Raw genomic sequence first — 56,630 nt, 5'->3', positions numbered from 1 at the left:
GCTGCTGGACGTGCTGCGGGAGCGCGACATCTCGCTGTTCATGGTGCGCCGCGGCGTGGCGGACCAGCCGGGCCTGCCGCCCGCGGTGGTGGCCCGCGCGGCGGCCGGGCAGGAGTTCTCGGGCCGCGGCCTGGTCGGTGGCGTGCCGTCCCTTGTGGAAGTTCGCCCGATCAACAACAACGGCAACGCGGTGGTGCTGACCCACCCACGGGCCACGGGCATCTGGCGGGATGTCGGCCAGAACCTCTGGCTGGCCCTCCTGGCGGGCCTCGCGGCGGGCGTGCTGGCGGGCGTCCTGCTGGGCAGCCGCCTGGCCCGCCCGATCCGGGTGGCGGCCGCGGCCGCCCGCCGCCTGCGCGGCGGCGAACGCGACGTCCGGGTGCCGGTCGAGTCGCCGGAGGAGGTCGAGTCACTGGCGCACGCCCTCAACGGCCTGTCCGAGGCGCTGTCGACGAGCGAGGGTCGGCAACGCGACTTCCTGCTGTCGGTCTCGCACGAGCTACGCACCCCGCTGACGACGATCCGCGGCTACGCCGAGGCGCTGTCGGACGGCGTCATCGACGGCGACGGCGCCGCCCGAGCGGGCCGCACGGTGCTGGCGGAGGCGGAACGCCTGGACCGCCTGGTCACGGACCTACTGGCCCTGGCCCGCCTGGACGCGGTCGACTTCCCCCTGACCCCACTGCCGGTCGACCTGACGGCGATGGTGGCCGAAACGGCCAACACCTGGCGCCCACGCTGCGCGGCGGCCGGCGTGTCCCTGGTGGTGGAGGCACCACCGTTCCCGGTGCCGGCGTTCACGGACCCGGGCCGCACCCGCCAGATCCTCGACGGCCTGCTGGAGAACGCCCTGCGGATCGTCCCGTCGGGCGCCCCGATCGTGCTGGCCACCCGCCCGGACGCGGCGGGCGCGTCCCTCCTGGAGGTCCGCGACGGCGGCCCGGGCTTCACGGACGACGACCTGCGCGTGGTCTTCGAACGCGGCGCGTTGCGGCAACGCTACGAGGGCGTCCGAAAGGGCGGCAGCGGCCTGGGCCTGGCCCTGGTCCACGGCCTGGTCCGCCGCCTGGGCGGCCACATCGAGGCAGGCCACGCCCCGGAAGGCGGCGCCCGCTTCACCATCGCGCTGCCTCGACAGCCTTACGAAGCTCTTACCTTGGCCTGACCGACCCCACGCGCGCGGCGCGCATCGTGGTCCCCGGAAGCGCACGAGGGAGAGGGAGACCATGAGGCGTTGGCTTGCGGGAGTCGGGTTGGCCGCGGTCGTCGGGCTCGGCCTGACGGGGTGCGCCGCCGCCGGCGGCGGGTTGCCGGCCGTCGGGGACGATGCGGGTGTCGAGGTGTCGGCCGGGATGGGGATCGAGGGGCAGGCGCTGGCCGCGATGGGGTTTGACCCCAACGAGATCACGCCGGCGGAGATGGCGCAGATGGCTCAGGCCAAGGCCGCGCCTAGTGCGTCACCTGGCGCCACCGAGAAGGACCGGGACCGCGGTGAGCGGCGCAAGGCTCGCGTCATGCTGCGGAAGAACACCCTCCACGGCGAAGCCGTGGTGCGGACCAAGGACGGCGGCACGCAGACCGTGCTCGTGCAGCGCGGGCAGGTGACCGCCGTCGATGGTGACTCGATCACCGTCAAGAGCACCGACGGGTTCACGATCAGCTGGTCGTTCGCCGACGATCTGCGGGTGGTCGAGCGGCGCAGCACCATCCAGCCCGCGCAGGTCGCGGTCGGTGACCAGGTCGGGGTGGCCGGCACCAAGAGCGGTGACGGCGGCGTCGCGCGGCTCGTGGTCATTCCCCGCGAGAAGTAGGCGTGATGGGGGCCGGCGGGCCCCCATCACAACCACTCAGTACACCCGGCTGCCGATGAAGTCGTCGTGGCCGTAGCCGACCGGGTTCGGGAAGTTGCGGGACTCGAAGGACCACTGTTGCCGCGTGCTCGAGCCGCACGTGGCCAGCCGCAACCGCGGCGTACCCAGGAACGGGTTGTCGAACGCCAGGCACAGCGCCGTGTTGCCGGCCGCCTTGATCTGGTTGCCGGCGAATAGCCACTTCTGGTTGCCGCCGCCCGTGCAGTTGTAGATGTTGACCGCCGTGTTCGCGGTCAGCGAGCCGCCCGAGACGTCCAGGCAACGGTCGTGCGACAGCTCGCTGTGCAGCGACTGCCGCGCCGGGTCGTACCAGAAGCCCTGGTTGCGGCCGCCATGGCAGGCGTACGACTGCTGCACCGTGTTGTTGCGTGAGTCGTAGCCCTTGCCGTCGACGCACTTGCCGGTGCCCGCGTTGCGCAGTTGCTTGAACTCCAGCAACCCGTTGATCAGCGTGCCCCGGCCCGTGCTCGCGGGGTCGACGCAGGTCGCCTGCGGCAGGCCGGACGAAACGAACGCCGTCATGCACTCGGCGAACATGCCGTGGCCTCGGGCGTTCGGGTGGAACGACTGCCGGGCGGCGTTCTCGTTCCAGATCCCGACCTCGATGTAGAGCCCGCGCACGCTGGTGTTGTCGGTGCACACCTCGTGCCCGTGGAAGAGCCGGCTGGCGTCGAGGTAGCGGGTCCCGGTGTTGGCCGCGGCCTGGCGCAGCCCGCGCTCGAACAGCGGCACCGCCTTGTTGCGAGCGAACGCCTGGTCGGCGAGGTAGAGCAGGCAACCACCGGAGTACCAACCGGGGAAGTCCGGGTTGTCCTCGACATCCGGGCTCGCCGGGCTCGGGTAGGACTGGAGCACGAGCTCGTAGTCGGCGGCCAGGTAGCCGGCGGCCGTCATCGTGGCGCGGATGCTGCGCAGCGCGTCCTCGACCGCCGTCCGCGAACCCTCGACCCGGGTCGTCCACACGTCCGTGTAGGTCGGGTAGCAGCTGCCCTGGAAGAACACCCGCTTGATGGCGCAGTCGGTGGCCACCGGTCCGAACTGGATCGTGCCGTCGCCGTTGGCCCCGGCGACCACCCAGATCAGCTTGATCCGCGTGTTGCGGGCCTTGATGGCCAGGTTGTCGCCCTGGTTGAGCTCGTTCCACTGTGCCGGGCCGCCGGCGATCAGGTTCCACGGTGTGGCACCCGAGCAGGCGACGTTGTACTGGGTGTCCGACGCGATGCCGGTGCGGAAGACCGCTTGGTCGTACGACCGGTCGCACCAGTTGCCGTCCTGATGCGTGCCGGGGACGTAGTTGCCGACGCCCTCGCCGGAGATCTCGCTGTCACCCATGGTGATCAGCGCGGTGCGGCGTTCTTCGAGGGGTCGGATGCCGGGTGAGCCGTAGAGCGCGGTCGCCTCGGCGGCGCGGATCGCCTCGAGGTTGGCCGGCAGCGGCTGGGTCGGGGGTCGGTCGGCCGCGCCGGCGGGTGAGCCGCTCGCGAACAGGGACGGGAGGACGAGGCCCGCGACGAGCGCCGCGGCGGCGAGGGTACGCCGCATCGGCGCCCGGAGCGCGTTGCCAGTCCTCCCAACGGGGGAGACGAGCATCGACGCACTCCTTCCGGTCGATCGTCAGGTGTCGATCGAGTTACCGAAGAGTAACCTGCTGGGAGCGCATATGTGAATAGTCTTCAATTGATTGGGTCGGAGACCCGCCCGGTGGTGAAACACGATCTTCACCAGCAACCGGTACGCTGGGGCGGATTTGTCACCTGCGTCCTGGAGATCCCCCGTGAAGCTCTCGATCCTCATGCCGGTCTACAACGAGGAAGAACGCATCGCGGAAGCACTCAAGCAGGCGCTGGCGGTCGAATACCCGTGCGAGATCGAGCTGGTCGTGGTCAACGACGGCAGCCGTGACGGCACGCAGGCCATCCTCGACGGCGCCGACGACAACCGGCTGCGGGTCATCACCCACCCGCGCAACGCCGGCAAGGGTGCCGCGATCAAGACCGCGGTCGACAGCGCCGAGGGCGACTACATGGTCATCCTCGACGCCGACCTGGAATACGACCCGCTGGACATCCCGCGGCTGCTCGCTCCCGTGCTCGACGGCCGGGCCAAGGTGGTCTACGGCAACCGCACGTTCGGCAGCCACAGCGCCTACAGCTTCTGGTACGTGATGGGCAACAAGGCCGTCACCACCGCCGCCAACGTGCTGTTCAACTCCTACATCGGCGACCTGGAGACCTGCTTCAAGCTGCTGCCGATCTCGCTCTACCGGTCGCTCGACGTCAAGTCCCGCGGCTTCGGCATGGAGGCCGAGGTGACCGGCAAGCTGCTGCGTCGCAAGATCCGGCCCTACGAGGTGCCGATCAGCTACCGCGCCCGCGGCCGCGAAGAGGGCAAGAAGATCACGTGGAAAGACGGCGTCGAGGCCCTGTGGATCCTGGGCCGCGAGCGCGCCCGCAAGCGCTGAGCACCGATACGCTCACCATCGGTGAGCTGTCCGAGCGATCCGGTGTCGCGCCGTCCGCGCTGCGCTACTACGAGCGCCTGGGGCTGATCCGCGCCGGGCGCACCAGCGGCAACCAGCGCCGCTACGACCGGGCCGAGCTGCGCCGGGTGGCCTTCATCCGGATCGCGCAGCAGGTGGGCGTCGCCCTCGACGAGATCGCCGGCGCGCTGGCCGAGCTGCCCGACAATCGCACGCCGACGCGGGCCGACTGGGCCCATTTGTCGGCCCTGTGGCGCACCCGGCTCGACGAGCGCATCGCGCTGCTCGAGGAGCTGCGCGACGACCTGAGCGAGTGCATCGGCTGCGGCTGCCTGTCGATGCAGCGGTGCCACCTCTACAACGCCGGTGACCGGCTGTCCGCCGACGGGCCGGGGCCGACGCTGTTGTTCCGCCGGGCCGAGCGCCGCGTCACGAAGGATTGACCAGCAGCACCTTGCCGGTGTGGGCGTTCGCCTCGACGAGCCGGTGCGCCTCGGCCGCCTGGGCCATCGGGATCCGGCGGTCGATCACCGGGCGGATGCGGCCCGCTTCGATGAGTGGCCACACGGTTTCGCGTACACCCGCGATGATCTCGGTCTTCTCCGCCGCCGGGCGGGCCCGCAGCGTGGTCGCGGAGATCGTGCCCCGCTTGGCCATCAGCTTGCCGAAGTCGAGCTCGGTGCGCCGGCCGCCCTGGGTGCCGATGACCGCTATCCGGCCGTTGCTGGCCAGCGCCGCGACGTTGCGGTCCAGATAGGACGCGCCCATGATGTCGAGGATGACGTCGGCGCCACCGAGGGCCTGGGTCAGCGTCGCGAAGTCCTCAGTGGAGTAGTCGATGACGTGGTCGGCGCCGAGGGCCAGCAAAGCCTCGTGCTTCGCCTTGCGGGCCGTGGTGATGACGCGCGCGCCCAGTGCCTTGCCGAGCTGGATGGCAAAGGTGCCGATGCCGCTGGATCCACCATGGACGAGCAACGTCTCGCCAGCGGTCAGGCGGGCGCCACGGACCACATTGGACCAGACCGTGCAGGCGACCTCGGGCAACCCGGCCGCCTCGTCGAGCGCGACACCGGCCGGCACGGGCAGCAGATGGTCCTCCGGCACGGCCACCCGCTCGGCATAGCCGCCACCGGAAAGCAGCGCGCACATCGGAGCGCCGTCGACCAGGCCGACGCACTCCAGCCCCGGATAGGGCGACGCGCCGGCCGGTGGAGCGTAATGGCCTTGGCGTTGCAGCAGGTCAGCGCGGTTGACCGCGGAGGCGACCACCTCGAGCAGGACCTCGCCGGTGGCCGGGACCGGGTCGGGCACCTCCGCCCAGGTGAGCACCTCGGGCCCGCCCGGCGTGGGGATCGTGATCGCGCGCATGCCCTTTCTTACCCTGTGCCCGGTCCCATGGCAGACTTGACCCCGCGTCCAGGAGGGTTCGCCTAGTGGCCGATGGCGCTGGTCTTGAAAACCGGTAAGAGGGCAACCTCTTCGTGGGTTCGAATCCCACACCCTCCGCACTCAGCGTGGCCGGCGGGCCACCGCGAAGACCGACTGACCGAACGGCGGCCGCACCCGCTGCTCCACCGCCTTTGTCGCGGGCAGCACCAGCTTGTCGTAGAGCTTGACCATCGCGCCCTCCTTGGGCGTGAGCCGGAAGACGCTGGTGGCCATGTAGTAGCCGATCAGCCCGAGCGCGTTGGTGTAGTTGATCCGTTCGACCCGCAGGTCGGCCCGGTTCATCACGCGGCCCAGTGACCGCAGCGTGTAGCGGCGCACGTGGCCGGTCGCGATGTCGACCGGGCTCATCGCGAACGGGAACGCCGGCACGATGATGATCACCGCTCCGCCCGGCCGGACGAGCCGGCCCATGGTCTGCAGGGCGCGCCGGTCGTCCTCGATGTGCTCGAGCACGTTGTAGGAGACGGCGGCCGTGTACGCGCCCTCCTCCTGGCTGGGCAGCACCAGTTGCCGCACCTCGATGTCCGGATGCCCGGCGAGCCGCTCCTTGAGCGCGACCAGCCGGTCGGGCTCACCCTCGGTGGCGGTGAAGCGGGTCGTGTGTGGTGCCCATTCGAGCGCGTAGTCGCCGAGACCGCTGCCGATCTCGATCGGGTCGCTGCCCAGGTACGGCAGGGCCAGTTCGGCGAACCAGTGCCGGTGGTTGACCGCGGTGGCCAAGCCTTCGAGCACCTCGTGCTGCACCCGTTGATCCCCGGTGATCTCGGCCATCTGTCGCCTCCCCCGGTAGGGACAGTTACCTCGATGGAACGTGAGAGTCCTTCCCTATTGGTTACGGTATGAAAACCTAGGTCGGATGTGCCAGGGATCCGGTGATTTGCCGGTCTTCTGTGGATCCCCTTGACAGGGCCTTGGAGGAGCCGATGCGGGAGACCGACACGTCGGATCTGGCTCGGGTGACGCCCGGGTCCGATGTGACCAGTGAGGCTGTTGCTTCTGCGCGGCCCGGCGTGGTCCGTGATCTGGCCGCCCTCGCGAGCTACGCCGTGCTGGCCTTCTGGGTGACCTACCGGATCTGGCTGCACCCGTCCTGGGGCCTCGCGGCGAACCGGGCCGACCAGGCGTTCTTCGAGTGGATGCTGGGCCACGGCGCGCTGGTCGCCACCGGCCAGGCCGGGCCCTTCTTCTCCGAACAGATGAACGCACCGCTGGGCATCAACCTGATGGCGAACACGTCGGTGCTGGGCATCTCGCTCCCGATGGCCCCGGTGACACTGCTGTTCGGGCCGCAGGTCGCCTTCAACGTCTTCCTCACCGGCGCGCTGATCCTCACGGGTGCGAGCTGGTACTTCGTGCTCTCCCGCTACCTGCTCCACCGCCGGCTGGCGGCCTGGATCGGGGCGGGCTTCTGTGCCTTCGCGCCCGGCATGGTCTCCCAGGCCAACGGCCACCCCAACCTGGTCGCCCAGTTCCTGGTGCCGATCCTGATCTGGCGGACGCTGGAACTGCGGCGCCCGCCCTGGGTGCGCAACGGCGTCCTGCTCGGCCTCGTGGTCATCTGGCAGGCGTTCATCAACCTCGAGGTCCTGTTCATGACCGCGGTCGGCCTGGTGATCTTCCTGCTGGTCGCCGCGGCGCGGTCGTCCCTGGCCGGCTGGCGCCCGTTCGTCCTCGGTGGGCTGGTCGCCGTCGGCGTGTCGCTGGCGGTGCTCTGGTATCCGATCTTCCTGCTGCTCCGTGGTCCACAGTCCTACAGCGGGCTGCCCTACGAGGTACGCGGCTACGGCGCCGATCTCGCCGCGTACGTCGGCCTGTCCCGCGAGTCGCTGCTCGGCAGCATGGAGTCGGCCCGGGGCCTGGCGCAGAACGCGGCGGAGGAGAACTCCTTCTTCGGATGGCCGTTGATCGCGCTGATCCTGATCATCGTGGTCCTGCTGGTGCGGCGCAGCGTCGCCGTGCTGGGCCTGCTGGTGGTGGGCGTGGTGTTCGCATACCTGTCGCTCGGTCCCGTGGTGCGCCTGCACGGCGCGGAGACGGGGATCCCGTCGCTGTGGTCGTGGCTGCACGACGTGCCGGTGCTGAGCTCGGCCGTGCCGACCCGGTGGGCATTGGCGGTCACGCCGGTGGTCGGGCTGCTGCTGGCGTTGGGGGTGGCGGCGGCGCAGTCGTCGTTGGGGTCTGTGCCGTTCCGGGCGGTGGCCGCGGCGGCGCTGGTCGTCGCCCTGGTGCCGATCGCGCCGACGGCGCTGCCGGCGACGAAGCTGTCCGACACGCCGAAGTTCGTGTCGTCGGGAACGTGGCGGCAGTATGCGTCAGGGGGCCGGAGCATCGTCTTCGTGCCGATGCCGACGTCGGCGGTCAACGACCCGATCCGCTGGTCGGCCCAGACGTTGACGCGCATGCCGCTGGCGGGTGGCTATTTCCTGGCTCCGGTCGGCCCCGAGAAGATCGCGAGCTTCACGTCGGAGTTCCGGCCGACGAACTACTACCTGCGCTACGTGAGCCGGACTGGTCGGATCCCGCCTGTCGACGCCGCGACCCGAGCGAACGCCCTGGGCGACTTGTCCTACTGGAACGCGGGGGCTGTGGTGATCCCGCACCGCCGCGACTCGCAGCTGTGGATCAAGACCTTGACGAAGTTGTACGGCGTACCACCGCAAAAGGTCGGCGATGTTTGGCTCTGGGACGCGGCCGCGCTGCGGGCCCGCTAGCCACGGGTGATCACCGCCGGTCGTTGTAGTGCCTCGACCAGGTCGGCGGGTGGTGGCGGGTCGGGCAGCGGGCTCGGGTTGGGCGTGCGGAGCGCGTCGAGGGCGAGCGCGAGAAACCGCGGCGCGCTCTCGGGCACGTCGCGGCCGACCGCCCGGATGATCGCGCCGTTGGCGATCAACAACAGGACCACGTCTTCGGGTACGAAGTCCGCGCGCAGCGTGCCCTGCTCCTTGGCGGCCCGGATGAGCCGGTTCTGGGTGGCGTGGATGCGGTTGCGCAACGTCTCCAGCGTCGGGTCGGCGGGCAGGGTGAGGGTCAGCACGTCGGTGACGGTCGCGTCGTCGGCCTGCATGGCGCCCAGGCGCTCGAGGTAGGCGCGGAAGGCCGCCCAAGGATCGTCGATCTTCCGGGCCTCCTCTGCGGCGTCGAGGTAGCGCTGGGCCTGGTCGCGGAAGACGGCCTCGACGAGCTCGGTGCGGTCGGGAAAGCGCCGGTAGACGGTGCCGACCCCGACCCCGGCCTCCTTGGCGATCTCCTCGACCGGCGCGTGCATCCCTTGGGCGGCGAACACTCGGCGCGCGGCCTGAATGATCTTTTCGCGGTTCCGCTGAGCGTCTTTCCGCATGCTTGCGACCCTACCGAAACGGAACTGCAAGTTCCCGTTCTGGCTGATGACCATGGTCACGATCGCGGGTCCGGCCGACTCGGGGCGTGGCACAGTTTCCGCTGGTTGTGGCTTCGGAAAGGAACGCGCATGGGTACGGCGATCGTGGTTGGTGGCACCGGCGGACTGGGGCGGGCCGTGGCCGCACATCTCGCCGCCCGTGGGGACGCGGTGGTCGTGACGAGTCGCGACAAGGCCCGGGCCGAGGCCGCGGCCGCCGAGATCGGCCCCGAGGTGCGCGGCCTGGCCGTCGACCTGTCCCGGCCGGCGACCATCGCCGCCGACCTGGCGGAGATCACCGAGGTCGACCACCTGGTGATCACCGCGATCAGCCAGGCGGTGAACCCGCTCGCGTCGTTCGATGTGGCCGCGGCGGTCACGGCGCACACGGTGAAGCTGGTCGGCTACGCCGAGGTGGTGCGGGCGTTGCGCGACCGCTTCCGCCCGGGCGCGTCGGTGGTGCTGTTCGGCGGGGTGGCCAAGGACCGCCCGTACCCTGGATCGACGGTCGTCACGACGCACAACGCGGGCTTGTCCGGCCTGGTCAAGACGCTGGCCGTGCAGATCGCCCCGCACCGCGTCAACGTGCTGCACCCGGGCATCGTCGGCGACAGTCCTAAGTGGCGCGACCAGCCCGACCACCCGGACCGGGCCCGCAGCCCGATCGGTCGCCTGGTCAACGTCGCGGAAATCGTCGACGCGACGGACTTCCTGCTCCGCAACACGGGCGTCAACGCCCAGGAACTCAACATCGAGGGCGGCCTGCTGGCCGGCTGACCCCTTCACTTGACGTGGGTCGGGAATTCCTCGGTGCCGAGCACGCGCAGCAGGTCCAGGCGCTCGCGGGATTCCTTGTCGGCCGGGGTGAGCACGAGTAGCTGCTGACCCAGGTCGGGCGTGACGAGGGTTTCGCAGTCCATCGTGAGCTGGCCGACGCGTGGGTTGACGAAGGTCTTGCGGTCGGCGCGTCGTACCGCGACCTCGTGTTCTTCCCAGAGCCTCTCGAAGTCTTCGCTGGCGGACCGCAAGCGGTCGACGAGCCCGGCAACTGTTGGGTCGCCTTGTCGGCGGCCGGCGGCGGCACGCAGGTCGGCGACGATCTCGCGGCCGTGCCGCTGTTGTTCGTCGAGCGTGCCGATGACCCGGGCGGCCGGGTCGGTGAACCAGCGGTAGGCGATGTAGCGGCGGTCGCCGGTGAAGCCGGTGAGGTCGCCCGTCAGCAGAACGGCCGCCCGGTTTTGGGCCAGAACCTCGCCCAGGTCGGACAGCACCAGGGCGGGGGTGTCGCCGAGGAGGTCGAGCATGCGGATCAGACCGGCGCGGGCCAGGCAGGCCACCCCGTCGGCCGGAGGTGGTTGGTGGCCGGCCAGGTGGAACAGGTGGTCGCGCTCGTCGTCGGAGAGGCGCAACGCCCGGGCGAGCGCGCCGAGCAGCTGGGTGGAGGGCTGACTGCTGCGACCTTGCTCGAGGCGCACGACGTAGTCGACGGACATGCCGGCCAGCATGGCGACCTCTTCGCGGCGCAGCCCGGCCGTGCGGCGGCGAGGTCCTTCGGCGATGCCGACCTCAGCGGGGCGGATCGCCTCGCGCCGGCGGCGCAGGAAGTCGGCGAGCTGGTCACGCTGCATATCCCCATGCTGCCTCGGGGCCGGCGGGCCTATCCAGGGAGCGGCTCTCCCACGATGAACGCTCTCTTCCGGCCCGTCTTGGCCTGGCGCAGCGTGGGGGTTATGCAGACACGAACCCTTGGCACTGGTGGTCCTGTTGTTTCCGCGCTGGGCTTGGGCGCGATGGGCATGTCGGGCGCGTACGGGGCCTCCGACCGCGGGGAGAGCATCGCCACCGTGCATGCCGCCCTGGAGGCCGGCGTTACGTTGATCGACACTGGCGACTTCTACGCCATGGGCCACAACGAGCTGCTGCTCGCCTCGGCGTTGCGGGGCCGGGATCGCGACAGCTATCAGCTGAGCGTCAAGTTCGGGCAGCAGCGGGGGCCGGGCCATGAGTACGGAGGTCAGGACAGCCGCCCGTCGGCGGTGCGGAACTATCTGGCGTACTCACTGACCCGGCTGGGCACGGACTACATCGACATCTACCGCCCGGCCCGCCTGGACCCGACGGTCCCGATCGAGGACACGGTGGGCGCGATCAAAGAAATGATCACGGCTGGCCACGTACGCCATCTCGGCCTCTCAGAAGTCGACGCGGCGACGATCCGCCGGGCCCACGCGGTGCACCCGATCGTGGACCTGCAGATCGAGTACTCGCTGCTGTCCCGCGCGGTCGAGGCGGACATCCTGCCGACGCTGCGCTCGCTGGGCATCGGCCTGACCGCGTACGGAGTCCTCGGCCGTGGGCTGATCTCGGGCCGCTGGACGCCCTCAGCCGGCGACCCACGCGCTTTGAGCCCGCGCTTCTCAGCTGGGAACGTGGAACACAACCTGAGGTTGGTCGAGGCGTTGCGCGCGGTCGCGGAGGCCAAGGGTTGCTCGGTGGCCCAGTTGGCCATCGCGTGGGTCGCCGCGCAGGGCGAGGACATCGTGCCGCTGGTGGGAGCCCGCACCCGCGAACGCCTGGCGGAGGCAGTGCCGGCCCTGGACCTCAACCTGACGACGGACGACCTGGCCGAAATCGAGAAGGCAATCCCAGCCGGCTCCGCCCGCGGCGACCGCTACCCATCCGCATTCATGTCAAGCCTCGGGGTGGGGAACTGATCCGGGCCGATCCACAGTGGATGGGCGATAGGGCTGCAGTCGGTGTCGTAGTGCTGCCGTGATCGCATCGGACCAGAAAAGGGCCCCTGAGCCGCAGCTCAGGGGCCTTGTTGCGCGCCCGAAGGGACTCGAACCCCTAACCTTCTGATCCGTAGTCAGATGCTCTATCCGTTGAGCTACGGGCGCAGGTGCCACGCCAGCATACACGCCGGGTTTGGCGCGGAGACTCCGGGATTCGAACCCGGGAGGGGCGATAAACCCCAACCGCATTAGCAGTGCGGCGCCATAGACCAGACTAGGCGAAGTCTCCCCCGGTGGTCTGCCTGCAGACCACCGCCGGTCGAGGATACAGGTCCCTCGGTGGACCGGGCAAAGCGACCTCCGAAGGTCGTTCGAGCAGACTTGCGGCTCCAGCAACCGGTGAACCCCCGGTCGCGGGACTACGCTGCCAAACCATGGGAACCGGTGGTACGGAGCCGGAGCAGCCGGCCGATGAGCGCCGGCCGCGGTCGCGGCCGGCCGAGGCGACCTTTGCCGCGCCTGAGCAGAAGCAAGATCGACGGGCGCCCCAGCCCAGGGCGGCGAAGCTGCCGCCTGCCGTGCTCTTCCAACCGCCCCCCGAGGTTCCTCGCCCGACGCCGCCGGCGTCGCGGCCCGCTCAGGCCGCGGGTGCCGCCGCGCCCCGCCGGCGCGAGGGGAACGACACGCCGGTGACGGACGCCACACCGACCAAGACGCCGCGACCGCGAAAGAAGGCGGGCGCGGAGCCGGCGGCTGCGGACGAACCCTCGACCGCGAAGGCGGCGCCCAAAGCGGCCGATTCGGGCCCGGCGGTAGCCGCCGAATCCCCGACGGCGAGGGCGACATCGAAGACGACCGACCGAGTGCCGGCGGCGGCTGCGAACGAACCGTCGACGGCGAAGGCGGCGCCCAAGCCAGCCGATTCGGAGCCGGCGGTAGCCGCCGAATCCCCGACGGCGAGGGCGACATCGAAGACGACCGGCCGAGTGTCTGCGGCGGCCACCGAAACGTCGACGGCGAAGACGGCCGCCGGCGAGGCCGCCGCCGCCGAACCGCCGACCGCCAAGGCGGCGCCCAAGACGGCTGCCCCGGCCAAGCGCACCCCAACCGCGCGGGCCAACACCGACCAGCCGGACGCCGTGAAGGACCCAGAGCCCGGGGGCGCCACGCCCGCCAAGACAACGCGGCCCCGTAAGGAGGCGGTCGCCGCTTCGGCTGCGCCGGTGCCGGACCAGGCCACCCCTGCGAAGCGAGCCAAGAAGGCCACGGCCAAGCAGACGTCGCCCGCAGGCAACAACGACGCGGCGGAGTCGGCCACTGAGCGGCGCGCCGGCGCCGCGACCAGCCCGACCGCGTCGGCCGAGCCGGTCGTCAAGACCGGGGCCTCGGTGCCCGCTCGAGAAGCTGTAGGCGAGCGGTCAGATCACGCAGCCGAGGGCTCCGGGCAGGAACAGCCGTCGACCAGCGACCAGAGCAACGGCATCCCCGCCGTCGCCCAGCCGGACCCGGCCGCACCCGCTCTGGCGACCGATTCGCCGGCGCCTGCGCAGACCGAGCCCACCGCGGTGATCCCCGCGGCCACGCACGGGCCAACTGCGACGGCGCCCAGCGTGGCGACACCGACCGGCGCCACCGAGCCAAGCCTCAAGGCCGAGGCCCCAGCGCCCAGGCGAGACGCCGCGCCCTATAGCGCGGCGGAGTCGGTCGCGACCACCGATGCGGACGCTGACGTCGTTGCCGGCGCCCGACCAGAGCCGGCCGCGCTAGCACCTGCGGTCCCGGCAGAGTCGGCCGCATCAGTTCAAACCGAGCCGGCTGCTTCGGCCGAGTTCGAAGAGACTGCTACCCACAAGGGCTCGGAGGAATCGGTGTCGGCCACCGACCCAAGTTCCGACGCCGTAGCGGTCGGTGAACCGAAGCCAGCCACCTCGGCGGCCGCTGTCCCGACCGAACCGGCCGAGACCGACCCAGCCGCCGCGGCCGCGACCCCCGCGCCCGCGCCGGCCTCGACCGCCGCCCCCGAGATGGTCGCCAAGGCCACCGCGACCAGCCAGCACCCCGCCGAACCGCCCGCGCCAGACGCGGATCCCGACCTGCCGCGATCGTTGCGGCAACTCCCCGAGATCGCCGCTGTAGCCGCCGTCAAACGCTTCAACCCCCAAGCGGCCCACTGGGCGGCCCACCTCCGCGCCACCTACCCGACAGCCACCCCCGACGGCCTGGCCCGCCTGGCCCAACGCCGCTTCACTCGCCGCTCAACCGCAACCGGCGCCGCCGCCAGCCTGGCCACCGGCTGGTCCGCCGCCGCCGACCTGGCCGGCACCAGCTGGGTCAACGCCGAACTGATCACCCACATCGCCGCCGCCTACGGCAAACAGGCAACCGCGATCGACCTGCTAGTCCTAACCGGCGTACACCAGAACGACGAATCTGCCCGCGCCGCCATCGACGGGCAGAAAGGCCACAGCGCCAGCCGTGCCCCCATCACCGCGGCAGGGAAGACCGCGACCTGGGCCGCGCTCAAGATCCTGGCCCGCTGGTGGCCCGGCCTCGCCGTCACCGGCGGCGCCGCGGCGGCCAGCCTCAACACCGAGCGCGTCGCGGCAAGGGCGGTGCAGCGGTTCAGAGCCAGCTGAACCAGGCGCGCGGCAGCAGCGCGTACCCCACGAAAGCCACCACATCCAACAGCGTGTGCGCCACGACCAGCGGCAGCACCCGCTTCGTCCGGATGAAGAACAGGGCGAACACCACGCCCATCACCGCGTTGCCGACGAAGGCGCCGAAGCCTTGATAAAGGTGGTACGAGCCGCGTAGCACCGCCGACGCCGCGACCACCCAGCCCAGCTTCCAGCCGAGCTCACGTAGCCTGGTGACCAGGTAGCCGACCACCACGATCTCTTCGAGCAGCGCGTTCTGCAGAGCGGACAAGATCAGAACCGGGACGGCCCACCACACCGAGGGCAGCGCCGCCGGCACGATGTTCGCGTTGATGCCCAGGTAAGAGGCCGCCCAGACCAGGCCCAGGCCCGGCAGCCCGATCGCCGCCGCCAGTGCGACGCCCCAGCCGACATCGAACCAGGGCCGCCGAAAATCCAGGCCGAGCGACGTCCGCGGCGACCGCAGCAGATACAGCGCCAGCGCCACCGGCACCAGGGAGAAGAAGATCCCGAGCAGCTGGTACGTGAGATCCAGATAAGGCCGAGCCGACTGCGAAGCGTTCAACGTGGCCGTCTGCTGCGACAGCGGCTGCGAGGCCGTGAGCCGCGCCACGATCGTTACCATCGAGTAGATCGCGGACTGCCCGAGTGACAGCCCGAGCACGATCAGGATCTCCGGACGCAAGCGGGTGTCAGCGCGCACCGGCCGCTGTTCCTCGAGATCGACAGTCACGCGCTAACTGTGCCGGATAAACCTGAGCGCGTACACGAAGCGCACTAAACAAGCGGCCCCTGGTCGGCGAACCACGCCTGGTCGACCCGCACCCGGACCCAGCACTCGGGCACCGGCCCGTCGACAAGGACAGGATCGGACCCCGACGCCACCTGCAGCGGCCCGTAGGACACCGCCGACGCCCGACCGGTGACGTGCAGCCCCGTCCGCTCGTGCAGCAGGTCCAGCAGCAACAACCGCACCGGCCCGGAGATCGGCGTTCGCTCGTACTCCGGCCAGGTGACAAGCCGCCGCGACGGCACCTGGACGAAGCCGACCGGTCCCCGCCGCGCCGTCCGCCCGCCCAGCGCCGCCGTCACGAAGACCATCTCCTGCTTGCGGATGAAGTCGACCATGCGGTCGTCGAGCCGTTTCAGCTCCACGGTCGGCTGATCAATGGGCCGTCCGACGGGCGCGGTGGACCGCCAACCGGCCGACCGCCGGCTGCGCCCGAACGAACCCGTTGGGGCAGGAATGACGGTGCGCTCCATGCGAACTCCAGACCCGACAATGACCAGCCGGAACGCGCAGCGCCTTACCACACGCAGGTCAGCGTTCCATACGCGGAGATCCATAGACAGGGCCGGATCGCGCTCGTCGCACATTCTGTGCGATGGAGGTCGACGGAGAGTGCGCAGGCTGGTCGGACGTGCACAGCGCGACCACACACACCCTGATCAACAAAGAGGCACGGCGGGCCGGGTGGAGGCCGAGGCGCGTCCGACAAGCGAAAAGGGCGTCAATGGGGAACCTTTCACGGCTGCTCAAGGAGAGCTGGACCCTCGTCGAGGAACAGCAGGACAAGGTCGCCGGATACTTCTACGCACGCATTTTCCTGTCCAATCCGCATCTGCGGCACCTGTTCCCGGTGACCATGGACGTGCAGCGCGCGCGGCTGCTCGGTGCCATCGTCACCGCGGTGCAGACGCTCGACGACCCGGACCGGTTCGAGGAATACCTGCGCCAGCTCGGCCGCGACCATCGCAAGTTCCACGTGGAACCAGACCACTACGACGTGGTCGGCGGTGCGCTGCTGGAGGCCCTGCGCACCTTCGCCGGCGAGTCCTGGAGCATCGAGTACGACCAGGCCTGGGGCGACGCGTACGGCGTGATCGCCAAGAAGATGATCGCGGGCGCGGAGGCCGACACCAACCCCGCCTTCTGGCACGCCGAGGTCCTCACCCACGAGCGCCGGGCCAAGGACATCGCCGTGATCACCTGCCGCCCGCTCCAGTACCCGCTGGAATACCGCGCCGGCCAGTACGTCAGCGTCGAAGCGCCGCGCTACCAGCCGCGACTCTGGCGCACGTACTCGATGGCGAATGCCCCCAACAAGGAGGGCACGCTCGAGTTCCACGTGCGCGCGCTGGGTGCCGGCTGGGTGTCGAGCGCGCTGGTCCGCCGCGTGCAGGTCGGCGACCTGCTGCGGGTCGCCGCGCCGATGGGCACGATGACGCTCGACCGCAAATCGACCCGCGACGTCGTCTGCGTCGCCGGCGGCACCGGCCTGGCCCCGATCAAGGCGCTCATCGAGGAGCTGACCCGCTACAACCGCACGCGCTGGGTGCACGTGTTCTTCGGCGCCAAGGACCGCGACGACCTCTACGACCTGGCGGAGCTCAACAAGCTCGCGGCCCGCTACCCGTGGCTGTCGGTGGTCCCGGCGTGCAGCGACGACCGCAACTTCGTCGGTGAGCAGGGCAACATCGGCGAGGTAGTCGCCCGCTACGGCCCGTGGGGCGACCACGACTTCTTCGTCTCCGGCTCGGCGTCGATGGTCAAGAACACGCTGCGCACGCTGGCCGAGCTCAAGGTCCCGGCGGTCAGGATCAAGTACGACACCTTCGGCGACATCTAGGCTCGGGTCCGCGCGGGGCGCGACCGTCGCTCCCGCCAGAGAGCGCTGCGCTTCGCTCCGCTGCCAGGTCCGCCGCTGGTCAGGCTCGGCCCACGACGCGAATCGAACGCCGACCTCACGCGGATCGAACACCAACCCGCCGCAAATCGAAAGTCAACCGCCCGCGAATCGAAACCGCAAGTTACCATGACGTGTGCCCGCACAGCTGGTCCCGCGCCATGCCGCGGCGCAGGTGAGCGCCGCGCTCGCCGATACCCGCGTGGTCCTCATCACCGGGGCGCGCCAGGTCGGCAAGAGCACCCTGGTCCGCGTCGTCGCCCAAGATCGCCTGGCCGAGCGCCGCGATCTCGACCGGGCGCAGGACCGGGCCGCGGCCCTGGCCGACCCGGTCGGCTTCGTCGACACCGCGGAGCTGATGGCGATCGACGAGATCCAACGCGCGCCGGAGCTGCTGCTGGCCATCAAGGCCTCGGTCGACGAGGACCCGCGCCCCGGCCGCTACCTGCTCACCGGCTCGTCCCGCCTCTTCGGGATGGTCGCCGCACCCGACGCGTTGCCGGGCCGGATGGAAACCGTCGAACTCTGGCCCTTCTCGCAGGGCGAACTCGACGACGACCCGGACGGCTTCGTCGACGCCATCTTCGCCGAGGGACCCGACCTGCGGCACGAGTCCACCGTGACCCGCGCCGACTACGCCGCCAGGATCGTGCGCGGCGGGCTGCCCGAGGCCACGGGCCGCAACGATGCCCAGCGCCGCCAACGCTTCCTCGACGGATACGTGCAGGCCCTGATCGACCGAGACGTCCGCCAGCTGTCCGACATTCACCGCAAGGCAGAGCTGCGCAAGCTCGTCCGCCTGCTGGCCGCCAGGTCCGCGACCGTGATCGCCGCGAACTCGCTCGAGTCCGAGCTCGGGTTGAGCCGCCCGACGATCGCCCGCTACCTGCAGGCGCTGGAGGAGATCTTCCTCGTCAAACGCATCCCCGGCTGGTCGCGCAACCTCGGCACGAGGGCGACGGCCGCGCCCAAGCTGGTCTTCGTCGATTCGGGCATCGCCGCGAACGAGCTGGCGATCGACGCCCGGTCGCTGCTTCGGCCAGGCGCGCCCTTCGGTCCGCTGCTCGAATCCTTCGTCGTGTCCGAGCTGGCCCGCCAGCTGACCTGGTGCCGCCAGGCCGCCGAGCTCTCCCACTATCGCGACCACAGCAAGTTCGAGGTCGACGCGGTCCTCGAGAACAGATCCGGCAACGTCGTCGGCATCGAGGTCAAGGCGGCGTCGACCGTCGGGCCGGACGACTTCCGCGGCCTGCGCCGGCTCGCGGACCGCCTGGGCGAGGACTTCGTCGCCGGCGTCGTCCTCTACACCGGCACGGCCACACTGCCCTTCGGCGACAAGCTCCGGGCCATGCCGGTCAGCGCCCTCTGGCAGGTCGCTGCCTAATAACTCCAGGGCACCCCGGTCTCGCGGTACTCCGTGATCGGGACCAGCGGCGAGCCCGCCGGCATCCGCTCGTCGTAGAGCCGCCCCTCGAGATGGTCGATCTCGTGCGCGACCAACCGCGCCAGCCCGCGCTCGAACGTGCTCAACCGGCGCTCGCCGTTCCAGTCCATGTGCTCCACCTGGATCCGCAGCGATCGCGGCACCAGCCCGCGCACGTCGAAGAACGACAGACAGCCCTCGTAGCGCTCGTCGGTGCGCGGCGACGCGTCGACGATCCGCGGGTTGACCAGCACGAGCGGCTCGGTGGACGGATCGGCCGGGCGTACCACCGCGATCGCGACCGCGAGCCCGATCTGCGGCGCCGCCAGGCCGACGCCCTTGCTGAAGATGTGCATCTCCTCGATGCGCTCCAGCGCCGCGAACAGCCGGGCGACGACGTCGCGTCCACCGTCGGCGTCGGCCGGCAGCCGCAACGGCACCGCCGTGTGCGCGAGCAGAGCGCTGCCCCGCTGCACGACACCGACCGAACGCATCCGCTCGCTCGGCGTCCGCGGCGCGTGCCGCTGCGCGGGCACGATCGGCACGGCCGGCGGCAGCGCCGTCAACCACCCGTTCGGCGTCTCCCGCGCAGCCCGGAACCGCCACTCCAACCGGTAACGGGCGTTGAGCGTCGGCGCGTCGGTGGTCCACTCGAACCACGTGCGGTCACCCTCCGCGCGCCGCGACACCGGCGTGCGCAGCGGCGCCTCCTCCGCCGACAGCGACGTCTCGACGCCCCAGACCTGCGCGTCGAGCTCGGTCGGGAAGTCGAGGCGCACGGTCAGCCGCCGGGTGGGCAGGCGCACGGCACGCTGGAACCAACGACCCCATTTCTCCTGACCGACCGTGTACGCGTACTCGATGGTGACTCTTTCTCCTGGGTAGAGCGGGAAGCGGCCGTTCGCGTTCTCGAAGAGCAACCAGACCTCTTTGAACGCGTCGCGGTCGTGCTTCTTGCGCCACTCCATCGGCTCGCGCGCCGGCGGGTCGTCGCACCAGGCGCGCAGGTCAAGCTCGTCGAAGGTCAGCGGATGGTCGCGGTGGTGCTTGTTGGACAGCTCGGGGTCGTCGGGGTAGCGGTCGACGGCGACCCGCACGAGGTAACGGGTGACCGGCTCGGTGCCCGCGTTGTAGAGGGAACGGCGGATCACGCAGCGGTACGCGTCGCCGATGAACGCGAGCGTCGCCAGCTCCTGCTCGACGATCAGCCCGGTGCCGGGCGGCATCCACTGCTCGGGGACTGGCGGGTCGCGGTGGGACTGCCCGGCGACACCGCGGGCGTGCCGCAGGTCGTCGTAGTCCTGGAAGCGCAGCCAGATCGCCCCGCCGGCACTGAGCACGGCCTCGGCGCGGCGGGCGAAATCCTCGGTGGGGCGGTGGCGACGGCCTTCGACGTGGCTGACGTAGGAGGGATCGAAGCCCATCTGCGTCGCCAACTGTTTCTTCGTCAGGCCGCGCTCGACCCGCCAGCGCGACAGCTCGGCCGCGAACGTTTGGGCGGCGCGTTCTATCGGCGAGATTGGTGAAGTCGGCGGCGGTGGGCTCGGCATCACGCATCCCTTTTGGGGCCGGGACTCCCCTAGAAGCCCGGAAATCCAGTCTGCTGCGCAGGACGGAAACCCGACCAGAAGTGCCGCGTTACCGACAAATGCCTTGACAATCGTCGCTCAGCGCGACTAGACCAACACGCCTCGAAGTGCGGTCATCCACCCAGATGAGTCGTAGCCCACCGCGGGCCGAGAATCTCTGGTTAGGCTAGCCTTAGCACGCTATGTTGTTCCGGCTGGCAAACGGAGTGGGTGGAGTACCTGTGACGGCACGTATGGGGTTGGCGGTGTGGTCAGAGTGACCGCGACCATCGACTTCCGCGCGATGGCCGGCGCCCCCCTCGACCCGATCTCCGCGACGCTGCGGTCGATGTTCGGGACCGACGACCTACCGGGCTTGACGCGGGGTTTGCTGGTCCACGACCCCGCGGGTTGGCTGCCGGCGTCGTCGTTGGCCGACGGCACCCACCTCCCCGCCCTCCTGGAAGCAGCGGGCCGCCGCTGGCGCGGCTCACCGCACGCGGCCGCGGCCTTGGCGTGGAAGTCCTACAGCTACTGGCTGGCGCTGCCGGCGGTCCTGGGTTGGGCTTCGGCGCGCCGGGTCCCTCTTCTGCGCGCGTCGGACGTGCTTGTGCATTTTGAGGACCACCGCCCGCTGCTGACGCTGGGATATCGGCGCTCGATTGACGTCGCGGTGCTGCCGACGGACCCGCTGGCCATCTCGGGCCTACCGGAGGTCGTGGTCGTCCCCGACGAGGCGGCGCTCCTGTCGGCCTTCCGCACGTCGATGCTGGACGAACACGTCAACCCGATGCTCGAGGCGATCCACGCCGAGGTCCGAGTCGGTGCGCGCACCCTGATGGGCTCGGTGGCGTCAGGCGTGGCTTACGGCCTACTCCGCGCAGCGGACTGGCTACCGGGTTCGACCCGCGAAAACATCACGACCCTGTTGACGGCCCTGGAGCTGGACGACCTGATCGACCTGGTCGACGGCCCTGGCGGCCAACTCAACGTCCAACGCAAGACGTGCTGCCTAGCCTTCACGCTCCCGCAGCCCAAACTCTGCTCCGGCTGCGTCCTCCGCCCGTCTTAGCGCGCTCGGCAGGACCACCGTCGTGCGTGAAGCGCGATCACGCTTTGTTGCCTGGACGGACAAACAACTCTAGTTGTTCGCGCGACGTTTCATGACTCGTAGACCGTCGGCGGATCCTCTTTGAATAAGTACGCTGCGGATTCGTGACGATCGCATTCGACCTATGGGGACAGCGGGGCTGGCCGAGCTTCGACATCGTCGGCGAGACTTTCCACGAGAAGCAGATTCGCGCCGTGCTGGGGAAGAATTTCACGTCCGGCGCGGAGGTCGTCGTCGTGGCTCAGCTTCACCCTGAGCCGAACAACAAGCACGATCGCAACGCCATCGCCGTCTGGTCGGGTGCCCATCACCTCGGCTACTTTCCTCGAGAAGAAGCGAATCGTTACGGCGCCGTGCTCTCCGCCTTGATCGGCCAAGGCTGGACACCACAGGTCAACGCGCGAATCTGGGCCAGCGAGTGGGACGGCGACCGGTCTGACAGGTACTTCAACGCCTCGGTGCGGCTTGACCTGGCCGAACCGCACATGCTCGTACCGGCCAACATGCCGCCGGCAAGTGCCCACCGACTGCTGCCCACGGGCAGCGCCATACAAGTTTCCGGTGAGGAAAAGCACCTGGACGTACTGGCGACTTACTTGCGGCCGGAAGGCGAGTGCTGGGCGCACGTCACCCTTCACCCGGTTGTCGAACAGCTTGCGCGATCAACCCGCGACGTGGTCGAGGTTCGAATCGGCGACGAACGGGTTGGCCAACTGACTCCGAAGATGAGCGCGGAGCTTCTGCCCGCGATTCATCACCTCCAAGCGCAGGGGGAGATCGCCGCCGCACGCGCGATTGTCAAAGGCAACCGAATCAAGACCGAGGTCGTGTTGTACGTGGCACGCGCTCACGAACTCCCCGAGAGCTGGCTCGGCGCCTCCGGCCCACCTGAACCGGTCGTGGTCTCCACCGCGCCGGCCGTCGAGCCTCGTCGTGAGCACGCACCCGTGCCGCCCCAACCGACCGGCATCCGATTCACGGTTCCACCCGATTGGCCGCAGCCTCCGGCCGGGTGGGTGCCACCGCCGGGCTGGCGCCCGGATCCGTCGTGGCCGATCGCGCCCGACGGCTGGCAATGGTGGTCACCGGTGTGGGACTGACGCATCCGGTCGAGCGCTGATCAGGTCGGCAAGCGTCGAGGTCGGCAAGGCAATCCAACCCTCGCTAGCCGCGACGGGCAACTGCTGCGGTGTCGGTCGGGTGGCTCGGCCGGTCGCCGCGGCTCGGGCGGCGAGGGCGGCCACCACCGCGTCCAGGGCGTCGTGCCTGCGGCGGCACAGGGGCTCGAACTCGCCCAACGTCAGCCACGGTGCTGCCGCCAGCAGTGACGACACCAATGAGGACGCCAAGCCGGCGCGCTTGTATCCCTGGTGTGTCAGGCCCCAGCGGAACAGCGACGCCGCCGGATAGACCTCCACCACCAGGTCGTCGCCCGCCCGGGAGAGTGGCGCGTCGGGAGAGAGCATCGACAGCAAGCCCGCGGCGCGGAAGGCCGCATGGCCGATCCGGTCCGCCGACACGCTCATGGGGATCAGGCCCGTGGACGCTCGGACGACCTCGTCCGTCATGCGATAGGCCAGTCGCCGGCGCCACGCCGCGCCCTCGCCAGGCGGTGGTGGCGTCACGGCCCCGGACTCATGGGTCGACACGAACGAGACGAACGCCGTCGGCCAGCCCAGGGGCGAGTCGATGCCCGCCTTGTCCGAGGCGCGGATCGCCGACACGATCTCCGCGTCCGAGGCCCCGACCGCGAGCGACGTGACCTCCGCCCGGTCGCGCGACCACGACACGACCGCCAAGCCCGAACGTTCGTCCGCCGCCGCCAGATCGACCCCGACCGTGATCACGACAGCGCAGCCAGGATCACGCCGTGGCAGCGGGACTGCGTCAGGGACGCATAGGCCCGGTTCCACGGTGGATTTCCCAGACGACAGGCGGGCGAGGAGCTCACCTATAGAGCCTGGCACGGCCGGCCCCCGCAGCTCCGGGACGAGCTGCGGGGGCGGCCACCTACCCCCAGCGAAACGACCACACTCTCGAAGACAGGTACAACCCTCCCAGATCGGGTCGGACACGCATATCAGGAACAGGTGCCATCAGCACGGCCCCAGCGGCTTAACCACGTTGAGTGAAAACGCCGAAATCCGACAGGTGCGACACGGGAGAGTCGGCCTGAGCAGGGAAGTAACACAACACATGAGGATCGGCATCGTGGGGTCAGGCAAGGTCGGTGGCACGCTCACCGCGCGCTTTCGGGAGCTTGGGCACGACGTGTCCGTGGCCAACTCGCGCGGGCCCGACTCCCTGCGGCCGCTCGCCGATCAGACCGGGGCGCGCGCCTCAACCGTCAAGGAAGCCGCCGAGAACTCCGATCTCGTCGTCCTCGCCATCCCCACCCGCGCCATCAGGGAACTGCCACCCCAGCCGTTCAACGGGAAGATCCTCGTGGATGCCAACAACTACTACGAGGAACGCGACGGCGAGATCGAGCCCATCGTCGACCGGGCGATCACCTCGAGTCGCTGGGTCGCCGATCACTTTCCCGGCGCCCGCGTCGTCAAAGCGTTCAACAACATCTCCGCGCAGCATCTCGGTCGCTACGGCAAGCCCAAGGGTGACCACAACCGGATCGCGCTCCCAGTCGCCGGCGACGACGCAGACGCCAAGCAGGTCGTCGAAGGGCTCGTCGACGAGCTCGGCTTCGACCCCGTCGACGCCGGCACGCTCGACGCCAGTTGGCGCCAACAGCCCGGCACGCCGGTCCACCTGACCGACCTCGACGCCACCGGCCTGCGGCAGCACCTCACCGCTTGACGCCCACCGCCGCGTACCCGGCCAGCCCCACCGATTGGTCCGTGTCCGAATCCGGCTGCCAACGCGTCAAGTTGACCACCCCCGGCGGCAACAGCTCCAAACCCGCGAACAGCGCGGTCACCTCGGCCCGTGTGCGCATCGTCATCGGCAACGCCGTGCGCCGATAGAGCTGCCTGTGCGTCGCCGCCCGTTGCGGTTGGGCGTCCGCGGTGGCGTGGGTGATCGCGAACATGCTCCCGGACGGCAGGCCATCCCGGTACGCGGCCACGATCCCCGCCGGGTCGTCCCCGTCGCCGACGAAGTGCAGCACGGCCACCAACAGGACGGCCACCGGTTGCGACAGGTCCAAACCGGACGCGTCCAGCACCGCGGACGAATCCCGCAGGTCGCCCTGCAACACCGTGACCAGCGGGTTCGACGCCAAGATGGCCCGGCTGTGCGCCACCGCGACCGGGTCGATGTCCACCGACACCACCCGGCACGACGGGTCCACCGACTGCGCCGTCTCCGGCACGCTTCCGGCGGTCGGCAACCCCGCGCCGAGGTCGAGGAACTGCCGGACCCCGCAGCCGACCATGAACCGCACCGCCCGGCGGAGGAACCCGCGGTTGGCCCGCATGATCGCCGGCAGCTCGGGCCAGTCGGCGATCGCCTGCTCCGCCATCGCCCGGTCCGCGGCGAAGTTGTGCGCACCGCCAAGGTAATAGTCGTAGACCCGAGCCGCGTTCGGCTTGTCCCGGTCGATCTGCGCTGGTGACCAGGACGAACCGTCTTCCGTCACGACGTACTCCCTCTAAACCGGCCTATCGGGAAGATCGCTCCAGCCTATCGCCGGCCAGGGCATAAAGCGGCCGGAGCGGCATTCCGCAGCCCGTACGACATCTGCCGTTGGCTTTGTCGACGGATGCCGGTCAACGCCAGCCACTAATCAGATCAAGTCGACTCGACCAGGGAGAGTTTCAGCATGCCCGTTCCACGCGCGACCGGCCGGCTCGTCCGCACGGCCATGGTCGCCGGCCTCATAACCGCTCCAGCGATGATCGGTCAGGCGGCCGTCGCGGCGCCGGCAGACGACCCCGGCTTCGCCCGGCTGGCCACCGTGCCGGTCTACCTCAACAGCGCCGAGGACCAGGAGACCGTCGCGGAGATCAGCGCGGTCAGCACCGACGGCAAGACGGTGATCTCGACCGACAGCCCCGGTGAGCGCCTCGGCTTCCTCGACATCTCCGACCCGGCCAAGCCGAAGCCGCTGGGCACGTTCCCGCTGCGCGGCGAGCCCACCTCGGTCGCGGTGTTCCACGACTTCGTCCTCGCAGTCGTCAACACCAGCGAGGACTTCGTCAACACCTCCGGCGAGCTCGTCGTCATCGACCTCAAGACCCGCACGGAGGTCGCCAAGCACGACCTCGGCGGCCAGCCCGACTCCATCGCGGTCGCGCCCAGCGGCAAGTACGCGGCCATCGCGATCGAGAACGAGCGCGACGAGGACGTCAACGACGGCGAGATCCCGCAGCAGCCGGCCGGCTTCCTCCAGGTCATCGACCTCGCCGGGCAGCCCGCCGACTGGAAGCTCAACCAGGTCGCGATGACCGGGCTCGCCAAGGTCGCCCCCAGCGACCCCGAGCCCGAGTACATCTCGATCAACGGCAAGAACCAGGCCGTCGTCACGCTCCAGGAGAACAACCACATCGCGATCGTCGACCTGAAGACCAAGAAGGTCGTCAAGCACTTCAGCGCCGGCCAGGTCACGCTGAAGGGTGTCGACACCGAGGAAGACGGCACGATCGACCAGAGCGAAACCATCACCGTCAGCCGCGAGCCCGACGGCGTCACCTGGATCGACGACAACACCTTCGCGACCGCCAACGAGGGTGACTACGTCGGCGGCTCGCGCGGCTTCACCGTGTGGAACCGCAACGGCAAGGTCGTCTACGACGCCGGCAACTCGTTCGACCGCCTCGCCGCCGCGCACGGCCTCTACCCGGAGGGCCGCTCGGACGCCAAGGGCACCGAGCCCGAGGGCGTCGCGTTCGGCGAGTTCGGCGGCAAGCCGGTGCTGTTCGTCAACTCGGAGCGGGGCAACTTCGTCGCCGCGTACGACGTCAGCAAGCCGAAGGACCCGAAGTTCCTGCAGATCATGCCAACCACGAACGGCCCCGAGGGCGTCACCACTGTGCCGTCCCGCAACCTGCTCGTGGTCTCCAGCGAGGAGGACCTGCCCGACGACGGCATCCGCGCGTCGGTCACGATCTTCCAGTACGGCGACAAGAAGAGCGCGTTCCCGACGATCCGTTCGGCGTACGAGCCGGGGCAGCGCAAGGCACCCATCTCCTGGGGCGCCCTGTCCGGCCTGAGCCCGGTGCCGGGCCAGCCCGACCAGCTCGTGTCGATCACCGACAACGTCTACACCCCGACCCGCCTGCTGACCATCGACACGGCGCAGGAGCCGGCGCTGGTCAACAGCGAGCTGACCGTCACCAAGGACGGCAAGCCGGTCGGCTACGACGCCGAGGGTGTCGCGGCCCGCGCGGGCGGCGGCTACTGGATCGCGGTCGAGGGCGACGGCACCGCCGACAAGCCCAACCTGATCGTCCGCCTCGACGCCAAGGGCGCCGTGCAGGAGGAGATCCCGCTGCCGGCCGAGGTTGCGGCAAACGTCACCAGCAACGGCTTCGAGGGCGTCGCGGTCACCGGCGACAACGGCACCGAGCAGGTCTGGGTCGCCGTGCAGCGCGAGCTCAAGGGCGACCCGAAGGGCACCGTCCGGATCGGCCGCTACTCGGTCGCCGACAAGACCTGGGCGTGGCTGGGCTACCAGCTCGACGCCGCGCCCGCGGGCGCCTGGGTCGGCCTGTCCGAGCTGGTCGCCGTCGACGACGACACCTTCGCGGTGATCGAGCGCGACAACCAGCGCGGTCTCAAGGCGACGGTCAAGAAGGTCTACACGTTCGACGTGCCGGCTTCCATCGGGACCGGCCTGCCGACGGTGGCGAAGACCCTCGCGGTCGACCTGCTGCCGCTGCTCCAGGCCGACAACGGCTGGGTGCAGGACAAGGTCGAGGGCCTCGGCATCGCCGGCAACGGCCAGGTCTACGCGGTCACCGACAACGACGGCGTCGAGGACGCGACCGGCGAGACGGTCTTCATGCGCCTCGGCGCGGCGGACAAGGTCTTCAACCCGGCCAACGGCGGCGGTGCCGGCGGCGGCGAGGGCGAAGGCGACGGCGACGGCGGCGGCCTGCCCGTCACCGGCGCGTCGGCGCTGTTGATCGGCGGCACCGGCGCGGCTGTGGTCGCGATCGGCGCGCTGCTCTTCGTGCGCGCCCGCAAGGCCAAGCTCCGCTTCACCGCATAAAGCAAAGGAAGGGCCCGCGCCGTCGTAGGACGGCGCGGGCCCTTTTGCCTGCTCGGGTCCGCCGGGGGCACGGCCGTCGCTCCCGCCAGACTCCAGGTTCGCGGTGGTTAATCCCGGTTTCGGCTGCGAAGTCGCTTACTCTCCGTTTACCTTTCGGCCTATGGCGGGGCTGAGGCGATACGCGGCGGAGTTCGTCGGAACACTCCTGCTCGTCTTCGTCGGCGCGGGATCAGCCGTAGCCGCCCGCGTCGACGGCGGCGTGGCGGTCGTGGCGTTCACCTTCGGCCTGACCCTGCTCGTGCTCGTCTACACGATCGGCCCGATCTCGGGCTGCCACGTCAACCCGGCGGTCACCCTGGGCGCCCTGGTCGCCGGCCGGATCTCGGTGATCGGCGCGATCGCCTACTGGATCGCCCAGTTCGGCGGCGCCGCCGTCGCGGGGCTGGGGCTGTGGATCCTCACCCGCCACGGCGGCGTCACCGACCAGACCGGCGCGCTCGCCACCAACAGCTACGGCCCCCACATCAACCTGGGCGGCACGTTCCTGCTGGAGATCGTGCTGACCTTCCTGCTCGTACTCGTCGTCCTGGTCGTGACGAGCCGCTCCGAGCAGGCGGGCTTCGCGGGCTTGGCGATCGGCCTGGCCCTGGCCGCGACGAACCTCATGGCGATCACCCTCGACGGCGCGTCGATCAACCCGGCCCGCAGCCTCGGCCCCGCCATCTTCGAAGGCGGCGAACCCCTGCGCCAGCTCTGGGTCTTCATCGTCGCCCCACTGGTCGGCGGCCTCCTAGCCGCCGTGACCGCACCCCTCCTGACCACCACCCACGGCCGCTACCGCCGCCACGCCGAAAGCACCGACTGACGCCTTTGCTCTGCATCCAGATACGCACCACCCCGCGGAAGGGTGGTGCGTATCTGGATGCAGAGCAAAGGCGAACCGTCAGACCAGTTCGACCAGGGCCTCAGCGATCAGCCAGACGCCGAAGATGACGAACAGCGCGGCGGCGCCCCACTTGATCGCCTTTTCCGGCAGGCGCTTGCCGAGCATCCGGCCGACCAGGATCGCCAGCGCGTCCGCGGCGACCATGCCGACCGTCGAGCCGATCCAGACGCCGAACCAGCCGTGCTGCGTCGCCAGCGTGATCGTCGCCAGCATCGTCTTGTCGCCCAGTTCCGCCAGGAAGAACGCGCCACCGACCGCCCAGATCGCCGAGCGCTGCGAGCGCTGTGCCTTCGACTTCTCCGCCTCGGTCAGCTTGTCGCCGCGCAGCGTCCAGCCCGCGAAGGCCAGGAACGCGACGCCGGCCGCCAGCCCGATCCAGCCCGTCGGCAGCGTCGCACCCAGGCCGTAGCCGACCGCCACCGAGATCAGGTGTACGACCGCCGTGGCCAGGGTGATGCCGATCAGCACCGTCAGCGCGCGGTATCTGGTGGCGAACGTCATCGCCATCAGCTGGGACTTGTCGCCTAGCTCAGCGACGAAGATGACGCCGAAACTGAGCACAAAGGCGGCAAGAAAGCCTCCCACTTGGTTCCTCCCCGGGTGTGGTCACCGGGTCGAGGAAAGCGCGAGACTTCGACCCGGCAATTGGTCATTGCCGTAGCCGAAGGTCTCGCTCACCTCAGGAAACCCTGAGGTCGGGTGGCCGGGCGCAGGACGCCAGTGTGTCGACCACCGCGTTGGGAGCTACTCCCCTTCGCAGCCGCCTACGTTACTGGGTCAGCACCCAGATCGGAAGATCATTGAGGTGTGTGCTGCCGCTCACTCGCCAGCCGGCACGCTCGTAGAGGCCGACATTCGCCTCGTTGGTGGTCTCCAGATAAGCCGGCAGCCCGGCGGCGGCGGCCGCTGCCAGCCCCGGCTGCATCACCGATCGGCCGAGCCGGCGCCCGGCGTGTGACGGGTGGGTCGCGAGCACCCCGAGGTACCAGAACGGCTGGCGGCGCGGGAAGAACCCCTGCACCGCCCGGTGGTAGTCGTCGAGCCGGGCCAACGCCTCGTCGGAGACCGCCAGCTTGGGCTCCTCGCCGGAGCCGGACGACCCGCCGGGCGCGTCCCACATGGCCAGCGACATGCCACCGGAGATCACCCAGGCGGTGCCCGGCGCGACCCGCTGGTCGAACAGGTGGCCGGCGAACTCGGCCGCCTCCGCGTCGCGGGTCACCGGATCCCGGAAGAAGTACCGGAACGCCGGATCCTGGTCGAACGCGGCGACGACGGTCTCGACAACCTGCCGGCGGTCGGCCGCCGTCGCCCGTTCGACAAGAGTCATGCGAGGGACCTTAGCGTTGGCCCGCCAGCGCGATGCCCCCGGCGGGTGCGGCCTCGTCGAGGTCGACCGCCGCCTTGGTGAACTGCGCGTCGTGCAGGCGGCGGTACGCGCCGTTCGCGGCTAGCAGTTGCTCGTGGGTGCCCTGCTCGACGATCTTGCCCTTCTCCATCACCAGGATGAGGTGGGCGTCGCGGATCGTGGAGAGCCGGTGCGCGATCACGAAGCTGGTCCGGTCGGACCGCAACGCCGCCATCGCCCGTTGCAGCAACGCCTCCGTGCGCGTGTCGACCGAGCTCGTCGCCTCGTCCAGGATCAGCAGCGACGGGTCGGCCAGGAACGCCCGCGCGATCGTGATGAGCTGCCGCTCACCCGCGCTGACGTTGCTGCCCTCCTCGTCGATCACCGTGTCGTAGCCGTCCGGCAGGCTGCGCACGAACCGGTCCACGAACGTCGCCTCGGCCGCCGCCCGGATGTCGGCGTCAGTGGCCGAAGGATTCCCGTACGCGATGTTGTCCCGGATCGTCCCACCGAACAGCCACGTGTCCTGCAGCACCATCCCGATCTCGCCGCGCAACGAAGCCCGCTTCATGGTCGTGATGTCGACGCCGTCGAGCGTGATCCGCCCGCCGTCCAGCTCGTAGAACCGCATGATCAGGTTGACCAGCGTGGTCTTGCCGGCCCCCGTCGGCCCGACAATCGCCACCGTGTGCCCGGGCTCGGCGACCAGCGACAGGTCGTCGATCAGCGGGGTGTCCGGCGTGTAGCGGAACGAGACGTGCTCGAACTCGACCCGCCCGTGCGGCTGCCGCACCTCGACCGCCGGCGCCGGGTCGGGCACCTGCTCGTCGGCGTCGAGCAGGTCGAACACCCGCTCGGCCGATGCGACGCCCGACTGCAGCAGGTTGGCCATCGACGCGACCTGGGTGAGCGGCTGGGTGAACTGCCGCGAGTACTGGATGAACGCCTGCACGTCGCCCAGCGTCATCGTGCCCGACGCCACCCGGAGCCCGCCGAGCACCGCGATCACCGCGTAGCTCAGGTTCCCGATGAAGAACATCGCCGGCATGATGATCCCGGAGATGAACTGCGCGCCGAACGCCGCCTTGAACAGCTGGTCGTTCTTCTGCTCGAAGTCGGCCTCCACCTCGCGCTGCCGGCCGAACACCTTGACCAGCTCGTGGCCGGTGAACGCCTCCTCGATGTGCGCGTTGAGCCGGCCGGTGTGCGTCCACTGTGCGATGAACTTCTTCTGCGACCGCTTGCCGATCTGCTGGGTGACGATGACCGACAGCGGCACCGCGACCAGCGCGACCAGCGCCAGCAGCGGCGAGATCACGAACATCAAGGTCACCACGCCGACCACCGTGAGCAGCGAGGTCAGCAGTTGGCTGAGCGTCTGCGACAGGCTCTGCGAGACGTTGTCGATGTCGTTGGTCACCCGGCTGAGCAGCTCACCGCGCGGCTGCTTGTCGAAGTAGGGCAGCGGCAGCCGGTTGAGCTTGTCCTCGACGTCGGCGCGCAGCTTGCGGGTCGCGCTCTGCACCACCCCGTTGAGCACCCAGCCCTGCAACCAGCTCAGCAGGCTGGCCACCACGTAGATGCCGAGCACGAGCAGCAGGATCTGCCCGAGCCGGTGGAAGTCGATGCCCACACCCGGAATCGGCCGGGTCTTGAGCAGCAGGTCGGCGAAGTTGTTCTGGCCGGCGGCCCGGGCGCCCGCGGCCGCCTGCTCGAGCGTCGTGCCGGCGGGCAGCCGGCGCCCGAGCACGCCGCGGAAGATGACGTCGGTGGCGTGACCGAGGATCTTCGGCCCGATCACCGACAGCGCCACGCTCGCGAGCGCCAGCAGGATGACCACGAACAGTTGCCCGCGGTACGGCGTCAGCCGGCGCAGCAGGCGCTTGGCCGACGGCACGAACGTCATCGACTTCTCGGTCGGCATGCCGGCGCTCATCCACGGCGGTCCACCGCCGGCGGGACGCCGTCCGGCGGCGGGCAACCGCCCCGGGGTCGCCCGGTTGCCGTTTCCGTTGCCTGGCGTGGTCATGCGGCGGCTCCCACCGTGAGCTGCGACTCGACGATCTCCGCGTACGTCGGGCAGGTTTCCAACAGTTCGGCGTGCCGGCCTCGGCCGACGATGGCGCCGTCCTCGAGCACGATGATCTCGTCGGCGTCGATGATCGTGGACACCCGCTGTGCCACCACGACCACGGCCGCGTCGGCCGTCACCGGCCGCAGCGCGGCCCGCAGCCGGGCGTCGGTGCCCAGGTCGAGCGCCGAGAACGAGTCGTCGAACAGGTAGATCTCGGGGGCTCGAACCAGCGCTCGGGCGATGGCCAGGCGTTGCCGCTGGCCGCCGGAGACGTTGGTGCCACCCTGCGCGATCGGCGCGTCGAGGCCCTCGGGCATCTCCGAGACGAAGTCCCTGGCCTGCGCCACCTCGAGCGCGGCCCACAGCTCCTCGTCGCTCGCGTCCGGGTTGCCGTAGCGCAGGTTGCTCGCCACCGTGCCGGTGAACAGGTAGGGCCGTTGCGGCACCAGCCCGATCCGGCTCCACAGCAGGTCGGCGTCGAGCTCACGGACGTCGACGCCGTCGACCAGCACGGCACCGCCGGTCACGTCGAACAGTCGCGGCGCCATCGAGATCAGCGTGGTCTTGCCGGCGCCCGTACTCCCGATGATCGCCGTGGTCTTGCCGGCCGAAGCCACCAGGTCGATGCCGCGCAACACGGGCGCGGCGGCACCGGGGTACTGGAACGTGACGTCCCGGAACTCCAGGCTGGCCCGCTGGGTCACGGAGGTGACCGGGTCGGCCGCCGGCACGACGGTGCTGTCGGTGTCGAGGACCTCGGTGATCCGCTCGGCGGACACCGCGGCGCGCGGCACCATGATCATCATGAACGTGGCCATCATGACCGACATGAGGATCAGCACCAGGTAGTTGAGGAACGCGGTGAGCGCGCCGATCTCGATCTGGCCCGAGTCGACCCGGCTGGCACCGAACCAGAGCACGCCGACGCTCGACACGTTGAGCACGAGCATGACGGTCGGGAAGATCAGCGCCATCAGCCGCCCGGCGCGCAGTGCCGTAGCGGTGAGCTGGCCGTTGGCGTCGTCGAACCGGTCGGTCTCGTAGGGCTCCCGGACGAACGCGCGGACCACGCGTACGCCGGTGATCTGCTCGCGCAGCACCCGGTTGACCACGTCGATGCGGGTCTGCATCCGCCGGAAGGTCGGGACCATCCGGCGGATGATCAGGCCGATCGCGATGGCCAGCACCGGCACGCAGACCAGCATCAGCCACGCCAGGCCGGCGTCCTCGCGCAGCGCGAGGATCACGCCGCCGACGGCGGTGATCGGCGCGGTGACCAGCAGCGTGCAGCTCATCACCACGAGCATCTGCACCTGTTGGGTGTCGTTGGTCGTGCGGGTGATCAGCGACGGAGCGCCGAAGTGGTTGACCTCCCGGGCCGAGAACATGCCGACCCGGTGGAAGATCGCACCGCGTACGTCCCGGCCGAAGCTCATCGCGGTGCGCGCGCCGAAGTAGACGGCCGCGATCGAGCAGGCGATCTGCACGACCGTCACGGCCAGCATCCACCCGCCGATGCGCACGATGTAGCCGGTGTCGCCGTTGGCGATGCCCTTGTCGATGATGTCGGCGTTGAGGCTCGGCAGGTAGAGCGAGGCCATGGTGCCGACGAACTGGAAGGCGACGACCGCCAACAGGAGTTTCGAGTACGGGCGCAGATAGCGCCGCAAGAGTTTGATCAGCAACTTTCCCCCGGGTTGCTCTCGTTGGTTTCGGTCTCGGTGCGGCGCAGGACGCCGTCGAGCAGGACCGAGACGACCTCTTCGGTGGTCAGCGGGTGGTTGTCGGTGATGATCCGGTGGGTGCCGGCGAACGTGATCAGCCGCAGCATCCGCGCGACCTCGGGGGCCGACATGCGGAACTTGTCCTCGTCGGGCTCGACGACCCGCTCGATCGCGTCCAGCATCGGCTGGTGGCTGGGCCGTTCCTCGGCCTTGTGGTGCTGCGGGCCGTCCATCCGCAGGGCGGACATCACCGCGAACGCCGTCTCCAGCCGTTTGCGCAGGATGTCGACCGCCACGGCGAGCCGCTCGCGGATCGGCAGCTCGAGGTCGATGCCGTTGAGCGCCGCCACGGTCGGCAGCGGGTCGAGCACGGTCGCGATCGCTTCCTTGACCAGGCTCTCCTTGTCGGGAAAGACGCGGAAGATCGTGCCCTCGGCGACACCGGCCGCCTCGGCGATCTGCTTCGTCGTGACCTTGGCGCCGTGCTTGGCGACAAGGGGCAGCGTCGCCGCGACCAGGGCGGCGCGGCGCTCCTCGGGCGGCAGGGGGCGGGCCCGGCCCCCGGTGGTGGCGGTCGACGTCATCACGTCGCGAAGGCTAACTGAGTGAGTCACTCACTCACAACCGAATTAAGGGAGTTACGCCAGAGGCGAACGAGGGATCTTGGGGTTACGCGGTGGCGGCGTCGGACTCGGCCCGCGGGGCCTGGCGGGCGAGCAGCTCACCGACGCCGGTGATGTCGAGGATCGAGTGCAGGAACGGCGGGACCGACCGCAGCGCGACCGGGACGCCCGCGTCCTGGCCACGCCCCCAGGCGTGGACGAGCACGGCCAGACCGGTGCTGTCGATGAACGTCAGCCGCTCGACGTCGATGGTCAAGGTGGCCGGGTCGCGGTCGAGCGCGGCGGTCAGCGCCACCCGCAACACGTCGGCACAGGGAAAATCGAGGTCGCCACGCACGGTGACCACGGCATCGTCGCCGTCGGCGACTTCGACGACAAGGGGCGCCGGGTCCGGTGCGAGCCGACTCACCGTGCCACCTCCTCTTCGACGGGATCCACTGTAGGGCACCCGCCGCGGATCCGCCCGCCAACACATGCCGCATGGCAAACATGCGCGTAGGGTGGGTTGCCGAGGCCAACCGATCAGGGGGAAGTCGACGCACGTGAGTACCGCCGACGTCGCAGGCTCGGAGTCGGGCGGTCGCCCGGTCCCGACCGCGGCGACGCCCGACCGGTCCGCCGGCACCCCGGTGGGGCGCCGGCGTCCGTCCGTCGTGCTGCCCGCGGCCACGGTCCTCGACAACTTCCGCGAGGGTGTCGTGGTCACCGACCCGGCCGGCGTGATCCGCGAGTTCAGCGAGCCCGCGTTGCGGCTGATGCCAGGGCTCGCGGTCGGCCGCACCCTCGCCGGTTGCGGCGTCAACCCGCTGACCGTGGGTGAGCAGACCGTGGGCGATCGGCGCGTGCGCTGCCGCCGCGTCGAGCTGACCGTCGGCGGTGCGACGAGCATCGCCTGGTACGTCGAGGACGTCACCGACGCCGTCGCGCGCTCCGACGCCCTGCTCGCCGAGCGCGGCCGGGCCCGCTTCCTGGCGATGGCGAGCCAGAAGCTGGGCAACCCCCTGCACGAGGACCGCGCGGCCCGCGCGGCCGTCCGGCTGGCCGTGCCCACGCTCGGTGAGGTCGCCGTCGTGCTGCTGGCACCGCGCCGCGGCCGGGCCCGCTGGTGGCGCGCCGCGGGCGGCGACGCCGACGGACCCGCGCTGGTCGACGGCGGTGTGCTGGACGCCGACGACATGCCGGCGGCGGTCGAGCAGGCGCTGCGCGGCGAGGAACCGTCGGAGGCCGACTGGCTCGCCGACCAGTTCGCCGACGCGGGCTGGCTCGGCGACCGCGACCTGACCCGCGTGACCGTGCGGGTGGTCGCGCTGCCCGGAAGCGCGTCCGCGACCGGTGCGCTGCTCGTCGCCCGGAGCACCGACCTCGACGAGCACGACATGGACATGCTGCGCGGCTTCGCGGCCCGGGCGGGCGCGGCGCTGGACGCGGCTGTGCTCTACCGCGACCAGGCCGAGGTGGCCGAGACGCTGCAGAACAGCCTCGCGCCGACGGAGCCGCCGAGCGTCGGCGGCGTGCAGTGGGGTGCCGCGTACCGGCCGGCGCAGAGCTCGCTGCGGATCGGCGGCGACTTCTACGGCGCGCACGAGCTGCCCGAGGGAGGCGCGCTGTTCTACCTCGGCGACGTGTCCGGCAAGGGCGTCGACGCGGCCGTGTTCACCGGGCAGATCCGGCAGGGCCTGCAGGCGCTGCGGCGGATCGAGTCCGACCCGGCCCGCTTGTTGACGCTGCTCAACGACTCCGTGCTGGAGACCACGCGGGCCAACGGGCATGGCCGGTTCGCGACGATGGTGCTCGGCCGGGCGCACCCCGCACCCGGTGGCGGCCTGTCCCTGACCCTCGCCAGCGGCGGCCACCTGCCGCCGGTCGTGATCCGCGCCGACGGCTCGGTGGAGACCGTCGACCTGCGCGGCATGCTGATCGGGGTCGTGCCGGACCCGCGGATCGCCGCGGTCAACGTGCAGCTCGCGGCGGGGGAGACCTGCCTGCTGTTCAGTGACGGGGTGACCGAGGCGCGCGGCGGTGTGCGCGGCGAGCAGTTCGGCGCCACCCGGCTCGTCGACGCGCTGGGCGGCTGCCAGCGGATGCCGGCGCCGGCCCTGGCCGAACGCGTCGAGCAGGTGATCGGCGACTGGCTCGGCGGCCGCAACCACGACGACATCGCCGTGTTCGCGGTGCGGGCGGTCTCGCCCGGCTCGCCGACGCGGCACCTGCACGCCGTGCCCGATCGGCGGTTGGCGTCATGACCGCGGTCCTCGACCGGACACTCGACGGCGCGTACCCGGACTATCTGCGTTGTCTCGACGACGCCGACGAGACCGGCGCGATCGACATAGCGGTCGCCCTGCTCGACTACGGCGTGCCGGCCGACCGGGTGCTGCTCGACCTGGTCGCGCCGGCCCAGGCCCAGGTCGGCGAGTGGTGGGCGCGCAACGAGTGGAGCGTGGCGCAGGAGCACGCCGCGACGCACGTCAGCGAGCGGGTGGTGGCCGCGGTGGCGGCGACGGTCCGGCCGCGGCCGTCCCGGGAACGCATCGTGGTCGCCTGCCTCGACGGTGAGTGGCACGCGCTGCCGGCCCGGCTGGTCGCCGAGGTGCTCCGGCTCGACGGCTGGGACGTGACCTTCCTGGGTGCCAGCGTGCCGTCGCCGCACCTGGTGTCCTATTTGCACCGCCACGATCCGCGAGCCGTGCTGTTGGCGTGCGCGCTGCCGATGCGGTTGCCGCACGCGTTCCGGGCGATCGAGGCCTGCCGGCGCACCGACGTGCCGGTGCTGGTCGGCGGGCGCGCGTTCGGCGCCGACGGGCGATGGGCGCGGAAACTCGGGGTCGCCTGGGCCGCGGACGCGCGTGCGGCGTCGGCGGTGCTGGCGACGCCGGCCTTCGACGTTCCGCACGGTGCGTCGTTCCTTGACGACGCCGAGTACGCGGGGCTGGTCGCCGCCCGGGTCGAGCTGATCGACCTGGCGCTCGACCGGCTCGACCTCGCGCGTTACTCGCCGCCCCAGGTCGACGCCACGGTGGCTGACCTGGGCTACATCGTCGACTCGCTGACCGCGGCCGTCTACGTCGACGACGCGACGCTGTTCGGCGAGTTCGTGAGCTGGATGCGCACGGTCCTGGCCAGCCGCAAGGTGCCGCTGCAGACGGTCGGTTCGACGTTCGACGTGATGGCCGGCCGGCTGCGCGACTTCCCGCGGGCCCGGGCCTACCTGCGGGGCGCTGCTCCCCGGCTGGCGGCATGACAAAGATCCCGGCGGGCGCCCGCCGGGATCTTCGCTATTCGGCTGCTTCTTCCGAGGTCCGGCGTTCGATCTCCTCCGGGTCTTCCTGCCGGACGACGGATGCCTCGGTGGCTTCGGGCTCTTCCTCCCGGATGTCCGATTCCATCAGGATCGCTTCCGACTGTTCCTGGAAGTCGTCACTGCCCACCGCTTCTTCCTCGGGCAGCGGATGCTCGGCTCGGGACTGCGCGCGGTCGTCGGTCATGCCTCCGCACTACCCCGGTGTCCAGGGCCGCTAACCGCTCCGACCAGGGTGAGGGGCTCGATGGCCCGGTCCACGGCGATGTGCCGGCGCGTGGCGCGGAGGACGGCGACCGTGATGACCGTCAGGATGGTGATCTCGACGGCGACCAGCCCGCGCTCGACGAGCCCCATCATGATCCGTTCGCCGGGGAACGCGACGTACCAGAGTGCGCCGATCCCGACCACGCAGCTGACGCAGAGCCAGCGGACGGTCGCGCCCATCCGGCCGCCGAGCCCGGCGAACCGGCCCGCGATGACCGCGGCGGCGATCGGCAGGGCGACGAACGCGGCCACCGACGTGTAGCGGTGGATCAGTGCGGCGGTCGACATCGTCGACATCCCGGGCGGGTCGGTCGGGATGATCGCGGCGACGAGCAGACCCGCGGACCAGATCGACAGGAGTACGGTCGGCAGACCCCGGACGGCGGCACCGGCGGCGCGGAGCCCGGCCAGCAGCGCGGGCGCGGCGATCGCGAGGGCGACCATCGCGATCTCGATCGTCACACCCCGGTTCGACAGGGCGTAGTCGCTGATCGTGAGCTCCAGCGGGTCGTAACCCGGCCCGAGTCCGATGTGTCCGACCACCGTGGCCACGACGGCGGTGACCAGTCCAAGCATCGACACGGTTCCGAAAACGCGGGCTGCGGTGGTGTTTTTCTGCATGCCCCAAGGCTTCCGGCCGGCGCGTTCTCCCGATATCGGGAAGCGCCCGGGTGGGCCCCTCGAATCGTTCCCTGACGAACGTGGGGGGATTGTCCGGGCCTACCGCTCAGGGTCGGGAAAACCCCACCTAGGTTGTTCGGGTCTATGCCTCCGGGGCGATCCGGCCGGCCAGAACATCGGCGACGTCGAACCGCACAGGTTGGTCAAGCTGGTCATAACCGCAGGATTCCGGGTCGCGGTCGGGCCGCCAGCGGACGAACTGGGCCGTGTGCCGGAAGCGGTGGCCCTCTAGGTGGTCGTAGCGCACCTCGACCACCCGCTCGGGCCGCAGCGGCACGAACGACAGGTCTTTCTCGGGGTTCCACCGACTGGCGTTGGAGTCGCGCCGAACCTCTGTGTTTTCGAATGCCGCCGCCCAGTTCCACGGGTGGTGAGCGAAGTCGGTGACCAGCGATTGCAGTTCGGCGTATAGCTCCTTGCGACGCGCCATCGGAAACGCGCCGATCACGCCGACGGAGCTCAGGTTGGTGCCGCCGCTGTGTGCGCGCCAGGCCGCCGGCAGCAGCGGGTTGTCGGGATTGTCGTAGAGCCCGAGCAGCAACGACCCGATCGCCTCGGGCTCGGTCTTGTGCACCCGATATCCGGCGACGACACAGTCGGCCGTGCGCTCATGCTTGATCTTCGCCATGACCCGCTTGTTGGGCTGGTAGACCTCGGCACCGCTCTTGGCGATGAGCCCGTCGAGCCCGGCTCCCTCGAACAGGTCGAACCACCGCCGCGCGATGGCCCGGTCGGTGGTGATCGGCGTGAGGTGGACGGGCGGCCGCGCATCCCGCAGCGCCCGCTCGAGCGCGGCCCGCCGCTCGCTGAAGGGCCGCCCGGTGTAGTCGTCGTCGCCGAGCGCGAGCAGATCGAAGGCGATGAAGCTGGCCGGCGTCTGCTCGGCCAACAGCTTGACCCGGCTGGCGGCCGGATGGAGACGCAGCTGCAGGGCACCGAAGTCGAGACCCTGGGTGTCGGTGCTGGCGATGACGATCTCGCCGTCGACCACGCACCGGGGCGGCAGGCTCGCCTTCACGGCCTCGACGATCTCCGGGAAGTAGCGGGTCATCGGCCGCTCGTTGCGGCTGCCGACCTCGACCTCGTCACCGTCGCGGAACACGATCGACCGGAAACCGTCCCACTTGGGCTCGTAGAACCGGTCATCTGGGATCTCCGCTACCGATTTCGCCAACATCGGCTGGACGGGCGGCATGACGGGCAGCTGCACGATCCCCATTCTGGCCCGGGGGACCGACAGTCAGCCGGCTGAACCGTCGTCGAGCCAGACCACGATCCCGGTCAGCTCGTTGAGCACCGCCGCGACGCCCGCGCGGACCGCCGCCGCACAGCGCTCCGCCGTGAACGAGCGGGCGTCGTAGGTCGACGACATCCCGAGCCCCTCGCCGCGGAACGAGGCCCCGGACCAGTCGACCGAGGTGACGTTGTGGGTGGGCTCCGCCAACTCGGCTCCCACGACGAGGAACTGCTGCGCGAGGTGGCTCGCGGTGACCAGGGCGAGCGGGTCGATCAGGTCGTTGCCCGCGCTGACGACCAGGTCCGGTCGCAGCTCGACGGCCCGCGTGATCGTGGGCACCAGGTCATGGGCCGAGCCGGCGACCTCGGTGCGCAGATCCACGTGCTCGGCGTCGGCCCACTCCCGCACCGCGGTCACCAGCGCCTTCGTCGGGGCGTCGTCGCCGGCGGTGAGCAGCACGACGCGGTAGTCCTTCGGCGGGTGCACCCCGTCCCACGAACCCGGTCGCGGCCGGACCGTGCCCTCCGGCGTGGGCGGGGCGGTCGGGTCGGTGAACCCCGGACCGAGCGTGCCCACCGGCACGGGCTTCGGGTGGGGCAGCGTCCAGTCGTCGCTGGCACCGCATCCGGTGGCCAGCGCGGCGATCACGGCAAACGGGGCTACGGCCCGGACCAAGCGGTGCACGGGTTAGTTCCTACCGCAGTTCCATGGCTTCAGACCCCTTCCGACCAGGTTGTCTTCAGCGCTTAGCCGGTGAGCCGACTGCCGTTCACCTGCCGCGTGCAACGTGCACTGGCCAGCTGAAGGAGCACCATGTCACCACCCCTTCGCCGGATCGTCGCCGGCGCCTTGCTCTCGCTCGTCGCGCTCGTCACCGGTTTACTGATGGTCACGCCCGCGCAGGCGCACGGCTTTTCCTCGACGGTGTACGTCGACGTCACCGGCGACGACAACGGTCAAGTGCGGACGAAACTGCAGCTCGAGTACGACCTGCTGGTCGTGTCCACCGCCGACTTCCGCCACGACGACCCGCTCTTCCGCGCGGGCACCGCCGCGTTCGACAACGGCGACACCCCGGGGGAGGTCGCGGCGCTGAACACCCACGCCGATTCAGTCGTCGGGTACGTGACGGAGCGCTTCGGAGTCACGGGCTGCACCGCTACCCGTGCCGGCGACTTCACGGTCGGCGACCGCGACGGCGTGCCGTACGCGAATCTCGTGCTCGATTGGTCGTGTCCTTCCTCGCGGCTGTCCGGGCACGAACTGCGCAGCGGTCTGTTCCCCGACGCCGAGGGCTACGTCAAGGGCACCAAGACGATCGTGACCTACGTGATCGACGGCCGGTCCGGCAGCGCGGCGCTCGACGCGAACACCCCGTCGTTCTCGACCGGGCAGTCCGCGTACCAGCGATTCTGGGAGTTCTTCCGCCTCGGCGCCGAACACCTGCTGGGCGGGATCGACCACATCCTGTTCCTGCTGGCGCTCATCGTCGGCTCGCGGCGGCCGCGGGAGATCGTGCTGGCCGCGACGAGCTTCACCCTGGCGCACTCGGTGACGTTCATCCTGGCCGCACTCGGCGTGGTCGACGTGCCGGCGCGGGTGGTGGAGCCGGTCATCGCGCTGTCGATCGCGGTGGTCGCCGGCTGGTTCCTGTGGCGTCTCTGGCGGCGCGGGGATCACGCCGCCGACCTGGCCTCCAGCGCCGGCGGACACTTCAGCCTCGACCGATCCGGCTGGAGTCGGCTCGGCGTCGTGTTCTGCTTCGGCCTGGTGCACGGGCTCGGCTTCGCGGGCGCGCTGGGCATCGACGAGGCGTGGTCGTGGACTCTGCTGTGGTCGCTGCTCGTGTTCAACGTCGGCATCGAGGTCGTCCAACTCGCCCTTATCGCCCTGGTCTTCCCGCTGCTCATGGTGGTGCGCAAGCGATCACGAAAGGCGGGCATGTGGGCGTCCGGCGTGGTTTCCGGGGGTGTGTCCATCATGGGCCTGGTCTGGTTCGTCCAGCGGGTCTCCGGTCACTGATCGTCTTGGAGGCCTTCCGGCAAGTGACACGGTCTCGCCCGGTCGGGTTCATGATCGGTTCACCGGTCAGGAACAGGTTGAGATCGCTTCATGATGCACCTACCCCTGGAAAGTTAGGGACGGAAAACCCATGAGATCTCGCATCTCGACGCGGAACCCTGGTCAGGCGCGGCGTCGCGCCGTCGCCGGGACCACCGCGGCCTGCCTCGGGCTCGCTCTGGCCCTCGGCAGCGGCCTGGCGAGCCCCGCCAGCGCCGCCGACCCCACCACCGTCAGCGCCCTGATCCTGGGCGTCGGCGCCAACGAGTCCCAGCGCATCGTCACCTGGTACTCCTCGACCGACACCGCGCAGCAGGTCCAGCTCGCCCCGACCGCGGAGCTGACCGACGGCGCGTTCCCCACCGGTGCGGCCACCTTCGCCGCCATCGGCGGGGCGAACATCGCGACCAGCGGCGGCTTCAACCGGCACGCCACGATCACCGGCCTGAAGGAGCACACCGCGTACTCCTACCGCGTCGGTGAGGAGGGCAGCTGGTCCCCGACGTACGCGTTCAAGACGCAGGACTTCGAAGGCGACTACGACTTCCTGTTCTACGGCGACCCGCAGATCGGCTCGTCGGGCGACGTGGCCAAGGACCAGGCCGGCTGGCAGGACACGCTGGACGTGTCGCTGGCCGCCAACCCGAACGCCGAACTGCTGGTCTCGGGCGGCGACCAGGTCGAGACCGCCAACACCGAGTCGCAGTGGAACGCCTTCCTGGCGCCCGACAAGCTGCGGCAGTACCCGTGGGCCGCGACCATCGGTAACCACGACGTCGGCGGCAAGGCGTACGAGCAGCACCTGTTCACCCCGAACACGGACCGCTCGGGCCCGCTGTACGCCAACGGCAACCCGGCGTCGAACACCTCGGGCGGTGACTACTTCTACATCTACAAGGATGTGCTGTACATCGACCTGAACAGCAACAGCTACACCACCACGTCGGGCGGTGGCGGCGACGCCGCGCACATCAACTACGTCACCGACGTGATCAACAAGCACGGTGGCGAGGCCAAGTGGACGGTGCTGGTCTACCACCACGCGATCTACTCGCCGGCGGACCACGCCAAGGACGGCGACAACAAGGTGCGGCGCGTCGACTTCCCGACCGCCTTCTCCAAGCTCGGCGTCGACCTGGTGCTGCAGGGCCACGACCACAGCTACTCGCGTAGCTACGTCAACAAGAACGGCGCGAAGGCCAACCCGGACGAGCAGCCGGGTGCGGCCGACGTCTACGCGGGCCCGGGCGGCGTGGTCTACGTGACGGCGAACTCGGCCTCGGGTTCGAAGTACTACGACATCACCAAGCCGGACAGCAGTGGTACGAGCGGCGCCGGCAACGGTGCTGACCCGCTGAACCCGGACAACTACTGGTACAACTCGGTGCAGAACCAGGAGCACGTCCGCAGCTACGTCAAGGTGGAGGTGCGCAGCGACAAGCTGGTCGTGGCGAACGTCCGCAGTGGCACCTGCGCGGCGCCGAACGCGGCCGTGGAGCGCGGCAACGTCGCCTGGTGCAACAACACCGCCGAGAACCAGCCGGTGGGCTCGATCGTCGACAAGGTGACGATCCACCCGTACCACGCCGACGGCCAGGACCTGCAGGTCAACGTGCCGAACGCGGCGCCGGGCGAGTTCGGCTGGACGATCGACGGCTACAACGGCCTCGTCGACCTCGGCACCGCCGTGGAGCACAACGGCGACTACTTCTCGGCGGCAGGCAAGATCAACCCGCTTCTCGTCTCGGACAGCCGCCGGTCCCTCGCGCCGTGGTCGATCTCGGCCAGCGTGAGTGACTTCAAGGACGCCGACAAGACGTTCTCGGGTGCGTACCTCGGTTGGACGCCGTACGTCCTGGACGCCGGCGCCGGTGCCCAGGCCAGCGGCGCGATCCCGTCGGCGTACGACGACCACGGCGACGGCCTGTCCGTCTCCCGCGGTCTGGGCTGGGCCGAGCAGGGCCACCCGCGCGGCACCGCCAAGCTGGGCGCCGACCTGGATCTGAAGATCCCGGGCAGCGTCGAGAAGGGCGGCTACCGCGCCACCCTCACGATCACTGCGCTGAGCAGCTGACCGTAGTTGTTTGACCGGTGGGGTGGGCGCCGTGCCGGTGCCCACCCCACCGACCACTCCAGATCCGAGGTTCTCAAGATGCTCGCCGCAGTCAACCCGCGTGTCCTTGTCGCGTCTCTGGTCGCCGCTCTGGCGACGATCGGCCTGTTCCCCGGCCCGGCCCGCGCGGCCGACGGCGACGTGGCGTGGACGGTCCGCACGGCTTCCAACAGCTTCGGCGACGACCGGTCGAGCTTCAGCTACGCGGTCAACCCGGGCGGCGAGGTCAAGGACACGATGATCGTGGCCAACCGCGGCGCCGCGCGGCTCGACCTGGCCGTCTACGCGGCCGACGGATACACCACGGGCACGGGCCAACTCGACCTGATCGCCAAGGACAAGCAGTCGAAGGCGATCGGCGTCTGGCTGCACGCGGCCAGCGGGCAGATCACGGTGCAGCCCGGAAAGACCGTCGAGGTGCCGTTCACGGTCGCGGTCCCGGCCAACGCCACCCCAGGTGATTACGTCGGCGGCGTGATTACGTCACTGACCCAGCCGGACCAGGCGCAGGGCATCAACGTGGAGCGCCGCCTGGGCATCAAGGTCAAGCTGCGGGTAGGCGGCGACCTGACGCCGCAACTCACGATCGAGAACGCGCACATCTCCTACAAGGGCACGGCAAACCCGTTCGCCAAGGGCAACGCCACGGTGACGTACACGATCCACAACGTCGGCAACGCCATCGAGTCGGCGCAACAGAACGTGTCGCTGTCGGGCCCGTTCGGCTGGCTGCGCGCATCGGCGAGCGAGGTAGCCCCGTCGCCAGAACTGCTGCCAGGCGAAACCTGGACGGTCACGGTGCCGGTCCGCGCGGTAGCGCCCGCGTTCCGACTCGCCGCCACCGCCACCCTGACGCCGCTCATCACGGACGCCTCGGGCTCGACTACCCCGCAGGCCGAGGTGAAGATAACCGCGGGCGGCTGGGCGGTCCCGTGGATACTGTTGCTGCTCGTCGTGCTGGTCGCCGCGGTCATCGTGCTGGCGATCCTGCTGAGCCGCCGCGGCCGCACGCGCCGCAAGGCCCGCGAAGACGCCCGCGTCGAAAAGGCAGTCGAGGAAGCCATCCGCACCCGCGGCGCCCAAACAACCTGACCCACGGCAGCCGACCCGCGGCCCGCAAGACGTTGCCAGGCCCAGCGCGGCCCACGCGCTGGTCCGGCACCGCCGGTTCGGGTCGCGCGCTGCTCCGGCCGCGCCAATCCGGCCCAGACGCTGATCAGCCCGCTGGTCCGGCTGAGCGGCTGCCCGGCCCCGCGGACGGTGGCGCGGCCCAAGCGCGACCCGCGTTTGGCCTCGCCGCCGTGGCGCGGATTTGCTGCGGGTTGGTCGTGGCTCAGGTGGTGCCGAGGACCGGGGGTGGGACGTCGCCCGCGTCGCGCCAGACCAGGTCGTCTTCCGTTAGCCAGGTGGTGTGTTCGTCGGTCTCGTCCTCGTGCGCGTGGTTGGTGCGCGCGCCCGCCGCCTGGGAACGTGCCCCCGCGGTCGTGCCGTTGCGGCCGCCGTCCGGGCCGGTCGGCATCCCCGCGCGCGAGCCGCTGCGCGGGCCCGCCGCGCTGTTCGTGCCGCCACCCGGCCGCCCGGCGGCCGACTGGCTGCCGTTGACCGACATCGTGCGCCCACCCGCGCCGCGCGTCCCAGTCGCCGCCTGACCCGAAGCCGTAGGCGGCTTGACCGAGTTGGCGCCCTTGCCCGCCGCCGACGCGGCTGTGGTCGGCCCTCCGGTGGAGACGTTCGGCTTGCCCTGGCCCAGCACCCCACCCGGCGGCAGCGTGCCCGAGGTCAGACCCGTGCCCATGACGCCCGACGGGCTGGAAACCCCGCCCAACTGCGTCAACGCCCCAGCCGTGCCCACCACCGCGGCGCCGGCCGCGATCGCGCCGTCGCCGCTGCCGGTGAGCTGCGAGCCCACCTGCGTGCCGTCGCCGGTCGTGCCCGAGCCCGTGGTCGCCGGGCCGCCGGTCAGGCCAGGGTCCGCGGCCACGTGCGCCGGGTTGTCGATCGTGCCGGTGCGGCCCGAGCCACCGGGGCCCGTGCCGGGATCAAGCGAAGGCGCGCCGACCACCGGGCCGCCGCTCGGCGTCGAGCGCCGACTCGGGTCGCCCTCTGGCAGACCCGGCGGTGGTGGCTCGAACGGACGCCAGTCGAAACGGTCAGCGACCTCATAAGACGTTGCGACGCCCGCCACCAGCGCGGCCATCCGCTGCCGGGCGCGTTCCTTCTCTTCCTCGTCCTGGTTGTGGCCCATGAAGCCACCGAGGAGCGCGCCGCCGAGCGCGCCCGCCGGACCGAGCAGCGCGCCCTTGCTCGCGCCGTCGGCCGCGCCGCTCCAGAGCTTGTCGTTGTCGTCGTGTTCCTCTGGGGTCTCGGCCTTGGCCTGCGCGTCGGACAGCGCCGCGCTCATCTGGCTCAGCCCGCTGTGCGTCGCGAGGAAGTTGCCGGACAGCTCGCGCGAGAACGTCGAGATCTTGCCCACCCGGTCGCGGAACTCGGTGCCCGCGGCGCCTTCCCAGCCCGCCAGCACCCGCTGGAGGTCGGTGTCGATCGTGCCGGCCAGGGTGTCGGCTTGGCGTTCGGCCGACTTCCACGCCGCGACCGTGTTTTCGATCTGGCACGGTGAGCCCGCGAACAGCTGGTCGTAGAGCTCGCGGTGGCTCATCCCCGCGTAGCGGCCCCCGTCACCCATTGCCCGAAACCCCCAGTGCCTTCTGCACCCCGCCGAGCACGCTGGCGATGTCGGCCGAGTTGGCCGCGTTGCGCTCCTCGGTCGTGCGGTAGTTGCTGATGATCGTGTCGGTTGCCTTCTGCGCCGCGTGGATGGCGTCGATCAGCCGGCGTACGCGGGCGACCTGCTCGTCCTGGCGGGTGTCATGGGCGTCGGTGATCCGCTTGGCGTCGGCGAACGCGCCCAGCGGCGGTCGCGCGGCTGCCGAGCCCGTCACGGTCCTGAGCAGCGTTTCGGCCTCGGTCAGGCGCGCGTTGAGCGCCTGCCGAAAGTCTTCCAGCGAGAGAATATCGACCTTGGTCTGTTCGTTCCCCATCGATCAGATGTCCAGTCTTGTCTGGGTGGCCCCGGATGCCGGGGTCGCCGGTTGCATGCTCACTCCACGTCGTCCACAGTCGAGACTAGCGAAAGGCAACGACACTTTTCGACCCGTCACCCACCGCGAGCCAGATCAGCCCCACCAGCGCCGGACGGCGGTCAACCAGACGGCCGCACGAACCGCTGCGCCGCCCCCGGATCCAGCACCGGCCCGTTGGGCACCAGCGCCAGCAGGTTGGCCGGCACCGGCAACGGATCCGCACCGCCATAACCCAACGCCGCCGCCGCGTTGACCTGGCCCTCGTCGCGCAGCGGGAACTTGTAACCCTGATCGGTGATGAGATAGGTCGTCGTGTCGGCCTTCACCCCAGGCGCCGGCTCAACCCGCACCAACGCGCCCTTTCCACTGTCGACGACCACGCGATCGGCCGTACCCACACCATCAGCACCCGGACCACCCGCGGACCCGGCGCCGGCCGGCAGACCGGACGCCACCGCGGCATAGCGGCGCACGCGCGGCGTGACCCCACCCTCGTGCACCGCGCACAGCATCGGGTCCGCCGCCTGCGTCGGCGGGATCTCCGGCAGCGCCGCCGGGAAGCCCTTGGGCTCCACCGAAGCACCGCGGACCAGCGCCGCCGCCGCATCGGCAGCCGAGATCTCGATCTCCCGCGGGTCGTCGGCGAGCAACAGCCGCGCCGACACGTCGCCGATGGTCACGAGACCGTCGCGCGTCAACACGTACCGCTGCTGACCCGCCCGATAGACCTGGCCGATCTCACCGCGATCGCCGCCGATTCGTCGCGAGCTGGTGTCCCCGGCGCCGTCGATCCGCGGTTTCCGCAGGTCAGGCCCGCCGGAAACACCGTTGAGAAACGCCTTGCCCACGACGACAGGGTTGACGGCAGCCAACTCCAGCGCGGTCAACGTGACCTCGTCGACGACCCGGAAGCGGCGATCGTCGAAGACCACATAGGTCGCCGCCGGCCCGCTCGCGTCGGGGGGTGTGGTCACCAGCAACGCCCGGCGCGTGCCGAGGGCCTCACCACGACCCGGCTCGCGTCCGACGAACATCGTCGTCGACGGCCCGCCGGTGCCCTGCGGCGGCGTGCTGCACACGCTCCATGGCAACCGCACCAACGCGGCGCGATCCGGCGGCGGGTCGGGCGCGCCCGGGATCCCGATCGGTTCACCCACCGCGTACGCACCCAGCGAGTCCCGCGACATCTGCCGGATCGTCGGGTTCTCGTTGCCCGCGAACAGCAACGCCGAACTCCAGTTGAGCACCGGGTGCAACGTGTTGTCGACGAGCACGTACCGCGCGCCCGTCTCCCGCATGATGATCAGCTCACCGGTCGCCGGCTTGCCACCGCCCGGATTGACCAGGCCGATCACGCCGATGATCGCGAACACGATCGCCGCCACCATGACGCTGCCGAACAGCGCCAGCCCGAACCGCCGCATCGGCAGCTCGTTGGTCTCCGGCTCGCCGGTGAGCAGCCCCGACACGATGCGCCGGGTGATGAACCGGTGCGCCTGCACCTGCTCCTGCCGGCTGCGCATGACGACCCTCCCCAAGCATCGTGAACGAGCGGGCACGGCCGCGTCCGCGACGGGGCCACCCTACGATAGGCGACTCGTCGTACGCTGTCCCCGCCGTGCCCCTGGGGAGGAGAACGCGGATGCGACCCGCTGTTTGGCGCCTGGTGGTGGCCGAGACCGCCATCGTCGCCATCGCGCTCGCCGCGTTCAGCGGTGCACCGATAGCGCTGGGCGCGGCGGCGGCAGCCGCTCTCGTCGTCGCCGGCGTCGTCTACGCCCGCCGCGACGGTCGATGGTGGACGGACAACTTCCTCGCCCGCCGGCGTTGGCGGCGACGGCGCGGCACCGGCGAGGTGCTGGAAAACCATTCGATCAACGGGTACGACGACAGGGGCACCAGTGTCGGCATCGGCTGCGACGCGGGCGGCTTCTACGCCGCGGTCGCGATCGCGCCGCCGCTCGGCGTCTCCGGCACCCGCGGCGTCCCGGTCCCGGTCGACCGGCTCGCCGCCCTGCTCGACGACGCGACCCTGCCGGTCAGCGGCGTCCAGGTGGTCAGCTGGGCCGCCCCGGCACCCCACCACCTGCTGCCCAGCCAGGTGCCCAGCGTCGCCTCCTACCAACAGCTCGCCGCCGACCTGCTGCCCGCCGGCCCGGCGCCGATCGAGCAGCGCGACTGGGTCGCCGTCCGCCTCGACGTCGCCGATGCCGCGGTGGCCGCACACCGGCGCGGCGGCGGCGTCGACGGCGTGCACCGCGCGGTGGCCGCCGCCGTCGGCCGGGTCAGCAAGGCGTTGAACAGCGCCGGCATCGTCACCGAGATCCTCGGGCCGCAACAGTTGGCGGCGGCGGTGCGACTATGCGCCGGCGTCGACGCACCGCAGCGTGACGACCGGCTGCCGGGGGAGGACTGGACCACCTTCCACGCCGCCGGCCTGCACCACCTGGCATTCGAGGTGCAGGGGCTGCCGCCGCGCGAGGCGCCACTGTCGTCGTTGCTGCGGGCACCCGCCGCGCAGGTGGTCCTCTCGGTCGAGTTGCGCCCCCGCCAAGCCCGACGCGACGACGCCGGCGGACCTGTGCTGTCCCGGACCGTGGTGCGGATGGCCGCACCCGCGCCGCGCCTGCCGGAGGTGGCTCGCCTACTGTCCGGCCGCGCCGGTCAACTCGGCCTCAGGCTGCGCCGGCTCGACGGATGGCAAGGCCCGGCCGCGTACGCGACCGCACCGACCGGCGGTGGCCCATGGTGACCCGCACCGCCCAGCCGATCTCCGCGGCGGCCGCGGGCGCCATCGGCATGCGGGCCGAGCACACGGGTCTGCTGCTGGGCAGAGGCGCCGACGGCAACGCGGTGCTGCTGCGGATGTTCCGGCCACAGCCGACCCGGATCGCGCTGATCGGTGGCCTGTGGCTGGCCCGCGTCGCCGTGTTCCGGGCGCTCGCGCTGGGCGCCCAGGTCTTCGTCCGCACCTCCGACGAACGCCGCTGGCACGGTCTCGGTGAGGTCGCGGTCGGCAATCCCGATCGCGTACGTGTCGTCACCGGCGGCCGTCCGGCTGTGGCGGCCTGGGTCGGCGAGCCTGTCCTGCACGTGCACGACATGGAGGCCCAGCGGGTCGCCGACCTGCGACCCGGCGAGGCGTGGCAGACCACGCTGGCCATCTCCGCGCAGCTCACCGACACGGCGGCCGACGCGCTGGCGGTGGCCGACGCCGCGCTGGTGCAACGGATGTGGGCACAACAGGCGGTCTACGTCGCGGCCCGCCTCGGCGTCGACCCCGACGCCGCGTCCGAAGTGGAGAGTCTGCCCGACGACACGGTCGCGCTGCTCAGCGACGGCCAATGCCGCCTGGCCTGGATCTCGGCAACCGAAATCGAGCAACAGATGTTCGGCCCGCCGGGCCGGCTTTAGCTTTCGCGGATGGCGCGGATCCAGCCGTACAGGCCGCTGACCCAGACCACCAGCGGCAGGATGCCGAGGATCAGCAGGATCTCCAGGAGGTCGACGGTGCGGCCGAGCACCGGCGAGCGGCGCCGGCCAGCACCGAGGGCCGAGCCGACGCTGACCGCGGCCACCACCAGCAGCCCGGCCACGATGAACGCCAGCCGGCCGAGCATGCTCGTGGCCAGGAAACCGCCGACGCCGATCGAGGCCAGGGCGACCACGCCCGCGACCAGCAACGGCAATCGTTGCGCAGTCGAGATGAACCAGCGCGCCCGCATGAACAGCAGCAGCCCGAGTGCCGCGCACAGCACGTACCCGGCGGTCCCTCCGGTTGTGACCAGCGCGATCGCGGATCCCGCCGCGATCAGGGCGACCGCACCCAACATCCCGGCGAGCAGGTCGTCGGCGCGCTCGGCGAGGCGCAGCACCCGCGCACCGTCGACGGTCTCGGTGTCGGAGCGCAGGTCCTCGGTGCCGGACGGCACGGTCGGCACCGGCAGCCCAGCCATCCGGTAGGACATCATCGGCATCGCCGGCACGACGACCAGGGCCAGCGCGAGCACGACCGAGGCGGCGCCGGCCGGGGTCGCGCCGAAGATCATGCAGACCGCGGCGGCCGCGCCGAGTGCGACGGCACCGGCGGTGGTCGCCAGGAACACCTGACCGTAGGCGGCGACGGCGGCGCTGCCCGCGACGGCGGAGACGAACACGACGGCGGCGGCGCAGACCAGCAGGTCAGGGGCGGCGAGATCGCCGAGGCCGCGGTCGCCGGCGAACAGGGTCAGGCCACCGACGGCGGCGTACACCATGGACACCAAAGCGATCAGCAGCCCGTTGCGGTGGTCACCGAAGCCGCGCGCCGCGACGGCGGCTGTTGCGAGCAGGAGCAGGCCGAGTACGAGGGCGATCGCGGGCGCCACACCGCGCGGCGGGCCGGTCAGCGCGAGGGCGACGGCACCGCCGACCAGCGCGGCCGCGCCCAGGCCGAGCCCGAAGACCTTGGTGGTCGTCGCGGACCAGCGGCCGGGCCGCATCCGGGTCGCGGTCGCGATCGCGTCGACCACGTCGTCGAAAACGGGCTCCGGCTGCTCACCGCCCCGCGGGCGAAGATAGAGCAGCTCACCGTCGCGGATCTCCAGTTGGGCCGGCGACTGCGCGATGTCGAGCGCCGGGCCGGCCAGGCGGGCCAGCGACCAGCCGTAGCGGCCGTCAGGCTCGTCGGCGAGGCGGTCACCGGCGAACCTCAGCAGCGTCGGCAGCACGTCGGCGAGCGGCACATCGGACGGTAGAGCCAGGTCGACCCGGGTCTTCGGCGCGACGATCGTCACGCGGCTCGATCCCGCTGTCGTCGCGCCCGCCACGGTCTCTCCTTCTTGTCCACAGGCCGCACCCGGGCGTATCGCGGGCGCCACCGCTTCGGGCAGAGTACCTACGATGGCCACGGTCCGGTGACCACCCGCCGCCCTGGGGAGGAAAGGCGTGAGTACCGTCCTGTTCCGTCGGCCGCCGCGCCGGCCTGGCCCCGCCATGCCGCGCGGTGAGCTGCTGGTCGAGTCGCCCCCTGAGCTGCCGGAACAGTTGCCGCGGGGGATCGGCCAGCTGTTGATGGTGCTCCCGATGGTCTGCGGCGTGGGCGCGATGGCCTTTCTCTACGCGGGCCGCGGCGGCGGTGCGGTGACCTGGATCGCCGGTGGTCTGTTCGGCGTGTCCATGCTGGGCATGGCGATCGGCACCATGGGTGGCGGCGGCAACAAGAAGGCCGAGCTCGACGCGGAACGCCGCGACTACATGCGCTATCTGGCCCAGATCCGCAAACGGGTACGCCGCGCGGCCGACCAGCAACGCGCCGCGGCGATGTGGGTGCACCCGGCGCCCGACGCGCTGTGGTCACTGGCCGCCTCGCGGCGGATGTGGGAGCGCCGCTCGACCGACGAGGATTTCGGGCAGATCCGCATCGCGGTCGGTCCACAGCAGCTCGCGGTCAACGTCACGCCGCCCGAGACCAAGCCGGTCGAAGACCTCGAGCCGATGTCGGCGATCGCGTTGCGCCGCTTCATGAACACCTTCCGCGCCGTGCCCGACCTGCCCATCGCGCTGTCCGTGCGGGCGTTCGGCCGCATCTCGTTGCGCGGCGACCGCGCACGGGTGCTCGACGTGGCCCGCGCCGCGATCGGCCAGCTCGCCACCTTCCATTCGCCGGAAGACGTCCGCATCGCCCTGGTCGCCGCGCCCGAGCGGGTGGCCGACTGGGACTGGCTCAAGTGGTTGCCGCACGTCCAGGTCGACCGCAAGGTCGACGGTGCCGGCCCGGTCAGGCTGGTCTTCGACTCGATGACCGCGCTCGAAGACGCGCTCGACGAGGAGCTGAGCAGCCGCGGGCGGTTCAACCCGTCGGCCAAGGCGTTGACCACCGAGGCGCACGTGGTGGTGATCCTCGACGGTGGTGAGGCACCGGCCGCCGCCCAGCTCACCGGGCCGGGCCTGCTCGGCACGACGGTGCTCGACCTGTCCGGGGTGGTGCCGCGCGAGGCGGGCCGCTGGCTGCTCGCGTTGACTGTCAACGGCGACCGGATCGAGGTCAATCAGGGCAACCGCAGCACCTCGCTCGGCCGGGCCGACACGTTGGCGGCGACCGTCGCGGAGTCGCTGGCCCGCCAGCTCGCGCCATACCGGCTGTCACACCAGACCACCAGCGAGGAGCCGCTGTCCCGCAGCCCTGAGCTGCCGGAGCTGGTCGGCGTCGGCGACGCCGCGGCGGTCGACCCGCGCCGCAACTGGCGGCCCCGCCCGGTGCGCGAGACGTTGCGCATCCCGCTCGGCCTCGGCCCCGACGGCGCGGTCGTCGAGCTCGACCTCAAGGAGTCGGCGCTCGAGGGCATGGGCCCGCACGGTCTCATCATCGGCGCGACCGGTTCCGGCAAGAGCGAGCTGTTGCGCACGATCGTCGCCGCGCTGGCGATCACCCACTCGTCCGAAGAGCTCAACTTCGTGCTCGTCGACTTCAAGGGCGGCGCGACGTTCGCGTCGCTCGACGCGTTGCCACACACCAGCGCCGTGATCACCAACCTCGCCGACGAGTTGCCGCTGGTCGACCGCATGCACGACGCGATCGCCGGCGAGCTGCAGCGGCGGCAGGAGCTGTTGCGGGCGTCGGGCAACTACGTTTCACGGCACGAGTACGAGCGTGCCCGCGCCGGCGGCGAGAACCTCCAGCCGTTGCCCAGCCTGCTGATCATCTGTGACGAGTTCAGCGAGCTGCTCGCCGCCAAACCCGACTTCATCGAGCTGTTCCTGCAGATCGGCCGGCTGGGCCGGTCGCTCGGCATCCACCTGCTGCTGGCCTCGCAGCGACTCGAGGAAGGACGGCTGCGCGGGCTCGACACCCACCTGTCCTACCGGATCGGCCTGCGCACGTTCTCCGCCGTCGAGAGCCGCATCGTGCTCGGGGTGCCCGACGCCTACGAGCTGCCCAACGCGCCGGGCCACGGCTACCTGAAGATCGACACCGCGACCATGCTGCGGTTCCGCGGTGCCTACGTGTCCGGCGCCTACCGGCAGGCCAGCGCCGCGACCTCGGCGGCCAAGGCGCGGGTGCAGGGCCAGGTCGTGCCGTTCACGATGGCCGCGGTGCCGCTGCCGAAGATGCCCGCCGCGCCGCCCGAGCCGGTCGAGGCCGAGTCCACCGGTCCCGAGCCGGCGCGCCAGGTGACGATGCTCGACGTGGTCACCGGCCGGTTGCGCGGCCAGGGCCCGCCGGCGCACCAGGTGTGGTTGCCGCCGCTCGACAAGCCGGTGCCGCTCGACGCGCTGTTGCCGCAACTCCAGCGCGACCCCGACCGCGGGTTGCAGTCGCCCGGCTGGCCGGGCATCGGGCGCCTGGCGGTGCCGGTCGGCGTGGTCGACCGGCCGTTCGACCAGCGCCGCGACCCGCTGGTCGTCGACCTCTCCGGCGCCGCTGGCAACACGGTGATCGCGGGCGGTCCGCGGTCGGGCAAGAGCACGCTGCTCCGCACGTTGATCTCGTCGCTTGCGCTGACCCACACGCCGCGCGAGGTGGCGTTCATGTGCCTCGACTTCGGCGGCGGCACGCTGCGCGGCCTGGCCGGGCTGCCACACGTGTCCGGGGTGGCGGCCCGGCGCGACGTGGAGGCGGTGCGGCGGTCGATCGGCGAGGCGACGGCGCTGCTCGACGAGCGCGAGCAACGGTTCACCGAGCGCGGCATCGAGTCGATCTCCGCGTACCGCCGCATGCGCGCCACCGGCCGCTTCCCCGAGGATCCGTTCGGCGACCTGTTCCTGGTGGTCGACGGGTGGGGCATTCTGCGGGAAGACTTCGAAGAGCTGGAAACGCGGATCACCCGGCTCGCGGCCCGCGGCCTCGGCTACGGCATCCACGTGATGATCACGGTCAACCGGTGGGCCGAGCTGCGGATGAACGTCCGCGACCTGCTCGGCACCCGGCTGGAGCTGCGCCTCGGCGACCCCGCGGAGTCCGAGATCGACCGCCGCGCCGCGACGAACGTGCCGCCCGGCCAGCCGGGCCGCGGCCTCACCCGCGACAAGTTGCACTACCTGAGTGCATTGCCCCGAGTCGACGGTCTGGGCGACGCGGACTCGCTGGTCGACGGGACGGCCGGGATGGTCGCCGCGGTCACCGAGTCGTGGGCGCACCCACCGGCGCCCAAGGTCCGCCTGCTGCCGCGGCGCCTGCCGGTCGACGAGCTGACGAAGATCGCGGGCACCGACGGGCCCGGTGTCGCGATCGGACTCAACGAGTCCCACCTGTCGCCGGTGCGCATCGACTTCTCGGTCGACCCGCACCTGCTGGTCTTCGGCGACGTCGAGTCGGGCAAGACCAACCTGATGCGATTGATCGCCCGATCCATTGTGGATCGCTACACACCGCAGGAGGCGCGGCTCGTCATCATCGACTACCGCCGTGGCCTGCTCGACGCGGTTTCCGGCGATCACCTGCTGGGCTACGCGCCATCGGCCACGGTGGTCGGTGAGATGGTGGGCTTCCTGCGCGACTCGATGAAGCAGCGGTTGCCGGGCCCCGACATCACGCCGGAACAGTTGCGCAGCCGCAGCTGGTGGCACGGCCCGGAGCTGTTCGTGATCGTCGACGATTACGACCTGGTCGCCACGGCGGGCAACAATCCATTGTCGGCACTGCTCGAGTTGTTGCCACAGGCGAGCGACATCGGCCTGCATCTGATTCTGACGCGCCGGGTGGGCGGCGCCGCGCGCGCCCTTTACGAGCAGGTCATCCAGCGGATGCGCGAGCTCGACACACCCGTTTTTCTGATGTCCGGCAAGCCGGAGGAGGGCGCGCTCGTCGGCTCCCTCAAACCCAGTCCACAACCGGCGGGCCGGGGCACGCTCGTCCGCCGGCAGGACGGGCAGCAATTGGTCCAGACGGCCTGGATAGAGCCGTGACGATCCGGGGCTGCGCCGCGGTGGTGCCGTCCGTTACGGTGAGTCCGGACGTGTCGCACGAATCAAGCGAGGGGTGAGTGTTATGGGTCAGCCGTTCCTGGTTGATGCCGCGACGCTCCACAAGGCTGCGGGGGATGTGCGGTCGACAAGGTCTGATGTCGACGGTGATCTCAAGCGGCTTTGGGGCGTGTTGGACGATCTGGCTGTCGCATGGCAGGGCCAGGCTTCCGCCGGCTTCCAAAATCTGATGGTCCGCTGGAATGGTGATGTCAGCAAGCTGCTGACCGCGTTGGACAACATCTCGGAACTGCTCGACCAGGGTGGCACCACCCACCAGGTCAACGACGAGCAGCAAAACGAGATGATCAATAAGTTCAACTCGGCCCTGAACCCGTGATCTGAGCGAAGGATTCCGAGACCATGTCGCAGATCCAAGTCAACTACGCCGCGCTCGAGAACGCGCAGTCGCAGATGCAGTCGATCTCCAAGACCATCGACGGCCGCCTCGACAGCCTTCGCTCGCAGCTGCAGCAGATGCAGTGGAACGGCTCCGACCGCGAGGCCTACCAGGCCTACCAGGCCCAGTGGGACGCCGCGGTCGCCGACATCAACGCCATCCTCCACGAGATCGGCGCCGCGGTTGGCCTCGCCAACCAGAACTACATCACCACGGAAATGAACAACGCGAAGGTCTGGGGCTAACGCCCCACCATCATCCGCGGGCACGGCCCGGGCAAGCCGCCCGGGCCACGCTGCGTTTGTCACCC

Annotated in this window: 50 protein-coding genes and 3 tRNA genes (1 of these 53 running past the window's edge); 26 read left to right on the top strand and 27 right to left on the bottom strand. The window is 70.5% G+C overall.

The genetic code is table 11. The features are described 5' to 3' along the window. On the top strand, window positions 1-1,165 hold the 3' portion of the coding sequence (locus Air01nite_RS25965; RefSeq protein WP_203705919.1) for a sensor histidine kinase. It extends 197 nt beyond the left edge of the window; the window shows 1,165 of its 1,362 coding nt (coding positions 198-1,362); its start codon lies off the left edge, out of view; the stop codon is at window positions 1,163-1,165. Window positions 1,166-1,226: 61 nt separating this feature from the next. Next, window positions 1,227-1,811, top strand: a complete 585-nt coding sequence (locus Air01nite_RS25960) for a hypothetical protein (RefSeq protein ID WP_203705918.1) — start codon at window positions 1,227-1,229, stop codon at window positions 1,809-1,811. 36 nt (window positions 1,812-1,847) lie between these two features. On the opposite strand, the gene Air01nite_RS25955 is transcribed toward Air01nite_RS25960, so the two are convergent. Then, the gene (locus Air01nite_RS25955) at window positions 1,848-3,461 is read right to left on the bottom strand and encodes a ricin-type beta-trefoil lectin domain protein (protein WP_239090974.1); all 1,614 of its coding nucleotides are present in this window, start codon (window positions 3,459-3,461) and stop codon (window positions 1,848-1,850) included. A 184-nt stretch (window positions 3,462-3,645) separates the two neighbouring features. On the opposite strand from Air01nite_RS25955, the gene Air01nite_RS25950 reads away from it, so the two are divergent. Then, window positions 3,646-4,332 carry a glycosyltransferase family 2 protein gene (locus tag Air01nite_RS25950; protein ID WP_203705917.1) on the top strand — a complete coding sequence of 229 codons (687 nt, stop codon included), beginning with the start codon at window positions 3,646-3,648 and terminating at the stop codon, window positions 4,330-4,332. Further along, complete coding sequence (gene soxR, locus Air01nite_RS25945) at window positions 4,296-4,793, top strand: redox-sensitive transcriptional activator SoxR (protein WP_373310469.1); 498 nt, start codon at window positions 4,296-4,298, stop codon at window positions 4,791-4,793. The genes Air01nite_RS25950 and soxR overlap by 37 nt, the downstream gene beginning before the upstream one ends. On the opposite strand, the gene Air01nite_RS25940 is transcribed toward soxR, so the two are convergent. Next, window positions 4,780-5,718: an NAD(P)H-quinone oxidoreductase gene (locus Air01nite_RS25940; RefSeq protein WP_203705916.1), complete on the bottom strand. Its 939-nt coding sequence runs from the start codon at window positions 5,716-5,718 to the stop codon at window positions 4,780-4,782. The two genes, soxR and Air01nite_RS25940, sit on opposite strands and share 14 nt — an antisense overlap. 51 nt (window positions 5,719-5,769) lie before the next feature. Between Air01nite_RS25940 and Air01nite_RS25935 the strand changes: the two genes are divergently transcribed. Beyond that, window positions 5,770-5,856, top strand: a tRNA-Ser gene (locus Air01nite_RS25935). Window positions 5,857-5,859: 3 nt separating this feature from the next. Here Air01nite_RS25935 and Air01nite_RS25930 read toward each other — a convergent pair. Further along, a complete protein-coding gene (locus Air01nite_RS25930) occupies window positions 5,860-6,570 on the bottom strand; it encodes a class I SAM-dependent methyltransferase (RefSeq protein ID WP_203705915.1) in 711 nt (236 codons plus the stop codon). A 152-nt stretch (window positions 6,571-6,722) separates the two neighbouring features. Here Air01nite_RS25930 and Air01nite_RS25925 point away from each other — a divergent pair, with 152 nt between their 5' ends. After that, window positions 6,723-8,510, top strand: coding sequence for a DUF6311 domain-containing protein (locus Air01nite_RS25925; protein WP_239090973.1), 1,788 nt, complete (start codon window positions 6,723-6,725; stop codon window positions 8,508-8,510). On the opposite strand, the gene Air01nite_RS25920 is transcribed toward Air01nite_RS25925, so the two are convergent. Beyond that, window positions 8,507-9,136: a TetR/AcrR family transcriptional regulator gene (locus Air01nite_RS25920; protein WP_203705914.1), complete on the bottom strand. Its 630-nt coding sequence runs from the start codon at window positions 9,134-9,136 to the stop codon at window positions 8,507-8,509. The two genes, Air01nite_RS25925 and Air01nite_RS25920, sit on opposite strands and share 4 nt — an antisense overlap. Window positions 9,137-9,265: 129 nt before the next feature. Here Air01nite_RS25920 and Air01nite_RS25915 point away from each other — a divergent pair, with 129 nt between their 5' ends. Then, entirely contained in the window at window positions 9,266-9,952 is a 687-nt protein-coding gene (locus Air01nite_RS25915) for an SDR family oxidoreductase (RefSeq protein ID WP_203705913.1), read from the top strand. 5 nt (window positions 9,953-9,957) lie between these two features. Here the strand turns inward: Air01nite_RS25915 and Air01nite_RS25910 are convergent, their stop codons facing one another. Beyond that, on the bottom strand, window positions 9,958-10,803 hold the full coding sequence (locus Air01nite_RS25910; protein ID WP_203705912.1) for a helix-turn-helix transcriptional regulator: 846 nt from the start codon (window positions 10,801-10,803) through the stop codon (window positions 9,958-9,960). A gap of 102 nt (window positions 10,804-10,905) precedes the next feature. Between Air01nite_RS25910 and Air01nite_RS25905 the strand changes: the two genes are divergently transcribed. Then, window positions 10,906-11,889, top strand: coding sequence for an aldo/keto reductase (locus Air01nite_RS25905; protein WP_203705911.1), 984 nt, complete (start codon window positions 10,906-10,908; stop codon window positions 11,887-11,889). Between the two features lie 113 nt (window positions 11,890-12,002). Here the strand turns inward: Air01nite_RS25905 and Air01nite_RS25900 are convergent. The 3 genes from Air01nite_RS25900 to Air01nite_RS25890 all read right to left on the bottom strand — a co-directional run bounded on the left by Air01nite_RS25900 (window position 12,003) and on the right by Air01nite_RS25890 (window position 13,285). Further along, window positions 12,003-12,075, bottom strand: a tRNA-Arg gene (locus Air01nite_RS25900). 34 nt (window positions 12,076-12,109) lie between these two features. After that, window positions 12,110-12,199 (bottom strand) — tRNA-Ser (locus Air01nite_RS25895). A 348-nt stretch (window positions 12,200-12,547) separates the two neighbouring features. Beyond that, window positions 12,548-13,285, bottom strand: a complete 738-nt coding sequence (locus Air01nite_RS25890; RefSeq protein ID WP_203705910.1) for a hypothetical protein — start codon at window positions 13,283-13,285, stop codon at window positions 12,548-12,550. 493 nt (window positions 13,286-13,778) lie between these two features. Here Air01nite_RS25890 and Air01nite_RS25885 point away from each other — a divergent pair, with 493 nt between their 5' ends. Beyond that, a complete protein-coding gene (locus Air01nite_RS25885; protein WP_203705909.1) occupies window positions 13,779-14,546 on the top strand; it encodes a hypothetical protein in 768 nt (255 codons plus the stop codon). On the opposite strand, the gene Air01nite_RS25880 is transcribed toward Air01nite_RS25885, so the two are convergent. Together Air01nite_RS25880 and Air01nite_RS25875 are read right to left on the bottom strand one after the other, a co-directional pair. After that, window positions 14,533-15,300 (bottom strand): CPBP family intramembrane glutamic endopeptidase, encoded by a 768-nt coding sequence (locus Air01nite_RS25880; protein WP_203705908.1) that lies wholly within the window; start codon window positions 15,298-15,300, stop codon window positions 14,533-14,535. The genes Air01nite_RS25885 and Air01nite_RS25880 overlap by 14 nt on opposite strands. 44 nt (window positions 15,301-15,344) lie before the next feature. Next, the gene (locus Air01nite_RS25875) at window positions 15,345-15,722 is read right to left on the bottom strand and encodes a hypothetical protein (RefSeq protein WP_203705907.1); all 378 of its coding nucleotides are present in this window, start codon (window positions 15,720-15,722) and stop codon (window positions 15,345-15,347) included. Between the two features lie 359 nt (window positions 15,723-16,081). Here Air01nite_RS25875 and Air01nite_RS25870 point away from each other — a divergent pair, with 359 nt between their 5' ends. Together Air01nite_RS25870 and Air01nite_RS25865 are read left to right on the top strand one after the other, a co-directional pair. After that, complete coding sequence (locus Air01nite_RS25870) at window positions 16,082-17,197, top strand: globin domain-containing protein (protein ID WP_203705906.1); 1,116 nt, start codon at window positions 16,082-16,084, stop codon at window positions 17,195-17,197. Window positions 17,198-17,390: 193 nt separating this feature from the next. Continuing rightward, window positions 17,391-18,638 (top strand): ATP-binding protein, encoded by a 1,248-nt coding sequence (locus tag Air01nite_RS25865; RefSeq protein WP_203705905.1) that lies wholly within the window; start codon window positions 17,391-17,393, stop codon window positions 18,636-18,638. Here the strand turns inward: Air01nite_RS25865 and Air01nite_RS25860 are convergent. Continuing rightward, entirely contained in the window at window positions 18,635-20,227 is a 1,593-nt protein-coding gene (locus tag Air01nite_RS25860) for a peptide deformylase (RefSeq protein WP_203705904.1), read from the bottom strand. The two genes, Air01nite_RS25865 and Air01nite_RS25860, sit on opposite strands and share 4 nt — an antisense overlap. Window positions 20,228-20,549: 322 nt before the next feature. On the opposite strand from Air01nite_RS25860, the gene Air01nite_RS25855 reads away from it, so the two are divergent. Both Air01nite_RS25855 and Air01nite_RS25850 read left to right on the top strand, forming a co-directional pair. Beyond that, window positions 20,550-21,317: a (2Fe-2S)-binding protein gene (locus Air01nite_RS25855; RefSeq protein WP_203705934.1), complete on the top strand. Its 768-nt coding sequence runs from the start codon at window positions 20,550-20,552 to the stop codon at window positions 21,315-21,317. Between the two features lie 143 nt (window positions 21,318-21,460). Continuing rightward, window positions 21,461-22,456, top strand: a complete 996-nt coding sequence (locus Air01nite_RS25850) for an HIRAN domain-containing protein (protein WP_203705903.1) — start codon at window positions 21,461-21,463, stop codon at window positions 22,454-22,456. Here the strand turns inward: Air01nite_RS25850 and Air01nite_RS25845 are convergent. Further along, window positions 22,439-23,203, bottom strand: coding sequence for a DUF429 domain-containing protein (locus Air01nite_RS25845; RefSeq protein WP_203705902.1), 765 nt, complete (start codon window positions 23,201-23,203; stop codon window positions 22,439-22,441). The genes Air01nite_RS25850 and Air01nite_RS25845 overlap by 18 nt on opposite strands. Between Air01nite_RS25845 and Air01nite_RS41675 the strand changes: the two genes are divergently transcribed. Further along, window positions 23,115-24,170 (top strand): NADPH-dependent F420 reductase, encoded by a 1,056-nt coding sequence (locus tag Air01nite_RS41675; protein WP_275408310.1) that lies wholly within the window; start codon window positions 23,115-23,117, stop codon window positions 24,168-24,170. The genes Air01nite_RS25845 and Air01nite_RS41675 overlap by 89 nt on opposite strands. Here Air01nite_RS41675 and Air01nite_RS25835 read toward each other — a convergent pair. After that, window positions 24,160-24,951, bottom strand: coding sequence for an SAM-dependent methyltransferase (locus tag Air01nite_RS25835; RefSeq protein WP_203705900.1), 792 nt, complete (start codon window positions 24,949-24,951; stop codon window positions 24,160-24,162). The two genes, Air01nite_RS41675 and Air01nite_RS25835, sit on opposite strands and share 11 nt — an antisense overlap. 183 nt (window positions 24,952-25,134) lie before the next feature. On the opposite strand from Air01nite_RS25835, the gene Air01nite_RS41670 reads away from it, so the two are divergent. After that, window positions 25,135-27,525 (top strand): esterase-like activity of phytase family protein, encoded by a 2,391-nt coding sequence (locus tag Air01nite_RS41670; RefSeq protein WP_275408309.1) that lies wholly within the window; start codon window positions 25,135-25,137, stop codon window positions 27,523-27,525. Window positions 27,526-27,685: 160 nt separating this feature from the next. Further along, window positions 27,686-28,390, top strand: a complete 705-nt coding sequence (locus tag Air01nite_RS25825; RefSeq protein WP_203705899.1) for an MIP/aquaporin family protein — start codon at window positions 27,686-27,688, stop codon at window positions 28,388-28,390. Between the two features lie 78 nt (window positions 28,391-28,468). Here Air01nite_RS25825 and Air01nite_RS25820 read toward each other — a convergent pair whose 3' ends face one another. From Air01nite_RS25820 to Air01nite_RS25795, 6 genes are all read right to left on the bottom strand, one after another. Next, a complete protein-coding gene (locus Air01nite_RS25820; protein WP_203705898.1) occupies window positions 28,469-29,056 on the bottom strand; it encodes a TMEM165/GDT1 family protein in 588 nt (195 codons plus the stop codon). A gap of 184 nt (window positions 29,057-29,240) precedes the next feature. Next, window positions 29,241-29,801 (bottom strand): GNAT family N-acetyltransferase, encoded by a 561-nt coding sequence (locus Air01nite_RS25815; protein ID WP_203705897.1) that lies wholly within the window; start codon window positions 29,799-29,801, stop codon window positions 29,241-29,243. Window positions 29,802-29,811: 10 nt separating this feature from the next. After that, window positions 29,812-31,848, bottom strand: coding sequence for an ABC transporter ATP-binding protein (locus Air01nite_RS25810; RefSeq protein WP_203705896.1), 2,037 nt, complete (start codon window positions 31,846-31,848; stop codon window positions 29,812-29,814). Beyond that, window positions 31,845-33,578, bottom strand: coding sequence for an ABC transporter ATP-binding protein (locus Air01nite_RS25805; RefSeq protein ID WP_203705895.1), 1,734 nt, complete (start codon window positions 33,576-33,578; stop codon window positions 31,845-31,847). The genes Air01nite_RS25810 and Air01nite_RS25805 overlap by 4 nt, the downstream gene beginning before the upstream one ends. Continuing rightward, window positions 33,572-34,201, bottom strand: coding sequence for a TetR/AcrR family transcriptional regulator (locus Air01nite_RS25800; protein WP_239090977.1), 630 nt, complete (start codon window positions 34,199-34,201; stop codon window positions 33,572-33,574). Before Air01nite_RS25800 ends, Air01nite_RS25805 begins: the two co-directional genes overlap by 7 nt. A gap of 85 nt (window positions 34,202-34,286) precedes the next feature. Beyond that, the gene (locus Air01nite_RS25795) at window positions 34,287-34,649 is read right to left on the bottom strand and encodes an STAS domain-containing protein (RefSeq protein WP_239090972.1); all 363 of its coding nucleotides are present in this window, start codon (window positions 34,647-34,649) and stop codon (window positions 34,287-34,289) included. Between the two features lie 133 nt (window positions 34,650-34,782). On the opposite strand from Air01nite_RS25795, the gene Air01nite_RS25790 reads away from it, so the two are divergent. Beyond that, a complete protein-coding gene (locus tag Air01nite_RS25790; RefSeq protein WP_239090971.1) occupies window positions 34,783-36,483 on the top strand; it encodes a PP2C family protein-serine/threonine phosphatase in 1,701 nt (566 codons plus the stop codon). After that, window positions 36,480-37,481, top strand: coding sequence for a cobalamin B12-binding domain-containing protein (locus Air01nite_RS25785; protein ID WP_203705891.1), 1,002 nt, complete (start codon window positions 36,480-36,482; stop codon window positions 37,479-37,481). The genes Air01nite_RS25790 and Air01nite_RS25785 overlap by 4 nt, the downstream gene beginning before the upstream one ends. A 34-nt stretch (window positions 37,482-37,515) precedes the next feature. Here the strand turns inward: Air01nite_RS25785 and Air01nite_RS25780 are convergent, their stop codons facing one another. From Air01nite_RS25780 to Air01nite_RS25765, 4 genes are all read right to left on the bottom strand, one after another. Then, window positions 37,516-37,725, bottom strand: a complete 210-nt coding sequence (locus tag Air01nite_RS25780; protein WP_203705890.1) for a hypothetical protein — start codon at window positions 37,723-37,725, stop codon at window positions 37,516-37,518. Next, a complete protein-coding gene (locus tag Air01nite_RS25775) occupies window positions 37,722-38,381 on the bottom strand; it encodes a DUF998 domain-containing protein (RefSeq protein WP_203705889.1) in 660 nt (219 codons plus the stop codon). The genes Air01nite_RS25780 and Air01nite_RS25775 overlap by 4 nt, the downstream gene beginning before the upstream one ends. A gap of 187 nt (window positions 38,382-38,568) precedes the next feature. After that, window positions 38,569-39,696 (bottom strand): ATP-dependent DNA ligase, encoded by a 1,128-nt coding sequence (locus tag Air01nite_RS25770; RefSeq protein WP_203705888.1) that lies wholly within the window; start codon window positions 39,694-39,696, stop codon window positions 38,569-38,571. A gap of 30 nt (window positions 39,697-39,726) precedes the next feature. Then, a complete protein-coding gene (locus Air01nite_RS25765; protein WP_203705887.1) occupies window positions 39,727-40,407 on the bottom strand; it encodes a type 1 periplasmic-binding domain-containing protein in 681 nt (226 codons plus the stop codon). A 129-nt stretch (window positions 40,408-40,536) separates the two neighbouring features. Between Air01nite_RS25765 and Air01nite_RS25760 the strand changes: the two genes are divergently transcribed. The 3 genes from Air01nite_RS25760 to Air01nite_RS25750 all read left to right on the top strand — a co-directional run bounded on the left by Air01nite_RS25760 (window position 40,537) and on the right by Air01nite_RS25750 (window position 44,989). Next, complete coding sequence (locus Air01nite_RS25760; RefSeq protein WP_203705886.1) at window positions 40,537-41,745, top strand: HupE/UreJ family protein; 1,209 nt, start codon at window positions 40,537-40,539, stop codon at window positions 41,743-41,745. A 130-nt stretch (window positions 41,746-41,875) separates the two neighbouring features. After that, the gene (locus Air01nite_RS25755) at window positions 41,876-43,858 is read left to right on the top strand and encodes a purple acid phosphatase family protein (RefSeq protein WP_203705885.1); all 1,983 of its coding nucleotides are present in this window, start codon (window positions 41,876-41,878) and stop codon (window positions 43,856-43,858) included. A 78-nt stretch (window positions 43,859-43,936) separates the two neighbouring features. Beyond that, on the top strand, window positions 43,937-44,989 hold the full coding sequence (locus tag Air01nite_RS25750) for a COG1470 family protein (protein ID WP_203705884.1): 1,053 nt from the start codon (window positions 43,937-43,939) through the stop codon (window positions 44,987-44,989). Between the two features lie 241 nt (window positions 44,990-45,230). Here the strand turns inward: Air01nite_RS25750 and Air01nite_RS25745 are convergent, their stop codons facing one another. The 3 genes from Air01nite_RS25745 to eccB form a co-directional block, all read right to left on the bottom strand. Further along, complete coding sequence (locus Air01nite_RS25745) at window positions 45,231-46,580, bottom strand: hypothetical protein (protein ID WP_203705883.1); 1,350 nt, start codon at window positions 46,578-46,580, stop codon at window positions 45,231-45,233. Continuing rightward, window positions 46,573-46,935, bottom strand: a complete 363-nt coding sequence (locus Air01nite_RS25740; RefSeq protein ID WP_203705882.1) for a DUF2563 family protein — start codon at window positions 46,933-46,935, stop codon at window positions 46,573-46,575. Before Air01nite_RS25740 ends, Air01nite_RS25745 begins: the two co-directional genes overlap by 8 nt. 161 nt (window positions 46,936-47,096) lie before the next feature. Next, on the bottom strand, window positions 47,097-48,500 hold the full coding sequence (gene eccB, locus Air01nite_RS25735; protein ID WP_203705881.1) for a type VII secretion protein EccB: 1,404 nt from the start codon (window positions 48,498-48,500) through the stop codon (window positions 47,097-47,099). Window positions 48,501-48,619: 119 nt separating this feature from the next. On the opposite strand from eccB, the gene eccE reads away from it, so the two are divergent. Together eccE and Air01nite_RS25725 are read left to right on the top strand one after the other, a co-directional pair. After that, on the top strand, window positions 48,620-49,729 hold the full coding sequence (gene eccE, locus Air01nite_RS25730; protein WP_203705880.1) for a type VII secretion protein EccE: 1,110 nt from the start codon (window positions 48,620-48,622) through the stop codon (window positions 49,727-49,729). Continuing rightward, window positions 49,723-50,391, top strand: a complete 669-nt coding sequence (locus tag Air01nite_RS25725) for a hypothetical protein (RefSeq protein WP_203705879.1) — start codon at window positions 49,723-49,725, stop codon at window positions 50,389-50,391. The genes eccE and Air01nite_RS25725 overlap by 7 nt, the downstream gene beginning before the upstream one ends. Here Air01nite_RS25725 and eccD read toward each other — a convergent pair. Further along, entirely contained in the window at window positions 50,388-51,752 is a 1,365-nt protein-coding gene (gene eccD / locus Air01nite_RS25720) for a type VII secretion integral membrane protein EccD (RefSeq protein WP_203705878.1), read from the bottom strand. The genes Air01nite_RS25725 and eccD overlap by 4 nt on opposite strands. 151 nt (window positions 51,753-51,903) lie before the next feature. Here eccD and eccCa point away from each other — a divergent pair, with 151 nt between their 5' ends. The 3 genes from eccCa to Air01nite_RS25705 all read left to right on the top strand — a co-directional run bounded on the left by eccCa (window position 51,904) and on the right by Air01nite_RS25705 (window position 56,565). After that, window positions 51,904-55,863, top strand: coding sequence for a type VII secretion protein EccCa (gene eccCa, locus Air01nite_RS25715; protein WP_203705877.1), 3,960 nt, complete (start codon window positions 51,904-51,906; stop codon window positions 55,861-55,863). Window positions 55,864-55,945: 82 nt separating this feature from the next. Further along, on the top strand, window positions 55,946-56,260 hold the full coding sequence (locus Air01nite_RS25710; protein WP_203705876.1) for a WXG100 family type VII secretion target: 315 nt from the start codon (window positions 55,946-55,948) through the stop codon (window positions 56,258-56,260). Between the two features lie 23 nt (window positions 56,261-56,283). After that, window positions 56,284-56,565: a WXG100 family type VII secretion target gene (locus Air01nite_RS25705; protein WP_203705875.1), complete on the top strand. Its 282-nt coding sequence runs from the start codon at window positions 56,284-56,286 to the stop codon at window positions 56,563-56,565. Window positions 56,566-56,630: the final 65 nt, after the last annotated feature.

It is taken from the genome of Asanoa iriomotensis (assembly GCF_016862515.1).
GTDB classification, from domain to species: domain Bacteria; phylum Actinomycetota; class Actinomycetes; order Mycobacteriales; family Micromonosporaceae; genus Asanoa; species Asanoa iriomotensis.
Note: the sequence above shows the minus strand (reverse complement) of the source record. Positions and strands in the feature narration are given on the sequence as shown.

Bases quoted from the DNA above. Each gene is read 5' to 3' on its own strand.
- Air01nite_RS25705 (WP_203705875.1), top strand. From the start codon at position 56,284: ATGTCGCAGATCCAAGTCAACTACGCCGCGCTCGAGAACGCGCAGTCG.
- Air01nite_RS25870 (WP_203705906.1), top strand. From the start codon at position 16,082: ATGGGGAACCTTTCACGGCTGCTCAAGGAGAGCTGGACCCTCGTCGAG.
- Air01nite_RS25915 (WP_203705913.1), top strand. From the start codon at position 9,266: ATGGGTACGGCGATCGTGGTTGGTGGCACCGGCGGACTGGGGCGGGCC.
- Air01nite_RS25925 (WP_239090973.1), top strand. From the start codon at position 6,723: ATGCGGGAGACCGACACGTCGGATCTGGCTCGGGTGACGCCCGGGTCC.
- Air01nite_RS25920 (WP_203705914.1), bottom strand. From the start codon at position 9,136: ATGCGGAAAGACGCTCAGCGGAACCGCGAAAAGATCATTCAGGCCGCG.
- Air01nite_RS25760 (WP_203705886.1), top strand. From the start codon at position 40,537: ATGTCACCACCCCTTCGCCGGATCGTCGCCGGCGCCTTGCTCTCGCTC.
- Air01nite_RS25825 (WP_203705899.1), top strand. From the start codon at position 27,686: ATGGCGGGGCTGAGGCGATACGCGGCGGAGTTCGTCGGAACACTCCTG.
- Air01nite_RS25740 (WP_203705882.1), bottom strand. From the start codon at position 46,935: ATGGGGAACGAACAGACCAAGGTCGATATTCTCTCGCTGGAAGACTTT.
- eccB (WP_203705881.1), bottom strand. From the start codon at position 48,500: ATGCGCAGCCGGCAGGAGCAGGTGCAGGCGCACCGGTTCATCACCCGG.
- Air01nite_RS25955 (WP_239090974.1), bottom strand. From the start codon at position 3,461: ATGCTCGTCTCCCCCGTTGGGAGGACTGGCAACGCGCTCCGGGCGCCG.
- Air01nite_RS25960 (WP_203705918.1), top strand. From the start codon at position 1,227: ATGAGGCGTTGGCTTGCGGGAGTCGGGTTGGCCGCGGTCGTCGGGCTC.
- Air01nite_RS25775 (WP_203705889.1), bottom strand. From the start codon at position 38,381: ATGCTTGGACTGGTCACCGCCGTCGTGGCCACGGTGGTCGGACACATC.
- Air01nite_RS25855 (WP_203705934.1), top strand. From the start codon at position 20,550: ATGGCCGGCGCCCCCCTCGACCCGATCTCCGCGACGCTGCGGTCGATG.
- Air01nite_RS41670 (WP_275408309.1), top strand. From the start codon at position 25,135: ATGCCCGTTCCACGCGCGACCGGCCGGCTCGTCCGCACGGCCATGGTC.
- Air01nite_RS25860 (WP_203705904.1), bottom strand. From the start codon at position 20,227: ATGCCGAGCCCACCGCCGCCGACTTCACCAATCTCGCCGATAGAACGC.
- Air01nite_RS25745 (WP_203705883.1), bottom strand. From the start codon at position 46,580: ATGGGTGACGGGGGCCGCTACGCGGGGATGAGCCACCGCGAGCTCTAC.
- Air01nite_RS25710 (WP_203705876.1), top strand. From the start codon at position 55,946: ATGGGTCAGCCGTTCCTGGTTGATGCCGCGACGCTCCACAAGGCTGCG.
- Air01nite_RS25905 (WP_203705911.1), top strand. From the start codon at position 10,906: ATGCAGACACGAACCCTTGGCACTGGTGGTCCTGTTGTTTCCGCGCTG.
- Air01nite_RS25725 (WP_203705879.1), top strand. From the start codon at position 49,723: ATGGTGACCCGCACCGCCCAGCCGATCTCCGCGGCGGCCGCGGGCGCC.
- Air01nite_RS25940 (WP_203705916.1), bottom strand. From the start codon at position 5,718: ATGCGCGCGATCACGATCCCCACGCCGGGCGGGCCCGAGGTGCTCACC.
- eccE (WP_203705880.1), top strand. From the start codon at position 48,620: ATGCGACCCGCTGTTTGGCGCCTGGTGGTGGCCGAGACCGCCATCGTC.
- Air01nite_RS25810 (WP_203705896.1), bottom strand. From the start codon at position 31,848: ATGACCACGCCAGGCAACGGAAACGGCAACCGGGCGACCCCGGGGCGG.
- Air01nite_RS25750 (WP_203705884.1), top strand. From the start codon at position 43,937: ATGCTCGCCGCAGTCAACCCGCGTGTCCTTGTCGCGTCTCTGGTCGCC.
- Air01nite_RS25930 (WP_203705915.1), bottom strand. From the start codon at position 6,570: ATGGCCGAGATCACCGGGGATCAACGGGTGCAGCACGAGGTGCTCGAA.
- Air01nite_RS25910 (WP_203705912.1), bottom strand. From the start codon at position 10,803: ATGCAGCGTGACCAGCTCGCCGACTTCCTGCGCCGCCGGCGCGAGGCG.
- Air01nite_RS25755 (WP_203705885.1), top strand. From the start codon at position 41,876: ATGAGATCTCGCATCTCGACGCGGAACCCTGGTCAGGCGCGGCGTCGC.
- Air01nite_RS25785 (WP_203705891.1), top strand. From the start codon at position 36,480: ATGACCGCGGTCCTCGACCGGACACTCGACGGCGCGTACCCGGACTAT.
- Air01nite_RS25815 (WP_203705897.1), bottom strand. From the start codon at position 29,801: ATGACTCTTGTCGAACGGGCGACGGCGGCCGACCGCCGGCAGGTTGTC.
- Air01nite_RS25780 (WP_203705890.1), bottom strand. From the start codon at position 37,725: ATGACCGACGACCGCGCGCAGTCCCGAGCCGAGCATCCGCTGCCCGAG.
- Air01nite_RS25800 (WP_239090977.1), bottom strand. From the start codon at position 34,201: ATGACGTCGACCGCCACCACCGGGGGCCGGGCCCGCCCCCTGCCGCCC.